The 56,559-nt window shown below is 63.5% G+C and carries 56 protein-coding genes, 1 tRNA gene and 5 pseudogenes (1 of these 62 running past the window's edge); 30 read left to right on the top strand and 32 right to left on the bottom strand.

Translation table 11 applies throughout. The annotated features are described in order from the left end of the window. Positions 1-1,175, bottom strand: the start of a protein-coding gene (locus TX80_RS10990) for a vWA domain-containing protein (RefSeq protein WP_081661555.1). It extends 3,145 nt beyond the left edge of the window; 1,175 of the gene's 4,320 nt are visible here — the first part of the coding sequence; it begins with the start codon at positions 1,173-1,175; its stop codon lies beyond the left edge, outside the window. 511 nt (positions 1,176-1,686) lie between these two features. On the opposite strand from TX80_RS10990, the gene TX80_RS10985 reads away from it, so the two are divergent. Continuing rightward, positions 1,687-1,759, top strand: a tRNA-Gln gene (locus TX80_RS10985). 131 nt (positions 1,760-1,890) lie between these two features. Here the strand turns inward: TX80_RS10985 and TX80_RS20100 are convergent. Continuing rightward, positions 1,891-2,442 (bottom strand): annotated as a pseudogene (locus tag TX80_RS20100) (hypothetical protein); the annotation flags it as partial. 52 nt (positions 2,443-2,494) lie between these two features. Continuing rightward, complete coding sequence (locus TX80_RS10980; RefSeq protein WP_049923129.1) at positions 2,495-2,731, bottom strand: winged helix-turn-helix domain-containing protein; 237 nt, start codon at positions 2,729-2,731, stop codon at positions 2,495-2,497. A 79-nt stretch (positions 2,732-2,810) separates the two neighbouring features. Between TX80_RS10980 and TX80_RS10975 the strand changes: the two genes are divergently transcribed. From TX80_RS10975 to TX80_RS10965, 3 genes are all read left to right on the top strand, one after another. Continuing rightward, entirely contained in the window at positions 2,811-3,542 is a 732-nt protein-coding gene (locus TX80_RS10975; RefSeq protein WP_230198716.1) for a DNA methyltransferase, read from the top strand. Next, positions 3,543-4,325: a DNA-methyltransferase gene (locus TX80_RS10970; protein WP_049923127.1), complete on the top strand. Its 783-nt coding sequence runs from the start codon at positions 3,543-3,545 to the stop codon at positions 4,323-4,325. A 152-nt stretch (positions 4,326-4,477) separates the two neighbouring features. Continuing rightward, positions 4,478-5,356 carry a hypothetical protein gene (locus TX80_RS10965; RefSeq protein ID WP_049923126.1) on the top strand — a complete coding sequence of 293 codons (879 nt, stop codon included), beginning with the start codon at positions 4,478-4,480 and terminating at the stop codon, positions 5,354-5,356. Positions 5,357-5,393: 37 nt separating this feature from the next. Here the strand turns inward: TX80_RS10965 and TX80_RS19775 are convergent, their stop codons facing one another. From TX80_RS19775 to TX80_RS10945, 4 genes are all read right to left on the bottom strand, one after another. Further along, complete coding sequence (locus TX80_RS19775) at positions 5,394-5,537, bottom strand: hypothetical protein (RefSeq protein WP_154658619.1); 144 nt, start codon at positions 5,535-5,537, stop codon at positions 5,394-5,396. 29 nt (positions 5,538-5,566) lie between these two features. Continuing rightward, entirely contained in the window at positions 5,567-5,893 is a 327-nt protein-coding gene (locus TX80_RS18655; RefSeq protein ID WP_049923125.1) for a hypothetical protein, read from the bottom strand. 555 nt (positions 5,894-6,448) lie between these two features. Next, positions 6,449-6,817 carry a GNAT family N-acetyltransferase gene (locus TX80_RS10950; protein ID WP_049923123.1) on the bottom strand — a complete coding sequence of 123 codons (369 nt, stop codon included), beginning with the start codon at positions 6,815-6,817 and terminating at the stop codon, positions 6,449-6,451. A gap of 79 nt (positions 6,818-6,896) precedes the next feature. Beyond that, entirely contained in the window at positions 6,897-7,367 is a 471-nt protein-coding gene (locus TX80_RS10945; RefSeq protein WP_049923122.1) for a hypothetical protein, read from the bottom strand. Between the two features lie 417 nt (positions 7,368-7,784). On the opposite strand from TX80_RS10945, the gene TX80_RS10940 reads away from it, so the two are divergent. Next, positions 7,785-8,249 (top strand): SPW repeat protein, encoded by a 465-nt coding sequence (locus TX80_RS10940; RefSeq protein ID WP_049923121.1) that lies wholly within the window; start codon positions 7,785-7,787, stop codon positions 8,247-8,249. Between the two features lie 38 nt (positions 8,250-8,287). Here the strand turns inward: TX80_RS10940 and TX80_RS10935 are convergent, their stop codons facing one another. Further along, complete coding sequence (locus tag TX80_RS10935; protein WP_049923120.1) at positions 8,288-9,277, bottom strand: SDR family oxidoreductase; 990 nt, start codon at positions 9,275-9,277, stop codon at positions 8,288-8,290. An 88-nt stretch (positions 9,278-9,365) separates the two neighbouring features. Next, a complete protein-coding gene (locus TX80_RS10930; protein ID WP_049923119.1) occupies positions 9,366-10,025 on the bottom strand; it encodes a hypothetical protein in 660 nt (219 codons plus the stop codon). A gap of 146 nt (positions 10,026-10,171) precedes the next feature. Between TX80_RS10930 and leuS the strand changes: the two genes are divergently transcribed. The 3 genes from leuS (at position 10,172) to TX80_RS10915 (ending at position 14,041) form a co-directional block, all read left to right on the top strand. Then, positions 10,172-12,865: a leucine--tRNA ligase gene (gene leuS, locus TX80_RS10925; RefSeq protein ID WP_049923118.1), complete on the top strand. Its 2,694-nt coding sequence runs from the start codon at positions 10,172-10,174 to the stop codon at positions 12,863-12,865. Between the two features lie 191 nt (positions 12,866-13,056). Further along, complete coding sequence (locus TX80_RS10920; RefSeq protein WP_049923117.1) at positions 13,057-13,362, top strand: HalOD1 output domain-containing protein; 306 nt, start codon at positions 13,057-13,059, stop codon at positions 13,360-13,362. A 70-nt stretch (positions 13,363-13,432) separates the two neighbouring features. Then, positions 13,433-14,041, top strand: a complete 609-nt coding sequence (locus tag TX80_RS10915; RefSeq protein WP_049923116.1) for a DUF420 domain-containing protein — start codon at positions 13,433-13,435, stop codon at positions 14,039-14,041. Here TX80_RS10915 and TX80_RS10910 read toward each other — a convergent pair. Next, on the bottom strand, positions 14,028-15,482 hold the full coding sequence (locus TX80_RS10910) for a short-chain fatty acid transporter (protein ID WP_049923115.1): 1,455 nt from the start codon (positions 15,480-15,482) through the stop codon (positions 14,028-14,030). The two genes, TX80_RS10915 and TX80_RS10910, sit on opposite strands and share 14 nt — an antisense overlap. A 63-nt stretch (positions 15,483-15,545) precedes the next feature. Between TX80_RS10910 and TX80_RS10905 the strand changes: the two genes are divergently transcribed. Next, complete coding sequence (locus TX80_RS10905) at positions 15,546-16,802, top strand: MFS transporter (protein ID WP_049923114.1); 1,257 nt, start codon at positions 15,546-15,548, stop codon at positions 16,800-16,802. A 10-nt stretch (positions 16,803-16,812) separates the two neighbouring features. Here TX80_RS10905 and TX80_RS10900 read toward each other — a convergent pair whose 3' ends face one another. After that, a complete protein-coding gene (locus TX80_RS10900) occupies positions 16,813-17,586 on the bottom strand; it encodes an ABC transporter permease (RefSeq protein ID WP_049923113.1) in 774 nt (257 codons plus the stop codon). Continuing rightward, positions 17,583-18,548: an ABC transporter ATP-binding protein gene (locus TX80_RS10895; protein ID WP_049923112.1), complete on the bottom strand. Its 966-nt coding sequence runs from the start codon at positions 18,546-18,548 to the stop codon at positions 17,583-17,585. Before TX80_RS10895 ends, TX80_RS10900 begins: the two co-directional genes overlap by 4 nt. 132 nt (positions 18,549-18,680) lie before the next feature. Here TX80_RS10895 and TX80_RS10890 point away from each other — a divergent pair, with 132 nt between their 5' ends. The 3 genes and pseudogenes from TX80_RS10890 to TX80_RS10880 all read left to right on the top strand — a co-directional run. Beyond that, a complete protein-coding gene (locus TX80_RS10890; protein WP_049923111.1) occupies positions 18,681-19,250 on the top strand; it encodes a hypothetical protein in 570 nt (189 codons plus the stop codon). A 116-nt stretch (positions 19,251-19,366) separates the two neighbouring features. After that, a complete protein-coding gene (locus tag TX80_RS10885) occupies positions 19,367-20,320 on the top strand; it encodes a TIGR03557 family F420-dependent LLM class oxidoreductase (RefSeq protein ID WP_049923110.1) in 954 nt (317 codons plus the stop codon). Between the two features lie 155 nt (positions 20,321-20,475). Then, positions 20,476-21,393 (top strand): annotated as a pseudogene (locus tag TX80_RS10880) (formate/nitrite transporter family protein); the annotation flags it as partial. A gap of 285 nt (positions 21,394-21,678) precedes the next feature. Here the strand turns inward: TX80_RS10880 and TX80_RS10875 are convergent. Beyond that, positions 21,679-22,659, bottom strand: a complete 981-nt coding sequence (locus TX80_RS10875; protein WP_195893065.1) for a WD40/YVTN/BNR-like repeat-containing protein — start codon at positions 22,657-22,659, stop codon at positions 21,679-21,681. 147 nt (positions 22,660-22,806) lie between these two features. Here TX80_RS10875 and TX80_RS10870 point away from each other — a divergent pair. After that, a pseudogene (locus TX80_RS10870) lies at positions 22,807-24,430 on the top strand (potassium channel family protein). 169 nt (positions 24,431-24,599) lie between these two features. Here TX80_RS10870 and TX80_RS10865 read toward each other — a convergent pair. Next, the gene (locus TX80_RS10865) at positions 24,600-26,039 is read right to left on the bottom strand and encodes a heme o synthase (protein ID WP_049923108.1); all 1,440 of its coding nucleotides are present in this window, start codon (positions 26,037-26,039) and stop codon (positions 24,600-24,602) included. A gap of 141 nt (positions 26,040-26,180) precedes the next feature. On the opposite strand from TX80_RS10865, the gene TX80_RS10860 reads away from it, so the two are divergent. Then, positions 26,181-26,498 (top strand): DUF7410 domain-containing protein, encoded by a 318-nt coding sequence (locus TX80_RS10860; RefSeq protein WP_049923107.1) that lies wholly within the window; start codon positions 26,181-26,183, stop codon positions 26,496-26,498. 11 nt (positions 26,499-26,509) lie between these two features. Here the strand turns inward: TX80_RS10860 and TX80_RS10855 are convergent, their stop codons facing one another. Continuing rightward, positions 26,510-26,845 (bottom strand): DUF7111 family protein, encoded by a 336-nt coding sequence (locus tag TX80_RS10855; RefSeq protein WP_049923106.1) that lies wholly within the window; start codon positions 26,843-26,845, stop codon positions 26,510-26,512. Positions 26,846-26,956: 111 nt separating this feature from the next. Between TX80_RS10855 and TX80_RS10850 the strand changes: the two genes are divergently transcribed. Continuing rightward, on the top strand, positions 26,957-27,883 hold the full coding sequence (locus tag TX80_RS10850; RefSeq protein ID WP_049923105.1) for a DUF3267 domain-containing protein: 927 nt from the start codon (positions 26,957-26,959) through the stop codon (positions 27,881-27,883). Between the two features lie 61 nt (positions 27,884-27,944). Then, positions 27,945-28,235 carry a PadR family transcriptional regulator gene (locus tag TX80_RS10845; RefSeq protein WP_049923104.1) on the top strand — a complete coding sequence of 97 codons (291 nt, stop codon included), beginning with the start codon at positions 27,945-27,947 and terminating at the stop codon, positions 28,233-28,235. 253 nt (positions 28,236-28,488) lie between these two features. On the opposite strand, the gene TX80_RS10840 is transcribed toward TX80_RS10845, so the two are convergent. Beyond that, positions 28,489-29,634, bottom strand: a complete 1,146-nt coding sequence (locus tag TX80_RS10840) for an acyl-CoA dehydrogenase (RefSeq protein WP_049923103.1) — start codon at positions 29,632-29,634, stop codon at positions 28,489-28,491. Between the two features lie 209 nt (positions 29,635-29,843). Here TX80_RS10840 and TX80_RS10835 point away from each other — a divergent pair, with 209 nt between their 5' ends. After that, positions 29,844-30,896, top strand: coding sequence for a phytoene/squalene synthase family protein (locus tag TX80_RS10835; RefSeq protein WP_049923102.1), 1,053 nt, complete (start codon positions 29,844-29,846; stop codon positions 30,894-30,896). Positions 30,897-30,942: 46 nt separating this feature from the next. On the opposite strand, the gene TX80_RS10830 is transcribed toward TX80_RS10835, so the two are convergent. Further along, the gene (locus TX80_RS10830) at positions 30,943-32,226 is read right to left on the bottom strand and encodes a hypothetical protein (protein ID WP_049923101.1); all 1,284 of its coding nucleotides are present in this window, start codon (positions 32,224-32,226) and stop codon (positions 30,943-30,945) included. Positions 32,227-32,368: 142 nt separating this feature from the next. Here TX80_RS10830 and TX80_RS10825 point away from each other — a divergent pair, with 142 nt between their 5' ends. The 3 genes from TX80_RS10825 (at position 32,369) to TX80_RS10815 (ending at position 34,949) form a co-directional block, all read left to right on the top strand. Further along, on the top strand, positions 32,369-33,094 hold the full coding sequence (locus TX80_RS10825; protein WP_049923100.1) for a DUF7409 domain-containing protein: 726 nt from the start codon (positions 32,369-32,371) through the stop codon (positions 33,092-33,094). 185 nt (positions 33,095-33,279) lie between these two features. Then, positions 33,280-34,074: a class I fructose-bisphosphate aldolase gene (locus tag TX80_RS10820; RefSeq protein ID WP_049923099.1), complete on the top strand. Its 795-nt coding sequence runs from the start codon at positions 33,280-33,282 to the stop codon at positions 34,072-34,074. A 2-nt stretch (positions 34,075-34,076) separates the two neighbouring features. After that, the gene (locus tag TX80_RS10815) at positions 34,077-34,949 is read left to right on the top strand and encodes a class 1 fructose-bisphosphatase (protein ID WP_049923098.1); all 873 of its coding nucleotides are present in this window, start codon (positions 34,077-34,079) and stop codon (positions 34,947-34,949) included. Between the two features lie 103 nt (positions 34,950-35,052). On the opposite strand, the gene TX80_RS10810 is transcribed toward TX80_RS10815, so the two are convergent. The 5 genes and pseudogenes from TX80_RS10810 to TX80_RS10795 all read right to left on the bottom strand — a co-directional run bounded on the left by TX80_RS10810 (position 35,053) and on the right by TX80_RS10795 (position 37,444). Further along, entirely contained in the window at positions 35,053-35,985 is a 933-nt protein-coding gene (locus TX80_RS10810) for a hypothetical protein (protein ID WP_049923097.1), read from the bottom strand. Beyond that, positions 35,982-36,476 (bottom strand): annotated as a pseudogene (locus tag TX80_RS10805) (hypothetical protein); the annotation flags it as partial. The pseudogene TX80_RS10805 and the gene TX80_RS10810, both read right to left, overlap by 4 nt. A gap of 1 nt (position 36,477) precedes the next feature. Further along, a complete protein-coding gene (locus tag TX80_RS19980; protein WP_268258140.1) occupies positions 36,478-36,807 on the bottom strand; it encodes a zinc ribbon domain-containing protein in 330 nt (109 codons plus the stop codon). Between the two features lie 27 nt (positions 36,808-36,834). Further along, positions 36,835-37,137, bottom strand: a complete 303-nt coding sequence (locus TX80_RS19765; protein WP_230198715.1) for a transposase — start codon at positions 37,135-37,137, stop codon at positions 36,835-36,837. A 7-nt stretch (positions 37,138-37,144) separates the two neighbouring features. After that, positions 37,145-37,444: a hypothetical protein gene (locus TX80_RS10795; RefSeq protein WP_230198714.1), complete on the bottom strand. Its 300-nt coding sequence runs from the start codon at positions 37,442-37,444 to the stop codon at positions 37,145-37,147. A gap of 397 nt (positions 37,445-37,841) precedes the next feature. Here TX80_RS10795 and TX80_RS18650 point away from each other — a divergent pair, with 397 nt between their 5' ends. Both TX80_RS18650 and TX80_RS20095 read left to right on the top strand, forming a co-directional pair. Continuing rightward, positions 37,842-38,072 (top strand): hypothetical protein, encoded by a 231-nt coding sequence (locus tag TX80_RS18650; RefSeq protein WP_230198713.1) that lies wholly within the window; start codon positions 37,842-37,844, stop codon positions 38,070-38,072. A gap of 295 nt (positions 38,073-38,367) precedes the next feature. After that, the gene (locus TX80_RS20095; protein WP_081661570.1) at positions 38,368-38,481 is read left to right on the top strand and encodes a P-loop NTPase fold protein; all 114 of its coding nucleotides are present in this window, start codon (positions 38,368-38,370) and stop codon (positions 38,479-38,481) included. A gap of 49 nt (positions 38,482-38,530) precedes the next feature. On the opposite strand, the gene TX80_RS10780 is transcribed toward TX80_RS20095, so the two are convergent. Continuing rightward, complete coding sequence (locus TX80_RS10780; RefSeq protein WP_049923094.1) at positions 38,531-38,758, bottom strand: hypothetical protein; 228 nt, start codon at positions 38,756-38,758, stop codon at positions 38,531-38,533. 2 nt (positions 38,759-38,760) lie between these two features. Then, positions 38,761-39,933, bottom strand: a complete 1,173-nt coding sequence (locus TX80_RS10775; protein WP_049923093.1) for a hypothetical protein — start codon at positions 39,931-39,933, stop codon at positions 38,761-38,763. 752 nt (positions 39,934-40,685) lie between these two features. On the opposite strand from TX80_RS10775, the gene TX80_RS10770 reads away from it, so the two are divergent. Then, positions 40,686-41,036: a DUF5658 family protein gene (locus TX80_RS10770; RefSeq protein ID WP_049923092.1), complete on the top strand. Its 351-nt coding sequence runs from the start codon at positions 40,686-40,688 to the stop codon at positions 41,034-41,036. A 63-nt stretch (positions 41,037-41,099) separates the two neighbouring features. On the opposite strand, the pseudogene TX80_RS10765 reads toward TX80_RS10770, so the two are convergent. The 3 genes and pseudogenes from TX80_RS10765 to TX80_RS10755 form a co-directional block, all read right to left on the bottom strand. Next, positions 41,100-41,676 (bottom strand): annotated as a pseudogene (locus tag TX80_RS10765) (GNAT family N-acetyltransferase). 66 nt (positions 41,677-41,742) lie between these two features. Continuing rightward, complete coding sequence (locus TX80_RS10760) at positions 41,743-42,387, bottom strand: PH domain-containing protein (RefSeq protein ID WP_230198711.1); 645 nt, start codon at positions 42,385-42,387, stop codon at positions 41,743-41,745. Continuing rightward, entirely contained in the window at positions 42,333-42,971 is a 639-nt protein-coding gene (locus TX80_RS10755; protein WP_081661547.1) for a PH domain-containing protein, read from the bottom strand. The genes TX80_RS10760 and TX80_RS10755 overlap by 55 nt, the downstream gene beginning before the upstream one ends. Positions 42,972-43,242: 271 nt before the next feature. Between TX80_RS10755 and TX80_RS19975 the strand changes: the two genes are divergently transcribed. Beyond that, positions 43,243-43,365: a hypothetical protein gene (locus tag TX80_RS19975; protein ID WP_268258139.1), complete on the top strand. Its 123-nt coding sequence runs from the start codon at positions 43,243-43,245 to the stop codon at positions 43,363-43,365. 2 nt (positions 43,366-43,367) lie between these two features. On the opposite strand, the gene TX80_RS10750 is transcribed toward TX80_RS19975, so the two are convergent. Beyond that, positions 43,368-44,768 (bottom strand): NAD-dependent succinate-semialdehyde dehydrogenase, encoded by a 1,401-nt coding sequence (locus TX80_RS10750; RefSeq protein WP_049923091.1) that lies wholly within the window; start codon positions 44,766-44,768, stop codon positions 43,368-43,370. A 255-nt stretch (positions 44,769-45,023) separates the two neighbouring features. Here TX80_RS10750 and gdhB point away from each other — a divergent pair, with 255 nt between their 5' ends. Next, positions 45,024-46,301: a glutamate dehydrogenase GdhB gene (gene gdhB, locus TX80_RS10745; RefSeq protein WP_049923090.1), complete on the top strand. Its 1,278-nt coding sequence runs from the start codon at positions 45,024-45,026 to the stop codon at positions 46,299-46,301. 156 nt (positions 46,302-46,457) lie between these two features. Here gdhB and TX80_RS10740 read toward each other — a convergent pair whose 3' ends face one another. Beyond that, positions 46,458-47,741, bottom strand: a complete 1,284-nt coding sequence (locus tag TX80_RS10740) for a Cdc6/Cdc18 family protein (RefSeq protein WP_049923089.1) — start codon at positions 47,739-47,741, stop codon at positions 46,458-46,460. 1,012 nt (positions 47,742-48,753) lie between these two features. Here TX80_RS10740 and TX80_RS10735 point away from each other — a divergent pair. Continuing rightward, the gene (locus TX80_RS10735) at positions 48,754-49,662 is read left to right on the top strand and encodes an HpcH/HpaI aldolase/citrate lyase family protein (RefSeq protein WP_049923088.1); all 909 of its coding nucleotides are present in this window, start codon (positions 48,754-48,756) and stop codon (positions 49,660-49,662) included. Positions 49,663-49,745: 83 nt separating this feature from the next. Continuing rightward, positions 49,746-51,002, top strand: coding sequence for a Glu/Leu/Phe/Val family dehydrogenase (locus tag TX80_RS10730; protein ID WP_049923087.1), 1,257 nt, complete (start codon positions 49,746-49,748; stop codon positions 51,000-51,002). Positions 51,003-51,279: 277 nt separating this feature from the next. Here the strand turns inward: TX80_RS10730 and TX80_RS10725 are convergent, their stop codons facing one another. Further along, positions 51,280-52,326, bottom strand: a complete 1,047-nt coding sequence (locus TX80_RS10725) for an RNA-guided endonuclease TnpB family protein (RefSeq protein ID WP_049923086.1) — start codon at positions 52,324-52,326, stop codon at positions 51,280-51,282. A gap of 389 nt (positions 52,327-52,715) precedes the next feature. Between TX80_RS10725 and TX80_RS10720 the strand changes: the two genes are divergently transcribed. Further along, positions 52,716-53,546: a DUF6517 family protein gene (locus TX80_RS10720; RefSeq protein ID WP_049923085.1), complete on the top strand. Its 831-nt coding sequence runs from the start codon at positions 52,716-52,718 to the stop codon at positions 53,544-53,546. A 27-nt stretch (positions 53,547-53,573) separates the two neighbouring features. Here the strand turns inward: TX80_RS10720 and TX80_RS10715 are convergent, their stop codons facing one another. Beyond that, positions 53,574-53,795, bottom strand: a complete 222-nt coding sequence (locus TX80_RS10715; protein WP_049923084.1) for a hypothetical protein — start codon at positions 53,793-53,795, stop codon at positions 53,574-53,576. A 269-nt stretch (positions 53,796-54,064) separates the two neighbouring features. Next, entirely contained in the window at positions 54,065-55,165 is a 1,101-nt protein-coding gene (locus tag TX80_RS10710; RefSeq protein WP_049923083.1) for a DUF7544 domain-containing protein, read from the bottom strand. A 170-nt stretch (positions 55,166-55,335) separates the two neighbouring features. On the opposite strand from TX80_RS10710, the gene TX80_RS10705 reads away from it, so the two are divergent. Together TX80_RS10705 and TX80_RS18640 are read left to right on the top strand one after the other, a co-directional pair. Next, positions 55,336-56,145, top strand: a complete 810-nt coding sequence (locus tag TX80_RS10705) for an RIO1 family regulatory kinase/ATPase domain-containing protein (protein ID WP_049923082.1) — start codon at positions 55,336-55,338, stop codon at positions 56,143-56,145. Between the two features lie 66 nt (positions 56,146-56,211). Continuing rightward, on the top strand, positions 56,212-56,559 hold a 348-nt coding region (locus TX80_RS18640), incomplete at its 3' end, for an aldehyde dehydrogenase family protein (protein WP_154658629.1).

The raw sequence follows: 56,559 nt of genomic DNA, 5'->3' as shown, positions 1-56,559 counted from the left end.
ATCGAGACGTCGGTTTCGTGGAGGCCGTTCCCTCCGGTGTTGACCGAGACGCCCGAGGAGTTGTCCGTGACCTCGACCTCGCGGTACTCGTCGGGAGCGGGCCGCTCCCAGTGGACGTCCCCCTCAGTGATAGCGACCTCGTGAGTCGCCGTGACGGTCCGGTCGGCGTCGTGTTCGGGCGTCGCGGTCACGGTGACGGTCGCGTTCTCCGTGTCAGGCCCGAGATCGACGGGCGTCATGCCGGTCGCCGAGGAGTTTGCCCACTCCTCGGAGACGAACGACAGCGTGGCGGTCCCGCCACCGTCGACGGTCACCGTCGCGTTCTCATACGCGTACGGGCGGAGGTCAGAGAGCGTCGCCTCGATCGGCACCCGGACGGTCCCGTTTCGTTCAAACGGTTGGCCGTGCGACAGCGACAGCGTCGGTTCGATCGTGGCTTCGACCTCGTCGAGCGTCCCTTGAGCGTGTATCCAGGCGCTTTCGAGGTATTCGACTGCCGTAGCGCGGTCCGTCGGACCGACTGATCCGTTCGAGACGGTGGCGTTGGCCCGATCGAGTTCGCGGTACGCCATCGTCAGTTCGGCGACCGCTTTCGCGCGCCGTTCCTCCGCTCGCAGGGCCTCGTTGTTGGCGAGGACCATCCCGGCGGCGTCGGCGACGGCGAAGTTCGCGGTCATATTACTCGCCGCGTACAATTCGCGGCTGATCTCGTCGACGATCGCCTCGTCGTCACCGTCGACTTCGGCTTTCAGTTCCGCGAGCGATCGCTGTGCTTCGGCCTGGTGATCGAGCACGGCCTGGGAATCCGCGTAGTCGAGTTGCCGGTAGTTCCGCAGGGAGACGTTGATCGCTTCGAGGGTCTCGTTTACGGTGGCGATGGCGGCGGTGTCGTTTTCGATCTCGAGGTCGCCGAAGCGTTCGGTCGCGTTCAGTATGCGCTCGATCGTCGTGTCGTTCCCGAAGTCTGGTGGCGTATACCTCGTGTCGTTTTGCTCGCCAGCGATGGTTGCAGTCCCATCAGAGTTCGGAGGAACGCCGTCGGTTCCCTCCGGAAACTCCGCTGTGTGACTCGTGTTCCGAGCCGGGCCGCTCGCCAGTACCGGCATGGCGACCGTCGATGTCGCCAGCAGTACGGCGAACAGTATCGCAATCGCTTTCGACTTGCCAGAACTCATGATTAATCAGATAAAGCAGTATTATTTATTTTTAATACCTAATTAATTATGTTTCCGAGTGGGAGTTTGGAACAACGGTGTTCGAACGGATAGCATGGAGGATACGCACGCTCTTTCGTTCACACAGAGGATACGGGACTCGTTCGATCCGAACCACCGTCTTGCTCCCTGTGTGCCGGATACTCGAGACGAACGTGTCACGAAGAGCGACTCATCGATTGGACCGGCTGCTTGAGAAACAGCGTCTACAACCGGCTCGAAGTACTCGGGGTGGCCGGTCGCATCACGTTCGTTCACGAGGGAACGCGCCTCTTCGAATTGCGGGACGACCCGCGAACGGAGTAGCGGGCTCGGAGTCCGTTCGAATCGCCACCCGGAAAGCAAAACCGCGCCGTCGCCTCGAGACGAAAAGTAACACTATTGTGCGGTGACGCTCTATCGATCGAACGCGGTCCGTAGTGGTGAGCAAATCCGCAGGATTTGCGAGGTACATGGGACGGGTGAAACGAGGAGTCCCGTGGTGTAGTGGCCAATCATATGGGCCTTTGGAGCCCATGACGGCGGTTCGAATCCGCCCGGGACTACTTCTGCCGCGAGCAACACCGCGAGCGGCAAATATGTCCAGCGGATTCGAATCAGGGAACGAAGCGAAGCGGAGTGACCGCGGTTCGAATCCGCCCGGGACTATATCCATCTCGTTCTGAAGGTCCTCATATGCAGCCAGTACCTCACTATACGTTCGCGTCTTGGTGATGACTACCTTCCCAGTTGAGTAGAGCAGATTCACTGACCCATTAGGAGACCGATATATGAGTCCGGGGAACTGCTCGGGCTCGTATTCAGTTGATTCCAGCCCCAGTGTTACGGTTGCTTGGGATAAATTGAGAGTGTGGCCGAGGTCGGCTGTAGCAACGATGTTCTCGACCTCAATATCTCCGTATTCCCGTTCAATCCCAATCGCAGATAGCTCCGACATGAAATCTTCCACTCCCTCGGTGATGTCTTCTCGGGACTGCGCACCAGCAAGGCTAGCGCGGCCCGATGGAGGGAGAAGAACGACAAATCCTTCGATATGAGGAGACCGGTAAACCAAGCTACGGTGCCTTTCTGGGTCGTACTCACTATTAGGTAGGTCTGCCGCCAGAGCCGCTCGGTCGAACTCTCCTTCTATGTCCACAGTCGCAGAGATATTGCGTATCTGGAGGCCAGCTTCGTCCAGCTCCGGCGGCGACACATCCTTCTCCAGATACGCAAGCTCAACACCCATTGCTTAGATATTCTCCGTCTTTCAGTAGTATCTGCCGTCTCGGATAATTGGTTCACTCACCGGCGCGTTCGGCTTGTAGAGTGAGCCTGCCGCGCTCGGTGAGCGAGTACACCTTCCGCCGGCCATCCTGCTCGCCTTCGACATACCCTGCCTCTTCTAGTTCCTGTAGATGTTCGTACACCGTAGGACCTTGTTTCCCGAGGTCTTTGGCGAGTGCGTAGCCGTGGCGGGGCTCTTCCTCAAGTAGAGCGAGTATCCTGCGCTTCGCATCAGTCAGCGTTAGCCCCATCTCGTCCTGGGGTTTGCATGGGTCGTTGATAAGCGATGCATACCCGAATGCCTATGCATAGGCGAACACCTACCTATCGATGAAGATGGTGCAACAGTCAAGTTCCCCAAGTCGTAAACGAGAGAGCAATCAGATGTACCTCGTTGACCTTGGAAGGGTAGTGTCGGATGCCGACACCCAGGAAGATGTCCTCAATGCGACGGAAGGGGTTTGGAACGCTATCTACGAGCGTATGGACCCAACCGAGACGCTGTGGGTCGTCGCACCGAACGCGTACCGAGATGGGCGTATGTGGCCTGTTGCAATGGCAGTAGCTGATTACGCTAGAGAAGAATCGGGGCTCACCCTGAAGAATACGATAACAGTCCACCGGTGGGAAGACCGTGGCGGCGATATGGAATCAGCATATGACGAAATCCTGTTCTTCGTAAAAGACAAACGGGAGTATCAGTTCCACAAGGACGATATTCGCGTGGCGCACGTATACGAGGGCAACGAGTGGGGTGGCGAACGCGAGGAAGGTAACAGCGCCTACCACGACACCAAGGTCCGCCGATACAACCCAGACGGCAAGGACCCGGGCAACGTCTGGCTAGATGAAGACCGCACGCAGACCGATAATCAGGAGGTCGACGAGGTGGAGGCAATACCACTCCGCGAGGCGCTCCGCCGATGCGTTCTCGTTGGTTCCGGTGAGGGCGAAACTGTCTATACACTCTGGGTAGATGATATTGAAGATGTTATCTCCGAGGAAGAACGCGTCGCTGAGTCACTTGATGCGACTGCGCTACGTGAGGAGGTGAGCGAATAGATGGTTGAGCTTGATACAATCGACGGGCTCGAAGTCCACTGGAGTACGAGCGAAGAGATGACTGAGGTCGAGGATGGCACTGTACAGTCGGTTATCACCTCACCACCCTACTGGGACCTCAAGGACTACGGACACGAGAACCAAATCGGGACGGCCGACGAGTCGTACGAACACTACCACGACCGAATGGAGGCCGTCTGGAGCGAGTGCTACGATGTACTACGCGATGACGGAACGATGTGGGTGGTCATTGATACCGTCATGGAGCGTGGCGACCTCCAACTCCTTCCGTACCACATCGCTGAACGGGCCGAGGATGTTGGTTTCGTCCTCCAAGATATGGTCACCTGGTACAAGCCTACTGCCATCGCCGGCATGACCGACCGCAACGTGGTGAATAAGAAGGAGTACGTTGTCTACCTCTCCAAGTCGAAGGACCACAAATTCCGCGAAGAAGAGGGGCAGAATGGCCTCGAAGACCCTGCTGTCGCGGAAGAACACCGTCTCGGTAATCTGTGGCGGCACCCGGTGAAGCGAGGGACTGTCGGCCAGAACGTACTCCATAAGGCCCCTTACCCGACATCGCTCATCGACCGCATCGTTGAGGTCTCGACGGACCCCGGCGATACAGTGCTTGACCCGTTCTTCGGAAGCGGGACAACCGCGGCTTCTGCTCTCGAACTTGACCGCCGATGTATTGGCTACGAGCTGAACGAGGAGTTCCGAGACGTTATCTCTGAGCGGCTCGCGTCCTTACAGCAACGCTCGTTAACTGAGTTCTGACGCTCGGCCCTTTCAACCCGATAGCACAGTCCAAAAGGATTCGGAGGTTTTCTACGAAAAGTCGTTACGGCTCCCTGTATACGTAGCTAAACGCCTATGCATAGGCGATTGCGGATTCATAGATTATCGCGCCGCAGTATAGGGGTTTCTATGTGTCTGACAAGAACCCCTGGACCGATACACTCGGGTTTACCGATTTGGGTACCGACGAACGCGAACAGACTTTGGACGAGGTGAAGGAGCTCATCAAGTCGCTCGGCAATGAACACCCAGAGATATTCGAGGATTGGGACATCGACGCCGGCGACTACCAACGCGAACTCAAGGATGCGGTCTTCTCACTCGGTGGGACCTTCCGGCAGTCCCACGGCGCGGACAACGAGGACATTGTCCGCGAGGTCTTCCTGGAACCCGCCGAAGAGCAAGGATACCTCTCGTTCACCGACCAGCGTGGGAGTGAACGTATCGACTTCAAAGGTCGGCTCAAAGATACTGGAGAGGTCTTTGCGATGGACGTGAAGGGTGGTGAAGGGCAAAGTATCGGTCACCTGCTGGTTCCAACTAATACCGATACCCTGATGCTGTGGAGCGAGCGGAACGCTCGAAACACCAAGTCCCCTGCATCCCGGCTGAACGAAGTAATCAACCGAGCAGTGCGATGGGGACTAAATCAGGATGAGGACCCGCGGTACATGATTATCCGCGACCCGCCAGCGGGTGCCCGTACGGAGAACGGTCGCGTCATTCCTGATGTGGTCGTTTTCCCGAACGAATATCCGTCGCCGGATAATCCAGACCCGGAGATGCCGGCGTTGGATGACCTCCACTTCGCCGAGGTCTTGTTTGAGGTCACGACTGGTATCGGCGACCTCAACGATGAACAGTGCTTGAAGCACATCTGGTGGCACGAAATGCACTATGATAGCCGAGACGGCGGGAAGATAGACAAGAACATCTACAACGCGTATGACGACGGTATTGAGCTACGGACACAGGCTATCGACTACTCGCGCATCTCCGACGTAGTCTAACCGGAGACCTCCGCTTCCAGCAGCCCCTATTTTGTAATTACTCATCGTCATCTACTTCCTCTAGTGCAGCGTCGAAGTCCACGTTCATCTCCTCAAAGATGTAGCGCGTTGCCTTCATATACCGTTCAGCGGGCCCCATCCACCGATATACATATTCAACGTCTTCATCCAGACTTTCCATGTCCGTATTCTGTTCCCGGAATTGTTGTGTCAGGACAGAGAGTCATCTCTGTCCTCGCCCATTACGTCCATGTACGCCTCGAACCATTCGGGCTCGCGGTAGAGCTTCAGTTGGGCTTGGCACCGGGGGCACTGGCTCCAGTTCAGCCAGTCGTCGATAGTGTAGCTGCAGCGGGGGCACTCGTCCAACATCGGCTCCCGGATGTCAGCGTCTTCCACATCGAGGCCCATCATCTCGGCCATCTCCGCGTGACGGTCCTCGTCTTCTGTATGGTCGTAGATGTCGAACTGCTCGCTGTTTGGTCCCCAGTTCATGTGGTCTGCAATCTGCCGGTCAGAGTACCCTTCAAGCCGCATTTGTGTTACTCGGGAGTGGCGGAAGTTGTGGGGGTTGACCTTTTCTTCTGGGATGTCTGAGTCGGCGACGAGTCGGCGGAGCCGGCGGCGGAAGAACGAGGGGATAAGCGAGTTATCTTCACCTTCCTCGTAGTGGTCGCGTGTGACGGTGAAGAAAGGGGCCTCAGGGTTGGTCAGGGTCTGGGTGTTCGCGGGTGATGTAGTTCTGTAAGAACGCCTCTGAGGGCTTGACGATGACTTCGTGGTTCTCCGCGCCTTTCAATCCCTTTGCCTCCTCGTTGAAGCGAACGAGGGTACTGTTGCCTGGCCCCTCACCGAACCGTACGTCTTTGATGCGCAGGGAGAAGATAGCTGATAGTCTGGCCCTGGTGTCCGAACGGGGACCCATGGCCACGTCGAGCCAAACAGCCGTCGGCCTTGTCGAACAGGAATGCGAGAAGGATCGTCAACGTGGCCGCGTCAGGACGGGCCTGCAGGAAGAGGGTGACTGCTGTCCAGCCCAGTCCGATGAGCGTGGCGTAATCCGCGGCAGCGAGTCGACGGAGCACGTTCCACCTACCCCCTGTGTTGAAGGCCGAACAGTCGATAGTACGATCGCGCACGTTTCCGTTCGAATCCCACACCGGTTAGAACGCGCTTAGATGGGACGTTATCGATGCCGATGAGTGTCTGGACGCACGTCTGTGTTGTCTCCTCCGCAACGAACGAGAGCGCTCGCGTGACGAGTGCCGTCGCGATGCCCCGTCGCCGCCACTCGGGAAGGACGTACAGTCCCCAGAAGTATGCGCCGTCGAGGTCGATCGTTCGCTCGAGCGGGGCCACATAGAACGGACGATCGATCGTAACGGGTTGGACACCGACGATGCGATCGTCCTCCACTGCAGCGACGATCCGATCTTGCTCGGACAGTTCCGGGCGATCCATTCGGCCCATGAGCGAGAACGCGCCCGGAGCGTCGACGTGAAAGGAGATGGTATCGGGAACGGATGGATCCGGGTGACGGCTACGGACGGTCGATCCGAAACGTGATATCGTGTTTCCGGAGCAGCGAGCGCATCGTCGCGACGCCGCGGTCGGTATCCCAGCCGTGACACCAGTAGTGATCCAGCGGGTGTCTGATCCAGGAGTCCTCCCAGTGGGCGTACGTGTCGATGCGATCGAGTCCGTTTCGGAAGACGGTCACGTGGAGTTGTTCGTCGGCGAGGGGCGACCGTCGAAAAACCCAGCTTCCGGCCGACATCCGGCCGTCCCGGTGGTGTTTCAGCGCCGCGATGGGTTCGCGTCGAAACCCCATCGAGCGGAGTTCGGTTCGGAAGCGTCCCAGCGTGTGTTCGACGGTGCCGACGTATTCCGCCGGATCCGTCGTACATTCGACGTAGCCGCCGACACGCTGTGCGATTCTGTGGAGGACCGGATAGGCGCGCCGGCGGACTTTCGTCAGCCGGTCGACGTCCTTCTGTGTGCCTCTGAGCATCGGTTTCGACGATAGCACTCGAGTACCACCCGGATCAATAATACACTACCGGATGCGAGTGCCGAGTTACGTCGTGATATCAATATATTCTTGCCGTCGATGACCGGCACGTCGATAGCGAACGGGACCTGCTAGCCGATATCGCTCAGAGCGCCCAGAGCGCCAGCGACACGAACGTACGTTTCCGGCTTCCGTGTCGAGGCTCTGGGGACCTCGAGCGTCAGTAATGTCGGATTACCGGTCCGAGACGTCCCCGCTCAGTAGTCGATTGGCCGGAGGTAAACCGACACTTGGATAGTGAAGGTCGTTTCGAGCGTTGAAGGCACTCGATCGGGTGTCGCCCTCGTTTCGGTGGAGCAAGTGTAACGGTCGTGATCCTTTTTGCGCCCGCTCGGCCAACGCTCGGCTGGGATCAGTATGAGCGAGTCTACGACCAACGAGCCGTCGGCCGGAGAACCGGGAACCGAGCGACGCGGGCAGGGTGAGCCGGAGGGACAGAAGTGGCTCAGCGGGATCGTGTCCGTGATCGGGCTCTGGATCGCGGTGTCGCCGTTCGTTTACGAGACGGCCATGTCGATCACGTGGAACAACCTGCTCGTCGGTGGGGCGGTCTTCCTGCTTGCCGGGTACAACTACTACCGGATCATCACCGCGCACCCGACCAGTACTGCCGTGATGTCGCTCGTCGCTTTGCTCGCGCTGTGGACTCTGGTGTCGCCGTTCGCGATCGCGGGGCGGATCGCCATGGAGGGCCTCGAGGTCGCCGCTCAGGGGCTCGTCTGGAGCAACGTCGTGTCCGGGCTCATCGCGGCAGTGCTCGCGGCCTACATCGCCTACGCCGCGGGCCGAGCCGTTCGTACCGGTGCGCCGGCCGGGACGTAACGAACCACCCCGAAGCGGGTCTCGAGCGGATCGCCCCGTTACCGGGGTCGACGGTCGCCGAGGCGTTCTCCATCGCTGTCGACCGGCTTCGAGCCTGACGATCGGTGCAGACGCCGCTCGAGGAGGTCGAGAACGGGCCCACTCGCTGCGAGTCGGAGCCCGAGCCGCGACAGTCGATCCCGGATCGCGCCGGGAACGAGCGTCCCGTACAGCGAGCCGAGCAGCGGAACCGGCCCGACGCGGTAGTGCGTTTCGGGGGCCGGATTCGTCGCAGCCTCGAGAACCGTCCGTCCGACTCGATCCGGATCGTTGATCAAGGGGCCGCCGACTTCGACCGCACGAACGCGACGAAGCACGCGATAGAGATCGACGTACGGCGACCGCTCGCGGGTCCGAGCCGTCCGCGAGTCCGACCGGTCGGTCGTCGGACCGGCGGCCGCGGCGGCGTCGACTTCGGCGACGGCACGGCTGTAAAACGGCGTCGCGACGATGCCGGGCTGGACGACGACGACCTCGACGTTCGTATCCGCGAGTTCCTGTCGAAGCGCGTCGCTCAGCGCGGCGAGCGCCCACTTCGAGGCGTTGTAGCCGCCGATACCCGCGACCGCGAGTCGATCGGCGGCGCTCGTGACGTTGACGATACGGCCCGCTCCGCGCTCGCGCATCCCGGGCAAAACTGCGCGGATCAGTCGATGCGGCCCGAAGCAGTGGACGGCGAACTGTCGCTCGAGCAGGTCCGTCGGAACGTCTTCGACGGGGCCGAACTGGCCGTAGCCGGCGTTGTTGACGAGACAGTCGACCCCGCCGGCTTCCTCGCGAACGCGGCCGACGACGCGGTCGACGGCCGTCGGATCGGTCAGATCGAGCGCGACGACGTCGGCCCCGCGGTCGGCGAGCGTCTCGAGACCGTCCCGATCGCGTTCCCGTGCGGTGGCGTACACCCGCCAGCCGGGTTCCGTGAGAAACGCGCGGGCAGTTGCGTGGCCGATGCCGGACGAACAGCCGGTCACGAGGGCAGTCGGTGCCATACGGGAATCGACGACGCCGACGGCTATGATACCCGACCGTGACCTCGGTGCTCGCATCGGGCGCTCCGGTGTCGTCGGGCCACACTGGCTACGCGCCGGGGCCGTCGTCTCCGTCGCCACCGTCGACGGTCTCGAGCGGCGACTCGAAATCGTCTGGCAGATCGTCGAGCGGATCCTCTCCGATGGGCACGTCGTCGAACGGCGGCTCGTCGATCGGGACCTCATCGAACGGATCACTATCCGGGGCCTCCGGCCGGTCGGGAACCGACGGTGGATCGACGTCACCGGGGACGTCGTCGTCATCGAACGGCAGCTCGATATCGTCGGGAACGCCGGGGCCGTCGTCCGACCCGTCGTTCTCGTCCCCGGTTGTCCCTTCAGAGTCGGTCGCTGGTCCTGAGTCGTCGGGTTCGTCGGCCCCCCGATCGGCGGTGTCAGCGCCGTCGGGGTCGACCGCCTCCCGGTCGGCTTCGTCAGCGCCGCCGGCCGTGGACTCGTCGGCGTCCGTCGAAGGCGCTGATTCGGCGCTCGGTCCGCCGTCGGCGGCTGATTCGGTATCGGTGACCGTCCCGTTGCTCGAGGCGTTTTCGACCGGTTCGTCCTCGGCCCCGGGACCCGCTCGCTCTGGCAGCAGGCCGGGACCGAAGACGAACGCCAGCGACGCGAAGGTGACGAGGACGATCGCGACGGTGGCGAAAAGCGCACGCGACGTGGGTTGTGGAGCCGGCTTCTGGTGGGATCGGGACATTCGACCGTGGAGCCGTACTGCGCTCGGCGGCTTTGTTAATCCCTGCCCACAGCCCGACTCGGAGTTCCCCGTCGTCTCGGCGAGGGCGGGGCCGGGCGAACAATCAAATAGCCGGCACGCCCAGTAGCCGGCAACGGACCTCGCCAATGACGAGCCATTACGATCACGCACAGGTACAGGAGTTCTGGCAGTACGTCTGGGAGCGCGACGGCGTCTACGAACTCCCGGACGACGCCGACGATCCGACCTACGTCCTCGGGATGTTTCCGTACACGTCGGGCACCCTCCATATGGGACACGTCCGCAACTACGCGATCACGGACGCCTACGCCCGATACCGGCGGATGCAGGGCGACGACGTGCTCCACCCGATGGGGTGGGATGCCTTCGGGCTTCCGGCGGAAAACGCCGCCCACGAGCGGGCGACCGATCCCGAATCCTGGACGCAGGCGTGCATCCGGCGGATGCGCGAGGAACTCGAGACGATGGGGTTTGGCTACGACTGGTCCCGCGAGATCACCACCTGCGAGCCGGAGTACTACCGGTGGAACCAGTGGCTGTTCAAGCGGCTCTTCGAGGCGGGACTCGTCGAGTACGAAGCGGCGAGGGTCAACTGGTGTCCGGACTGCGAGACGGTGCTTGCGGACGCACAGGTCGACGATCCGGAGGACGGCAGTGGCCGGGTCTGCTGGCGCTGTGAGACTCCCGTACAGCATCGTGAACTCGATCAGTGGTTTTTCACGATCACCGACTACGCCGACGAACTGCTGGACGGTCTCGACGATCTCGAGGGCTGGCCCGATGGCGTCCGGGAGATCCAGCGCAACTGGATCGGCCGACAGGAAGGCGCGGGGATTACGTTCGAAGTCGCCGGGTTCGGCGAGGTCGAGGTGTTCAGTACCCGTCCGGAGACGGTCTACGGCGCGACGTACCTCGCGGTCTCGCCCGGTCACGACCTCGCACGGGCGCTCGCCGATACGGACGACGGGGGCGAGATCGCCGAGTACGTCGAGTCAGTCCGGGAGCGGCCCCCCGACGAGGTTGGTCTCTCGGGCGTCGAAACGGATGCGACGGCGATCCATCCGCTGACCGGTGACGAACTGCCGGTGTACGTCGCCGGCTACGTCCTCGAGGACGTCGGCACCGGGGCCGTGATGGGGGTTCCCGGACACAACGAGCGCGATCACGGTTTCGCGCTCGAGCACGACCTGCCGATCGAGCGGGTGATCGTTCCCGCCGACGAGGACGGGGAGCCGCTCGAGGAAAACGTCGAGCGAACGCCGTACACCGGAGACGGCCGTCTCGTCGGGAGCGGCGAGTACGACGGCCAAGAGAGCACGACCGTCCGGGAACGGCTTCCGGCGGCCCACGACGCGATCGAGGCCGACGTCACCTACCGACTCCGGGACTGGCTCATCTCGCGCCAGCGCTACTGGGGGACGCCGATCCCCGTCGTTCACTGTGACGACTGCGGGCCCGTCCTCGTCCCCGACGAGTCCCTCCCCGTGGAACTGCCGTCGTTCGTCCGGACCACCGGGAACCCGCTGGCGGAACGCGAGTCGTTCGTCGAGACCGAGTGTCCGGACTGTGGCGGGGACGCGCGCCGCGAAACCGATACGATGGATACCTTCGTCGACTCCTCGTGGTACTTCCTGCGGTTTCTCTCGCCCGACCTCGAGGACGCCCCGTTCGACGCCGAGCGTGCCGACGAGTGGCTGCCGATCGACGTCTACGTCGGCGGGGAGGAACACGCGGCCTTGCACCTGCTGTACATCCGGTTCGTGACCCGGGCGCTGGCCGACCTCGGCCTGCTCGAGCACCGGGAGCCGGTCGAGGAACTGCGCAGTCAGGGCACGGTGCTGTACGAGGGCGAAAAGATGTCCAGTTCGAAGGGCAACGTCGTCACCCCCGAGGAGTACGGCGCGGAGACGACGCGGCTGTTCGTTCTCTCGGCGGCCCATCCGGAACAGGACTTCGAGTGGACCGCGAACAACGTTCGCGGGGCGTATGAACTCCAGCAGACCCTCTATGGCATGGCGGACGAGTTCGTCGAGGACGGGGACACCCGAATCGAGCGGCGACGCCACGACGACTACCTCGAGCGGGAGATCGACCGAACGATCGCCGCCGTTACGGCGGAATACGACCGCTTTCGCTTTCACCGCGTCGCGACCGAACTGCGAGAACTCACCCAGTTGTTGCGTCGGTACCGGTCGTACGATCGTCCACACCGGGACGCCTATCGGCGGGGTTTGCTGACGCTGGCTGCGCTGATCGCCCCGATGGCCCCGCATCTCGGCGAGGAAGTGTGGAACAAACTCCGTGGCGACGGGCTGGTCGTCGAGGCCGACTGGCCCGAGCCCGCGGGTTCCGTCGCCGACTACCGACTCGAGCGCCGGCTCGTCGAAACGACGCTCGCGGACGTCCGGGATATCGTCGATGTCGCCGGAATCGACGACCCGGAACGGATCGAACTGGTCGTCGCTCAGGACTGGAAGCACCGGGTGGCAAATCGGCTCGACGGACTCGAACGGGAGGGTGGGCGGGACACCGATCCCGACGGAGCCGAATCGCTCGTGGAGTCCCTCCTCGACGGCGACGACGATATCGATGCTGATCGCGAAACGGTCGCGGCCTTCATCGGCGAACTGACCGGTCGAACCGACCGGACGGGAACCGATCGGCGACTGGGACCGGAAAGCGAACGGACGGTTCTCGAGCGGGCAGTCTGGCTCCTCGCCGACGAGTTCGACGCCGACGTGACCGTCCGCAAGGCGACCGACGACGACGGGTTGGCAACGAACGCACGACCCGGAAAACCAGCTATCAGGATCCGGTAGCTCCCGATGTATCCGAATTCGATCACGAGGCTGAATCGTACGTTATTGTTCAACCGGTGCGGATATCTGCCCTGCTAACCCGAATCCACACGGTTCACCTTCGATATCGAAGGCGGGGCGACGGGATCTGTCAGAATCGAGATCACGGATAGACAGTTTTATTCGAACGGGTTCGGAAGTGGAGAGATAGGATGGCGGGTGGCGGTAACCGGAGCGGCGAGTACGTCAGGAAACTACCGAGTCAGGCGGTCGTCGAGACCGTGGCCGCTGCGGAAGGGGTTCCGCCGGCCGAGCTCCGGCCGCCGGAGTACGAACCGCTGCACGCGGTCGTCGACCCGCAGGCGCTGGATCGCCTCTTTGCGGATCGGTCCAACGGCCAGCCGAGACCCGGCGGTGACGTGTGCTTTCAGTTCTGTGGCTACGACGTGACCGTCGACGAAGCCGGGTCGGTAACGCTCGAGGACGGCGACCCGTCCGGAGCCGACGACGCCGGTTGAGGCCCTGTCGACAGGAGCGGCCGGTTCCGGAACAGCAAGACAGATACGCCGGTACTTCGAACGCCCGATAATGGCAACCGCGGATGCGAGACGGCGACTTCGAGAACGGCCGATCGGCGCGACGATCTTCCTGACGATCGTCGGCTACGCGCTCGTTATCGGGACGTTCGTTCTCGATGTGCCGCTTTATCCGGACCTGACGACCGCACAGATCAATCTCCTTACGCACGCGATCGCGGTGATCAATACCGCGGCGACGATACTGCTCGTGGCCGGCTGGTACTGGATCCGTGCCGGCGAGATCGAGAAACACCGCCTTGCGATGACGGGGGCGTTCGCGTTGATCATGCTGTTTCTCGTCGTCTATCTCGTCCGCGTTGGCGGCGGCGGCGAGAAGTACTTTGCCGGGACGGGATTCGTCCGGTATGCGTACCTCACCATGCTGGCGATCCACATTCTCCTCTCGATCGTCTCCGTCCCGGTCGTGCTCTATGCCCTGATTCTCGGACTGACCCACACTCCCGCGGAGCTTCGGAACACGTCTCACGCGAGAGTCGGCCGGATCGCGGCCGCCTCGTGGATCCTGAGTCTCGTGTTGGGCGTCGTCACGTACGTGCTTCTCAACCACGTTTACGGCTACGAGTTCGCGGCGATGGTCGTGCCGATCAGTACGGGATGACGTACAGCGCAACCGCCAGAAACGGCACGAGCGCGAGCAACATCGAGATCGCGTAGCCGAACATCTCGCGGGCCCTGATCCGGGTGATCGCGAGCAACGGGATCGCCCAGAACGGGTTCAACAGGTTCGTATGGGCGTCGCCGACGGCGTAGGCCATCGTCGCGTGACCCGTCTCGATCCCGAGTTCGTGGGCCGCCTCGAGCACCGACGGGCCGAGGACGATCCACTCGCCGCCCCCCGACGGCACGAAGAGGTTGACGAGCGCGGCGGTCAGCCACGCGATCACGGGAAACGTCTCGGTCGTCGACACCGCCAACAGCCCTTCCGCCATCGTTTCGGCGAGTCCGGAGCCGGCCATCATCCCCTGAATGCCCGCGAAGAAGGGAAACAGCAGGATGATCCCCGCGGCCGCGCTCGAGGCCTCGCCGAAGCGCTCGCGATAGACCGCCGGACGGGTATAAATCGCCACACCGACGAACAGGAACGCGAAGTTCAACACGTTCAGGTTCAGAGCGTCGAGTCCCTGCGTCGCGAACTCCCAGACGATGACCCCGACGCCGGTCAGCGCGATGAGTCCCCCGAGGAGCCGGCTGTTGTCGATCAGGTCCGCCGGAACGGGTTCTTCTCGGGAGTGTTCGGCCGACTCGTCCTCGACCGGAGTGTCGTCCGCCGAAAGATCGTCAGCGTTGCCGTCGGAGGCCGTCTCGAACAGGTCCTCCTCGGGGATGTATTCGGTGATGGGCCGCGAGCGGTCGGGCGACGGCGACAGCAGGTACAACACGATCGCTGCGAAGACGATCGACGAGGCGGTAAGCGCGAGCGCGTAGGTGCTGAATATCGTCGCCGACGTCCCCAGCGGTGCGTCGATGACGCCGAGTTCGACGAACTCGTTTCCCGGCGTCGCAAGCAACAGCGGGGCCGAGCCGGATAGCCCCCAGTGCCAGGTGAGTCCGAGTCCCATGTAGCCGGCCACACAGAGCAACGGATAGTGGATCGGAATGTCGTTTCGGTACGCGGCTTTGCCCATCTCCCGAGCGAAGATCGCACCGACGACCAGACTCAACCCCCAGTGAACCCAGGCCAACGTCATCGAGACGACGCCGACGAGGACGACCGCCTGTCCGCTCTCGTTCGGGAGCGCGGCAAGCCGCTGTAACGCGTCGTTGACCCGGGGGTGGTACGCGATCACGAACCCGGTCATGATAATCAGGACCATCTGCATCCCGAACGTCAGGAAGTCCCAGAACCCGTCGTACCAGAAAAACACCATCTCCGTCGGTCCCTGCCCCTCGACGACGATACCGACGAGGAACACGATGTACGTTAGGATGATCGCGAACAGGAACGGACTCGGCATCCACCGTTCGACCACGTCGGCGATCCCTTCCCCCGCTCGTTCGATGACGTTGCCTCGTGACGGCTGCCCCTCCGTCGAGGACATGAGTGATATGATACCAAACACCGTGATAAATATTACAGCCGTCGGCGTGGGGATTCGAACCGAATGGCCGGCGGCACCGAAACGGACGGCGACGGAACGAGCGACGGCGGGATCTATCGCGGCTGGTACGTCGTGGCGGGCGGGTTCGTCGGCGCGTTCGTCGTCTTCGGCCTCTCGTACGCGTTCGGGGTCTTCCTCGAGCCTATCCAGCGGGAGCTCGGGCTCTCCCGTTCTGGCGTGTCGTTCGTCTTCTCACTGCAAACGGTCGTGATCTACCTCGCGGCGGCGATCCTCGGCGTACTCGCCGACCGACTCGGCGTGCGGCGGCTGCTGGCCGCCGGTTCGGTCGTCCTCGCGGTCGGCGGGCTCTGGACGAGCCGAGCCGAAACCTACGGCTCGCTCCTGCTCGGCTACGGCGTCTGTACGGCGGTCGGACTCGGGGCGATATACGTCGTCTCCTACGCGACTGTTCCCCGGTGGTTCCAGCGCCGTCGGGGGCTCGCAACCGGCGTCGCGACCGCCGGTCTCGGCGTCGGCATGGTCGCGCTCGCACCCGCCGCAAGCGCCCTCGTGACCGCGCTTGGCTGGCGGCTCGCGATCTTGCTCCTCGTCCTCGCCGCCGCCGTCGCCGTCGCGGTCACGACGCCGTTGTTCGCCGCCGATCCCGCCTCGAGCGATCGAGCCGCGCCCGACTCGGAGTTTCCCGAGGGCGTCCCGGATCGGGAACCGCGGGCGTGGGCGATGTACCGTCAGGAAGTCGCGTCGGTCGTGTGGTCGGGGCCCTTTCTGCTGGTGTTTTCCGGGTGGGTCTTCGTCTACGGAACGCTGTACGCCGTCCTCGTCCACGTGATTCCCCACGCGAGCAGTATCGGACTCGGCGAGGGAACCGGAGCGACCGTGATCGCGATCATCGGAGCGACGACCGCCGTCGCCCGGATCGGGATCGGTGGACTCGCGGACCGATTCGGCCGAATCCGGACCTTTGTCGCGTGTTCGATCGCCATGAGCGTCTCGACGCTGTGTCTCCCGCTCGCCGAGTCCGCGGCGGCGCTGTACGCCTTCGCCCTCGTGTTCGGGATCGCCTACGGCGGCAACGGGGCCTTGCTCTCGCCGCTTACGGTCGATCTGTTCGGTCCGGCGAACCCGAACGCGATATTCGGACTCGTCTCGCTTTCCTTTGCGATCTCGGGACTGCTAGCGCCGTGGGCCGCCGGGCTCACGTACGATCTCGCCGGGACGTATACGCCCGCGTTCGTCGGTTCGGGAATCGGCGGTCTGCTCGGCTCCGGGTTGATCACCATCGCCGACAACGAATCGTAACGGATTCAGCTCAATCCGTCCGTGGAATCGAGCGAGCGCCCAGTGCGAACGCGACGACCGCGAGAACCGCGAGGATCGCGAGGTTCGCAACCGCCGGATCGAGGCCGGCGATCGCGGCCGTTCCGGCGTCGGGGTAGGTCGCCGCCCGCACGCCGCGGGCGAAGTACGTCAGCGGCGAGAGGTTCACGAGCGGTTCGAACCAGCCGGGCAACTGTGCGAGCGAGACGAACGTCTCCGAGAGAAAGAGCAGGGGCAGTCCGATCGCGTTGCTCGCGGCGACCGCCCCGTCCTGTGAATCGGTGTAGCTTCCGAGCATCGCCCCGATACCACAGAAACAGACGACGCCGACGAGGACGTACGGGAGCAAAAGCGGGGAGGCGACGATCTCAGCGCCGGTGAGGACGACCACGAGCACGAGAATAAGCAGGCTCGCCAGGCCGATGATGGCCGCGTTGACGACCGTCTGGGCGACGAGCCACTCACCGCGGGTCAGCGGCGTCGTCGCGAGTTTCTCGAATCGGCTCCCATCGCGGTGGCGCGCGACCTCGCTACCGAGCCGGGACAGCGGCGTAAAGAGCACGACGACCGCGAGATAGCCCGGCACGTAGTACGCCGCCGGTTCCGTGAACAGCCCCTCGCCGGTCGGGTCCGTTCGAACGAGCGCGCCGAAGATGACGATCAGAATCGCCGGGAAGAAGAACGTAAAAAACACCGCCGTGCGCCGGCGCACGAACGACCGCCAGCCGGCGCTCGTCTCCGCCCGTACGCGGCCGAGCCGGCTCATGCCGTCTCACCCGCGCGTGCGAGGCCGGCGTCGTCGCCGACGCGGTCGGTCCGCTCGAGTTCGGCGTCGTCGGCCAGCGCGAGGTACACGTCCTCGAGATCCGGCTCGGCCCACGTCAGGCCGGTGTACGCGATGTCTCGACCCTCGAGATAGTCGACGACGGGTCCGATCTCGGCGGGGTCGATATCCCGGACGACAACCGTGCCGTTCGGGTTCCGTCCGCGGTCCGGCCGGTCGACGGGATACTCGAGGTCCGCGAACGCGTCGGGGCCGGCGCTCGTCTCGATCGTGAGCCGGCTCGAACCGCCGTATTCGCGGACGAGCGCCGCTGGCGAGCCCCGTGCGACGAGCGAGCCGTCGGCGAGCAGGCCGACGCGGTCGGCCAGCCGTTCGGCCTCGGCCATGTCGTGGGTCGTGAGCACGACGGTCGTCCCGCCGGCGGCGAGGTCCTCGATCAGCCGCCACACGGTCCGTCGGCCCGCGGGGTCGATTCCCGTCGTGGGTTCATCGAGAAAGAGCACGTCGGGGTCGTTGACCAGCGCAGCGCCGACACACACCCGGCGTTGTTGGCCGCCCGAGAGGTTCTCGTACCAGACGTCGCTCGAATCGACTAGCCCGACGTCTGCGAGTACGTCGTCGGGATCGCGGGACGTGGCGTACAGTCCCGCGTAGTACGCAAGCAGTTCGCGGGCCGTGAGCCGGGCCGGCGGCGAGAAATCCTGTGGCAAGACGCCGAGCCGATCACGGTCGACGGTCGCCGGCGGCTCCCCCATCACCCGTGCCGTCCCCGCGTCCGGCTCCGTCGTTCCGGTCAGCGCGCGGACGAGCGTCGTCTTTCCGGCCCCGTTCGGACCGATCAATCCGAAGACCTCGCCGCGCTCGACCGACAGGGACGCCCCCGAGAGCGCGACCGTCTCGCCGTAGGCCTTCTCGAGATCCGTCGCTTCGACTACGGCTTCCATACTCGCGGGTTCCCACGCGTCGGGGGTAAGGGGTTCGGTTTTTGGACTCGCGGGGGTCGGCGACCGTTCGATAGCCATTCGTCATAGGTAAGGGTAACATTTATACCTAAGATAGAATACATATGAAGGCGTATGGCGACGTCCAGAACCGCGCCGAACGAACGCGTTCGCGACACGTACGACCGACTCGCGGCCCTTCTCGAGCAAGGCGACGACGCCTTCATCGAGGAGGGACCGTCGATCCTGCAGGACGCGATCGAGGACGAAGCGTTCTTCGACGGCGTCGAGACCGAACACGCCGAGGAATCCTACACGAGGCGGCTGGTTCACCGCGAATCCGACGGCCCGGTGATCCGGTTTATGGAGTGGCCCCCGGAGTATACGCTCATGCCCCACGAACACCACGGCCGCCCCTGCTTCGAGGTCCTCGTCGATGGACAACTCTTCCTCGCGGACATGGAGGCGGAAAATGTTTCCGGAAACGAGTACGAGCTGGACGTCATCGACGGCACCGTCTGTGGCCCGGGTGAGGCGGGGGTCGTCGATCCACGGACCGGGACGGACATCCACGCGGTCTACAGCCCGGTCCGGACGCGGTCGCTGCACGTGTATCCGGACGACAACCACTACGGGATCGGGTACGTGCCGACGGAGGCGTCGAACGACCGGTACAGAAGCGAGCGGTTCCAGCTTCGCGACTAGCCGCTCTCGACGGTCGATCGTCGGATCCAGCCCCCGACGCAGAGCCGCTCGGGACGGCGCGTTCTTGCCCTCGCAGGGACAACCGTTACCCGCGGATTCGTGGTACCGCCCGGGGAATGCCCCGACTCGGATACACCCTCTCGAGCGAGGAGCACGGTCCCGGGACTCTCGTCGACATCGCCCGCCGCGCCGAGGACGCCGGGTTCGATTTCCTCTCGATTTCGGATCACTTCCACCCGTGGGTCTCGGCACAGGGCGAATCGCCGTTCGTCTGGTCGACCCTCGGTGCGATCGCCGAGGCGACCGACGACATCGAGGTCGGCGTCGGCGTCACCTGTCCGACGATCCGCATCCATCCGATCAACGTCGCCCACGCCGTCGCCACCGTCGACGAACTGTTCGGCGACCGCTTTACCTTCGGCGTCGGCACCGGCGAGAACCTGAACGAACACGTCACCGGGGAGCGCTGGCCCGAACACGACGTCCGTCTCGAGATGTTGGACGAAGCGATGGACGTGATGCGCCACCTGTGGACCGGCGAGACGACGAGCCACCACGGCGAACATTACACGGTCGAGAACGCGCGCCTCTACACCTGTCCCGACGAGCAGCCGACGACGATCGCCAGCGCCTTCGGCCCGCAGACGGCCCGCTGGACCGCCGACAACGCCGACGGCCTCTGGTGTTCCGGGCCGAAAGACGAGCCCGTCGCGGCCTACGAGGACGCCGGCGGCGACGGCCCCAAATACACGCAACTGCACGGCTGCTACGCCGACAGCGAGGCGGAAGCGATCGAAACGATCCACGAACAGTGGCCAAACGGCTCGATTCCGGGCGAACTCGGGCAGGAACTGCCGACGCCGGCCCACTTCGAACAGGCCGCGGAGATGGTCGAGAAGGAGGACATCGCCGAGGCCGGCACGACCACCGACCCGGACCCACAGGCCCACATCGACAGCATCGAACAGGCGGTCGACGCCGGCTACGATCACGTCTACTTCCACCAGATCGGCCCGGAGCAGGAGAAGGCGATCGAATTCTACGAGGCGGACGTGCTACCGTCGTTTTAGCTCGCTGTGTCGTGTGGCCGGTCCCGTCGGTCTTGTACGCCACGAGGGGAACGGACGCCGACCTGTCGATTGCGTTTCACGTCCCGACCGGTGACTCGTGACGATCCCTCAATCGAATGAGAGGGGTTTTCACCGGGGCCTGCCGACACCCGGTAATGCCGGACTCCGATCGAAATCTCCGAGAAAGCGTCGAACGGTCGCGACACGGCGCGCCAGCGGTCGGCGCGGTGGTCCGCGACCGGTTCGAGAGCAACGAGGTGTTCCAGCGGATCATCGCGGCCGCGGACGACGAGATCGATACCGGCCTTCGCGAACTGTTCTTCAGCAGCCTCGCGGCCGGCTTCGCGATCACGTTGACCTTTCTCGTCTACGCCACGATGTACGCCAAGTACGACGGCGATCCGGTCCTCAGCGGCTTCATGTATCCGATCGGCTTCGTCTACATTATCCTCGGAGGGTACCAACTCTACACCGAGAACACGCTCCCGCCGGTCGCGCTCGTCCTCGAGCGGCTGGCGAGTTTCCCCGCCCTGTTTCGGGTCTGGACGATCGTCCTGCTCGGCAACTTCATCGGCGGCTCGTTGGGCGCGCTCGTGCTCGCCCGAACGGGCGTGTTCGCCGACGACACGGCGGTCGCGGCGACCAATATCGCCATGAAAGGGATGGGGACGCCCTTCGCCGATCTGTTCTGGAAGGGTGCCTTCGCGGGGCTGATCGTCGCCGGCGTCGTCTGGCTCGACTTCGCCGCTCGCGACACGATCACCCGCTTTTTTCTGGTCTACATGGCCTTCCTGATGATCCCGTTTGCGGATCTGTTCCACGTCGTCGTCTCGTTTACCGAGGTGATGTTCCTCGTCTTCAACGGGCAGGCGGAGCTCTACGTCGGGCTCACCGAGTTCGTGTTCCCGGTGTTGCTCGGGAACACCCTCGGGGGTGTCTTGCTGGTAACGGTCGTCAACTACTTCCAGACGACCGAACGACGGCTCGAGGTGGCCCGTAAAGACGGTTCCGAACGACAGCTGTCGGTCCGAGAGTGGCTCATCGGCGGCCCCGTCGGACGGGCGTACGTCCCGGCCCATCCGGAGAAAGAATCGGCACTGCCCGAGGATCAGCTTCGATCCGAGACAGAGACGACGTCCGATCGGTCCGAGACCGAAGCGGATCGCCACGCGGACGACGCCGACCGGATGGCAGGAGACATCGAGTATCACGAGTGACCGTCTGTCGGACATCGTTACTCGACAGTTCGCGTCGACCACTCGTCTCCGCGACGCTTGCCCAGCAGCCCCCATCTCGCGCCGTCGTTCGAACGCCCCCGATTCGATACCCGTTCGGGTAGCTGGCCGATCGCGTGTGGCTCAGTCGCGATCAGCGTCGTACACCGTGACCGGCGTGTACCGACCGGTAACCTGACCGGGGACGGGGAACTCGCCCGCCTCGAGCCAGTCGTCCCCGTCGCGCCTGACGAACAGGCGTCCACGATGTGTCGCGACGACGAGCGCACCGTCGTCGTCGGTCATCCCGGTGACGGTCTCGTCCGGGGCCGGAATCTCGAGGGGCTCGAGCGAATCGCCGCGGACGACGAACAGCGCGGGGTCCGCGTCGGGGTCGTTCCACGTCGAGGAGTTCGACAGCGCTGCCGAGGCGAAGACTGAGTCGCCGATCGAGAACGCTCGCCTGAAGTACGACTGTGTAACCGACCGATCCAATCGCGTCCAGCACCGACCGCGATCGCGCGTCCGGTAGAGTCCGTCGCCGGTGGCGGCGAAGTACGTCCCGGCGTCGACGACGTGGAGTTCGTGTACGTCGTCGTGGACGCCGTCGGCTCGCTCCGACCACGTCTCGCCGCCGTCGGGACTGACGTGGACGCCGCCGACCTCGACGCCGGCGACGAGCCGATTCGAGTCCTCGGGGTCGACGTGGACGTCACGAACCTGTGCGAGGTCGTCGTGGCGCGGGAGTCGCCACTCGTCCCGTGAGGGGAGTTCCTGAAATCCCTCGAGTTCGCTCCAGTCGGTCTCCCCGGCAGTGTCGCCGTTGATCGACGTCGTCGCGTAGATGGCCGCGGGTCGAGTGCCGGCGAAAAGCCGATTTCCGTCGGGAATCGCCCCGACCACGTAGACGTGCTCTTGCGGAACGTCCAACGCCGTCCACTGCTCACCGTCGACCGATCGGTAGAGGCCGGTTTTCGTCGCCGCAAACAGGCCATCGATCCCGTCGAACTGGGTGAGTCGCAGTACGCGGCCGGACTCGAGAACCTTCGTCGGTCCGCGCGGTAGTGCGTCGGTTTCGGGGGCCGGAAGGCGGTACACGCCGTCGTCGCTGCCGGCGAAATACATGATCGTTACCACCGGCTGTAGCCAGTAAAGTGCTCGCTGAACGCGATTTATGTATGGTAATCGATTGGTCGAAGGGACGGTGGCGGAGTGCAGACGCCCATCGAGAAACCGGTCTATTACATACCGGTCGGTCGTTATGCCGGGGTAATGAACACGTGGTGGCGACGGATCGCGCTTTCGCTCGTCGCTGTTTTCGGGATCGTACTCGTCTATGCGCTCGTCTATCAGTGGGGCATCGCGACGTTCGAAGGGGAAAAGCGAGGACTGATCAAGTCGGTCCAGATCGTCATCGAGATCCTGACGACCACCGGATTCGGCGGCGATACGGACTCCTGGACGACCGTCCCGATGAACCTCATCGTCATCGCCATGAACCTCAGCGGCGTCCTGCTGGTCTTTCTCACGCTGCCCTTCGTCGTCGTGCCGCTGTTCCAGCGGGCACTCGAGACCCAACCGCCGGAGTCGACCGACCTCACCGACCACGTCATCATCTGCTCGCATACGGAACGGGCGGATGTCCTCCGGAACGAACTCGAGGCCGCGGACGTGCCGTACGTGTTCATCGAGGACGACCCGGAGACGGTGACGGCGCTGGTCGACGACGATATCGAGGCGATGCTCGGCAATCCCGAGCAGGAGGGGACCCTTCGTGCGGCGAACATCGACAGCGCTCGAGCACTCGTGGCCGACGTTTCGGACGAAGCCACTCCCGAAGTGATCCTGACGGCACGGGAACTCCGCGACGACATCCGAACGATCAGCGTCGCGGAGGACCGCGAGGTGGCGACGTATCACCGGTACGCCGGCGCTGACGACGTGGTTCGGCCCCGGCAGGTGCTCGGTCACAGTCTCGCGGGGAAAGCCACTGTCGGTCACCGCGGAGCTGCAGGAGACGATCGAACTCGGGGAGCAACTCGAGATCACCGAACTCCGCGTCGGGCGCGGGAGCGATCTCGCCGGGCGGACGATCGCCGAGTCGAACATGCGCGACCGGATGGGCGTCAACGTCATCGGCGCGTGGATCGACGGCGATTTCGTCCCGGCACCCGACCCCGATACGGTCATCGATAGCAACACGATCCTGCTGGTTGCCGGTGAGCACGAGACGCTGACGGCGCTGACGACGAGGACGGTCTCGCCGTCGCACGACGCCTCCCGCGTGATCGTCGGGGGCTACGGCGAAGTCGGGCGGACCGTCAGCGAAACGCTCGCCGCCTCCGGCGTCCCGTATACGATCGTCGACGACCGCGACGACGAGGAGATCGACGTCCGCGGCGACGTCACGGACGCCGATACCCTGATCGACGCGGACATCGAGAACGCGCGCTCGATCGTCCTCGCGATCGACAACGATACGGCGGCGATCTACGCGACGCTCGTCCTCGAGAAGATCGCCCCGGAGACGGAAGTGATCGCACGGGCTAACGAGACCGAAACCGTTCGAAAGCTCTACCGCGCGGGTGCCGAGTACGTCCTCGCGCTGTCGACCGTGACGGGGCGTATGCTCTCGTCGGTTCTGCTCGAGGACGAGGAGCTACTGACGCCCGAGACGCAGTTCGAGATCATCCGCACGACGGCCCCGAACCTCGCGGGACGGAGTCTGGACGATGCCGACATTCGAGCACGATACGGGTGTACGGTGGTCGCAGCCGAACGGGACGGCGAGTTACTGACGACCCTCGGACCGTCGTTTACGATCCGGGAAGACGACACGCTCATCATCGCCGGTAGCGACGAGACCGTCAACCGGTTCATCGAGGTCGCCCGGTAACGCGCCACCCGATGGAACGCTACCGGCTCGTAGCGAGGCGACAGGACGGGGTGCCCTCGGTACCGTGCTGTGGCCGTTCTGGAGTCTCGGATCGAAGCCGACGAAGCGGGTCGGGAGACTCGCGTCGACTGTGACGGGCAAGAGCGAAAGCCACCGGTAACGGCCGCTCTCAGACCAACGAACCGGTGACGACGAGCGCGTCGATCAACACCGCAACGAGGACGGCCCCGAGGAAGGCGTTGGAGGCGTGAAACGCGCGGAACGCGGCGGCTTCGGTCTGTTCGAAGTGGAGCCGAACGGCGGCCCAGAGGAAGACCCCGCCGAAGACCGCGACCGTCGCAGCGTAGATGGCACCGAGGTCGGTGAGCCACGCGAGCGCGACCGTGCTCACGAGCGTCGCCGCGAGGTAGTAGATGATGTGCTTGCGGGTCTCGGTCTCGCCGCGAACGACCGGCATCATCGGGAAGCCGCCGCGGGCGTAGTCGTCCTTGTACGCCAGCGCGAGGTTATAGAAGTGGGCGGGCGTCCACAGGAAGATGACGCCCGCGAGCGCAAGCGCCGGCACACCGATCTCGTTGGTTACGGCCGCCCAGCCGATCAGCGCCGGCAGTGCGCCCGCAAGACCGCCGATAACCGTATTCTGAACCGTGTTCGGTTTGAGCACCAGCGTGTAAACGACGCTGTAAAACATGATCGCGGCCAGCCCGAGCGCGGCCGCCAGCCGGTTGATCGTCAGGAAAACGCCGAGCGAAGCGACCGTCAACGCGACTCCGAACGCGAGGGCGTTGCGAACCGGCACCAGTTCGTTCGCCAGCGGTCGGTCGGCAGTCCGTGACATCTTGCGGTCGATGTCGCGCTCGAGGACGTGGTTGAACGTCCCGGAGGCACCGATCGCGAGGACGCCGCCGCCGAGCGTCGCGACGATCGTATAGCGATCGAGCGCGGGACCGGCAGCAAGCGCCATGCCCGCGGCGGCGACGAGACAAAGCAACCACATCAGCCGCGGTTTCATCATCTTGAAGTACGCGAACGCGGTGAGCCGTGCGCGAGCGAGCCGACTCGAGGGAAGGGTGCACTCGGCGGCCGGCGCTGGTGTGTCCTCGAGCGGCTCCGGCGAGTCGATCGCGTCGTTTTCGCGCCCGGTCGCCAGTTCCAGATCCCAGGCGAGCGCGAGGACGACGGCCGTGAAGATGACCAGCCCGAGTCCGAGGTGCAATCCCGGAACGATCGCGGCGGGGCCGAGCGTCGCGGTCGCAGCGCCGACACCGACCTGGACGACGTACAGGCCGGCGCTGGCGAGAAGCGTCCATCGAACGCGTCGGGAAACGTCTCCGCGGACGGCGGCGACGGCCGTCGCCGCGACGAGGAGGCCGACCAGCACTGCCGCGATCCGGTGTCCCCAGGCGATCGCGAGTTGGGTCTGGCTGAGGGGGTCGGCCGGCGCGTGGCAGGTCGGCCAGGTCGAGCACGCCGCCGCCGCGTCCGTAAGCGAGGTCGTCGCACCGACGATCAGGAGGAGGTAAACGCCCAGTGCGGTCGCTGTGAGTAATCCGGAAAACCGTCGTCGGGTGCCGATCGGACGGGGGAAGGAGTCGGATTCGGTTGCCACGGCTATTCTCGTCTCAATCGTTCGTCTCCGCGTATTTAGGACTCCCGTTTTTGCCCCCCGTTATTCGTCGGCTCCTGCTCGGTCCACGCAAGCTCACGGGGACGACGAGCATCAAGTAGCTGGATCGCATACGAGCGATCCGTGTCCGACACGCCACGCGAGCGCGGTTCCGAGGCCGGTCCAGATCGCGGCGACGCCCTCGCGGCGGCCGGTTCGGATGCCGAACCGACCGATCCGGTCCGCTGTCCGTACTGCGACCGGCCGTTTCGCGAGCGACGGCTCGAGACGCTCCATCGTGGCCTCGAGCATCCCGATCGACTCTCCGAGCGCGAACGGGCCGCGTTCGAACGCACGTCCCGGGCGGAACGTGTACGGATCCGCCGCTTTCGGTTGCTCGCAGTGGGTGCACTCGTTTTACTGTATTTCTGTCTGCTGTTCGTGTACGCCATCGTTACCTGATGGGCCACGGCTCACATGCCCAGATCTTCGGCCGCCGCGGGGATCGGAAGGTCGTGGGGTGAGACGCCGAGCAACTCCGCGACGTGATCGAGCGCCATGTCGAACCCGTAGTACCGTTCGAGTTCGTCGCCGTCGACGGACGGACGGACCTTCAGCATGGCGTACCCCTCGCGGTTCTGTGCGACCGCAGCCGTCGCGTGTCCGCCGGCATCGCTGTCGGAGCCGGGAGTCGCCGGTTCCCCGTCTCGGTCCTCGACGACGAATTCGAGACGCCGTTCGGTCTCCGTTTCGTCGTAGCTCGCCCTGATCCCGTTATCCCGGGCCGTTCGATCGTCGTCGGTCGTCATACTCGAGACTCGAGCGGCGACCACCGGGAAACTATCGGTTCCGACCGGAATCGATCCCCCCGAGGATCCGGAACCGGTACGGCTTTTTCGTTCCCGTGAGGAAGACGACACGTGAGTCGGACGGACCCCGAGTCCGGGACGTCGCGTCAGTCGACCCCGCTCGCGGAGTTTCGCTGCACCCGGCCCGTCGCGTTTCAGTGGCTCGTCGTCTCCGTCGTCGGGTTTTTCGTCTTCGCGTACGGGTTCGGTCACGCCCTCGCGGCGCTTCAGGGACGGGCGCTCGAGCCGATCGTCATCGCCGCGCCGTCGCCGGCGGCGGTCGCCGGTTGGCTCGCGCTGTCGTGCGTGCTCGTCGGACCGGTGGTCGTCCTTCACGAGACGCTTCACGGCGTTTTCATGGCCCGCTACGGCGGTGAGCCGGGATACGGGTTCGGCGTCTCCTATTTCGTCCTCCCGTACGCCTACGCCGAGACCGAGGGGACGAGTTACACGCGCACTCAGATGCTCGTCATCCTGCTTGCACCGGTGGTTGGGATCACGACGCTCGGTCTCGCGGCGATGGTCGCGGTCCCCTCGCCGGTGCTCATCGTTCCGCTCGCGGCCAACGCCGCGGGCTCGATCGGCGACCTCTGGATGGCCGGTGCGTTGCTCCAGTATCCGTCCGGCGTCCGCGTCGCCGGGCTTCCGGACGCCGACGTGCAGGGGTTCGGGATCTATCCGGAACCGGGCCGGCGGGTCGATCGGCTCCCCGGCGCGGCGTTCCTGTCGACGATCGTCTCGGGGGCCGTCGGCACGCTAGCAGTGCTCGTGACGGGCCTGCTCGGACTCGTCCTCGGCTCGCTGGCCGTCGGTTCGGGGACCGTGGTCCTCGGGAACCCGAACGGTCGCTGGTTTCTCTTCCGTCACGTACTCTACTCCGACGGCAGCGTCTCCCTCGAGATCGGGGACGCGCTCGCGTTCGGACTGGCAACCCTCGGCGGGATCGGGTGGGGCGTCGTCGCCGAACTCCGCACCCGATTGGAGTGGTTCGGTCCGTGAGACGACTCCTCGACGACCGGAAACCGTAACGCTCGAGCGGCCGTCCCGCCGAGAATTCGGTATGGCAAAGTGGCTCCAAAGCGGTCGCCGGCGGGATATCTGCGTGCTCCTTGCCGCCGCCGACGACGGCGAACTACGCGGCCAGCGGCTCAAATCCCGCCTCGAGTCCCACTACGACGACCGGATCGAGCCAAAGTCGTTCTACGGCTCGCTGTCGGCGCTCGAGGACGCGGGGTTCGTCGAGAAACGAACGGCGGGCATTCACGACGTATACGCGTTGACTGACGCCGGAGAGCGACGAGTAACCAGACACTACGAGTGGATGCGAGAGCGGCTCGAAACGAGTGATTAGCCGAGTCAGTTTGCTTCCCCCCGCTTTACCGGTGTTCGTCCGGGACCGGGTCTCGCTCTCTCGGTGCCGCCGCGAGAACGAATCCTAATACGGCTCCGGGAAACATAAACAGCCAGGTACCGGTGGCGACCGCGAGCACGCAAAGCGTTTCGCCGCCGCTCGCGACGCCCGAACGCCATCGCCGACGGCGGAATCCGACGCCGATGACGACGCCGATCGCCGGCAGGAGCCAGACCGCCGGTACCGTCGACGCTTACCCCTCGAGCAGCTGCTCACCGATCGTGTTCCGCAACACTTCGCTGGTACCCTCGTAGATCTCGTTGAGTTTGGCGTCGCGGTAGAACCGCTCGGCGGCGAAGTCCTTGGTGTAGCCGTAGCCGCCGTGGATCTGGATCCCCTCGTTTGCGACCTCGCGGCTGATTTCGGAGGCGTAGAGTTTGGCCTGCGCGGCGTCTTTGATGTAGTTTTCGCCGCGAATCTTCTTGTCGGCGGCGTTGTGCATCAGCATGCGAGCGGCCTGTATCTTCGTGTCCATGTCCGCGAGTTTGTGTTTGATCGACTGGAACTCGCCGATGGGCTGGCCGAACTGCTCGCGTTCGGTGGCGTACTCGCGGGCCTCCTCGAAGGCCGCCCGGGCGATGCCGACCCCGCGGGCGGCGATCGTGATGCGACCGCCGTTGAGCGTTTTCAACGCCTGAACGAACCCGTCGCCTTCCGCACCGAGCAGGCGGTCCTCGGGAACCCGAAGGTCGTCGAACCGGAGTTCGGCGGTCGGACAGCCCTTGTCGCCGAGTTTCTCTTCCGTGTTCTCGACGATGAACCCGTCGTCCTCCTCGGGACGAACGACGAACGACGAGATCCCCTTGTTGCCCGCCTCGGGATCGGTCTTGGCGAACACCGTGACGGTCTCGGCCACGGAGCCGTTGGAGATCCAGAGCTTCCCGCCGTTGATCACGTACTCGTCGCCGTCTTTCTCCGCGGTCGTCTCCATTGCCGGCACGTCGCTGCCGGCACCCGCTTCCGACAGTGCGAACGCACCGATATCGCTCCCTTCGGCCAGCGGCGTGAGGTAGGTCTCTTTCTGGGACTCGTCGCCGAACTCGTAGAGCATGTTCCCCGCCAGCGAGGTGTGGGCGGCGACGACGGTACCCAATCCCCCGGAGCCACGCGAGATCTCCTCGAGTCCGATCGCGTAGGAGTGATAATCCAGCCCGGCACCGCCGTACTCCTCGGGGAAGGGCATCCCCATCAGCCCCAACTCGGCCATCTCGTCGACGAGATCGCGGGGGAACTCGTCGGTGTGATCGATCTCGTCGGCGACGGGAACGACCTCTTCGTCGACGAACTCGGACACCATATCCCGGATCTGTTGCTGTTCCGCGGAGAGTGCAAAGTCCATACCGGACGTATCGTTCGGTCGACCCTTCATTGTTGCTCCACGAACCACGCGTTCATTCGCGTGGTAACCCCGGTTCGTCCGTCGGTAACAGTCTCCGTCCGTTCGAGGAACGCGCTCGACCTTCGATCGGCCGCATCTTCGGACCGCGCCGAACGTCCCGCCGGGACCGCGGCGTTTTTCCGGGATGCCATCTAAATTACATCGAGTAGATGACCACGGGCCAGCCCGAATTCACAACTGACGCCGACTTGGAGTGGTGTTACGACGCGGTTCACGGCGTTTCGCGGACTTTCTCGATCACTATCGATCGGCTCGAGGAGCCGATGGCGAGACACATCTGCATCGGCTATCTCTTATGTCGGGTCGCAGATACGATCGAGGACGCGGGGCATATCCCGCCGGAGACCCAGACGGAGTTACTCGAGGAGTACGATCGCCTGCTCGATCCCGAAACGGAGACCGAACGTGCGGTCGAGGAGTTTATGGACGAGGTCGGCCCCTGGGTTCCGGAGGACCGGAACGACGATTGGGAGGTCGTCGCTCAGACGCCGCGGGTGTTACGAACGTTCGAATCGCTGGACGAGGAACCCCGCGAGATCATGCGCGATCCCGTCCGCGAACTCGTCGACGGGATGGCGATGTTTACCGATCGCTACGCCGACGAAGGCGGACTCCGATTGCAGACGCTCGAGGAACTCGAGGAGTACTGCTGGTACGCCGCGGGGACGGTCGGCACCCTCATCACCGGACTGGTCGCACGCGGCGCCTCGGAGGATCGAGCCGAGGAGTTGCGCAACAACGCGCGATCGTTCGCCCTGCTGTTGCAACTGGTCAACATCGCCAAAGACGTCGAGAACGATTACCTCGAAGAGAACAACGTCTATCTCCCCGCCGAGTGGCTCGAGAACGAAGACGTCCCCGTCGAAGCGGTGACCGAAGCTGAAAACCACGGGGCGGTCACGAACGTCATCCAGCGGGTCACCAACCGCGCGGAGACCTACGTCGACGACGCCCACCGCTATCTCGAGATCGTTCCGGAACGACACGGCAACCGGCTTTCGGCGTGGGCGATCCCGTACCTGCTTGCGGTCGGGACGATGCGCGAACTCCGCGAACGGCCGGAAGACGTCATCCGAGAGGGCGACGTGAAAGTCCCGCGGGCGGAAGTGTACGCGCTCATCCAGCAGTTCGAGGACGACGTCTCACGCTCGCGGCTCGAGGATCTTCGACAGGAGATGGCAGAGAAGCCGCTCCATCAGTGAGTTCGGTACGAGGGATCGAGGCAGTGGATCGGTTCTTGGCGTCGGTTCACGACGGTGAGCGGGCTATTTTTCGCCCTAGCAACGCCAGGGGGTAGCCGAACACGGCGACGGCGACGACCCACGGGAGCAGGATGAACACAACCACGAGGAACGATTGCAACGTGGAAAGCGGGGCGTTCGCGGCGACGATGAGCATCGGTACGAGGCCGGTCAGGCCGATGAGCGCAAGCGGTCGCCGTCCGCGCTCGAAGGCGTACCCGATCGGCAGAAAGAGCGCCGTGACGAGTCCGAACAAAAGCGGGAGCAACGAGACCGGCGACCCGCTCAAAAGCCGGGCGAAGAGGCCGACGAGGACCGTCACGAGCGCCGCGAGTCCGAGCAGTCCTCGAGTCTCGAGCCGCGGTCCGAGTCGAGTCGCCGCCGCCCCCAGTATCGCGTATCCCACACCGAGCATGGCAAGCGTGCTGGGACCCGGCGTCCGAATCCCGACGGTTGCCGCACCGACGACGCCGATGCCGAGCGCGCCAACGACGCCGATACTCACCAGCAATCGCTCGAGCGTTTCGGCGTCGAACGCGTCGAGACCGATCGTAACGCGGCCGACCGCGAACCCGGCGAGAACGAGCGCCGTCGCGGGAACGAACCCACCGACGAGACCGTCGGAGATCGCCGTCGGACCGATCTCGAGTCCGATCGTCGCGTAGCTGCTTGCGACACCGGGGAGTCCGTCCGGCCCGTACGTGATGTAGGTCTGATCGTCGAAATCGCTCTCGAACGCGCCGTCGGCGCGTGACTGCCACGTCGCGGTGTTGCCGTCGACGGTCGCACCGGGTGGCGAGTTCGTGACGACGGTGTCCTCGGGGGCGTGGATCGACACTCGTTCGGCCGCGAGCTGATACCGCGTTTTCGAGGTTCCGGTAGCGAAGTAATCGACGAGCCAGCTGTCGCCGACGCCCGGCCGGGCGACGTCTTCGACGGTGTAGCTCACGACGATAGCCTTGCCCTCGAGCGCGACCGTTCGGTCGGTTCGGTCGTCGTCAGCGATGTGCCAGCGGGTCGACCCGTTGTCGACGGTTCGCTCGAGAGTCCCGGTGGACTCGCGATACCGATCGGCGGCGGACTCGGTGACGGGGACCCGCTCGGTCCACCGCGAATCGCCGCTCGAGTCGAGCTGGATGTCGAGGGTTCCGGCTCCGGTCGTGCCGGGGATATCGGAGTCACAGATCCCGCACAGCGGCGTCGGTGGGGGTGCGCCGGCGGCGACACCGAACCCGATACCGATACCCCCTACGAGGGCGAAAACGACGAGGACGATTCGAGCGGATCGCATTACGTCATAGTTATCAGTCACTCACAAATAATTTTCACTCCGATCGACATCCATTCGGATCGTCACGTCCGGCGCAACGTAGAGGGGGTGAGGACAAGTTTCAAGGCTAGACAGTGTGAGCTACGGATAGCTGGTGAATCGCGTGAGCAAGGAACAGGTCGTGGGAGAAGCGAACGAAACGGGGACGGAGTCGACGGGGGACGACGAGGACACCCGGGACGAAAGCGACGGGAGCGGAGCTGCCACCGGCAGTACCGTCGATATCGGAATCGAGGTCGAGGTCGACGTCGAGCCGGACGCCGATGCGATGCTCGAGCCGGACGCCGATGCGATGCTCGAGCCGGACACGGAGTCTCGCATCCGGCCCGACGAGCGGGACGCGCTGGAAGCGGTCGACATCGAGCCCGACGCCATCTCGAGCAAGGAGTACTCCTACCGGATGTTACTCGATACGGGCGTCGACGAACCGATCGCGGCTGCGCTTCGCAGACGGTTCTCGTTGCCGTGGTCGTTCGAGACCGACGGAGACCTCGATCGGCGCTCGTCCGAGGTACGCGGACTCGGCGAGGCCGAACGCGAGTGGATCGCCGTCAGCGGCGACGAGGACTGGCAGGCGTTCGAGTACACGCACTCGAGACGGACCGAGATCGGGCGCGACGAACCGTCGGAACGACCGTGGCCTCGGCCGACGCCCGTAACGGCGGTGGCCGGGGTCGGCCCCGACGACGCCGAGACGCTGGCCGAAGCCGGCATCCGCTCGGCGGAGCGACTGGCGACGATCAACGCAAGCGAGGTCGCCTCCCTGCTCGAGTTGGACGTACTCCACGTACGGACGTGGCGTCACAACGCCCGCGAACTCGTCGAATAGGACCTGTATTCGAGGCCGACGAGCGATAACGAGCGGCGTCAGGTATCGCTGTAGCGCCCACTGGTCGCCCCGGCCGCTTTGGCGACGGTCGACTGGCCCAATCCAACACAGTTACTACTCGAGTTAGTAATCTCAATAATCCGGACCATCAGAGATTTATAGCGGCCTGTTGGATCCTCTAACAGATGATTCCGATCGACGATTCCCCGATCGTTCGCGACGGCAAGTCACTGATTCTCGCGATGGACCACGGGCTCGAGCACGGCCCCGTCGACTTCGAGGACGTTCCGGAGAAACTCGATCCGTCGACGGTCTTCGAGACGGCGACCCACGATGCCGTCACGGCGATGGCCGTCCAGAAGGGCGTCGCGGAGGGATACTATCCCAGCTACGAGGACGACGTCAACCTGCTGGCGAAGGTAAACGGCACCTCGAACCTCTGGATGGGCGAGTACGATTCGGCGGTCAACTGGTCGGTCGACTACGCCGCCGAAATCGGCGCGGACGCCGTCGGGTTTACCCTTTATGGGGGATCGAACCACGAAGTCGAGATGGCAGAGGAGTTCCGCGATGTCCAGGAGGCCGCCCGCGATCACGACCTGCCGGTCGTCATGTGGTCGTACCCGCGCGGCCAGGGGCTGAAAAACGACACCAAGCCGGGCGTTATCTCGTATGCCTCCCGTATCGCCCTCGAACTCGGTGCCGACATTGCGAAGGTCAAATACCCCGGCAGCCCGGAGGCGATGGAACACGCCTGCAAGGCCGCGGGTGACATGAAGGTCGTCATGAGCGGTGGCTCGAAGACCTCCGACTACGATTTCCTCTCGACCGTCGAAGCCGCCGTCAACGCCGGCTGCTCGGGGCTGGCTGTCGGCCGCAACGTCTGGCAGCGCGAGAACCCCACCCGGATCCTCGACGCCCTCGAGAAGGTCATCTACGAGGAAGAAACCGCCGACGCCGCGCTCGAGGCCACGGAGTAGGAATGACGGTATCCGACCCAGTCGTCGAGGCGGTCGTCGCGACGATCAGCCGGTCGGCCACCGAGATCCGGCAGGGACTGATCGGCCGCCGCGGAACGGCTGACGAGGAGAACCCGAGCGGCGAGACCCAGGCCGAAGCCGACGTCTGGGCCGACGAGTTGCTCGCGGACCGGCTCGCCGACATCGACGGCGTCGGCGAATACGGAAGCGAGGAGCGAGCCGACGTCATCGACTGTGGCGGTGATCCGGAAACGGAACCGGACACCTACGCGGTCGCCGTCGACCCGCTCGATGGTTCGTCGAACCTCAAATCGAACAACGCGATGGGGACGATCTTCGGCGTCTACGACGCCGCGTTGCCCGCTCGCGGTGAGACGCTGATCGCCGCGGGCTACGTCCTCTACGGGCCGATCACGACGATGGTCCTTGCGACCGAAACGGGCGTCTCCGAGTACGAGATGAGCGGCGGTGAGCGGCGGGTCGTCGAACGGGACCTCACGCTCCCCGACGATCCGGTCGTCTACGGGTTCGGCGGCCGCGTCCCCGATTGGCCGGACGATTTCGAGGCCTACGCCCGCGAGATCGAGCGGGAGCTCAAACTGCGCTACGGCGGCGCGATGATCGCCGACGTCAATCAGGTGCTCACCTACGGCGGGATCTTCGGCTACCCCGGGCTGGCATCCCGACCGGAGGGGAAACTCCGCCTGCAGTTCGAGGGCAATCCCATCGGCTACATCGTCGAGCGGGCCGGCGGTCGTTCCTCGGACGGCAAGGAATCGCTGCTCGCACTCGAGCCCGACGAGTTACACGACCGGACGCCGGTTCACGTCGGCAACGCGGAGCTGATCGACCGACTCGAGGACCGACTCGACTAGCGTCACCACCGGCGTTTCTTACCAGTTGTTACAAATACGATTTCTTTATTCAGTCTGCGGTGTGATTTTTTCGTGCCGATTCCTCCGTCTCGCATGAGTTATCTCACCCGGTGACCTTCGTCTTTTCCTCTGAGTTCTGACACTGGTCCGACCAGGGTTCGACGGGCTTCACTCGCAGCTCACCGAAGCCGTACTTCGAGTGACTGCCAACCCGGAGGATGCCGCTCTTCGCCGTCTCCATCGGGCGGTCGCCCTCGTAAGCGACCACCTGCCCGTGGTCCACCGTCTGGAGCTTGTACACCTCGCGTTGCTCCAGCACTTTCTCCGCGCGTTCACGGAGATTACGGCGGTCCTCCTTCCACCACCACGGAACGCCCTGATCGTGGGCGTTCGGGTACTCCGATTCCAGCACGAACGGCGTCACGAGTTCGAGGATGAACGCTTCACCCTCTTCGAGACGCGAATAGTCCAACGCCTCCAGGTCTACGACCTGTGTGTCTTTCAGCCGCGTGATGCCGTAGCCGTAGTTTCGCTTCCCGCCGAACTGGTGGCCATCCAGGGCACTCTCGTCGAGTGGAAGGACGTTGCCCCGGTCGGCGTGTAGGTAGGCGTTGATGTACCACTTCGTCGTCTGCTGTTGCTTCCGTGCGTCGTCGGGCTTCCCCATGATGGTTTCGTGGGACAGCGCCGGGTGGCCGCTCTGGACGCGGATGTCGTGCGTGTTCAGCGCATCTCGCGGCCGGGAATCGAGGAGCCACGAGTGTGACGCCTGCCGCATCAGGAACAGGTCGTCGTAGCTCTCGACGTCCGGCAGGCCGCTCCCGAGGTACGGTCGAATGCCGCTCTGGGAGTGCTCTTCGGGGAACGTCCCGAACTGGCCGGGGGCGAACATCCCGTGGCTGGCGTGGAGGTGCTGGTGGACGTCGTGCGAGACGTGCTGGCCGAGGGCGTGGAGGATGGCGTTCCCCGAGACGTAGTAGGAGTGGCCGATGTAGTCCATCACCAGCTCCCAGTGAACCTGCTGGATGCGCGTCACTCGTCGAACACCTCCCGGAAGTCCTCGATGTACTGGAGGGCGGTCGACCACGCACCGATCCGCCGGAGGTTTGCATCGAGCACCATGTCGTACTTGTCGTGTGCCGTCTCCAGCGGGTGTGCTTCCAGGCGGTTCCACGCCGACGCCCACGACCGCCACGGACGGCTCCCGAGTCGGGCCGACGGCAGACCTCGAGCGTCGACATCGATCCGCAGGGCGAACTCCTCGCCCGCGTAGACCGTCCGATGAGGGACTATCTCGTCGGCGTCGTCGACGACCAGCCGGAGGTCGGCGAACTCGTGGCCGTCGCGGTAGTTGTCCAGCAGCGCCGCCACGAGCAGTGTGTGGTACTTCAGGCTCGTGTAGGGGTAGTAGACGCTCTCCGTGAACGCCGAAACGACGTTGCTGTCCAGCCACGCCCGATGCATCGTCTCTGGATCGTCTTCGGTCAGGAGTTCCCTCACGGCGCTCTCGACGCCATTGCGCGTGAACTCAATCATGATGACCGATCACCTCAATTATCTCTCCGAGATCGACTCGCTGGGCAATATTCACAGCCGCACTTCGATCGCGGCACACAGTGCCGACGGAGCAGTTTTCAGTGGTACACTCTAGCGTGTCGTTCTCGAGGCGACCGAGCTCGCCACAGACGTGACATTGCTGGGTCGTGTACTTCGGATTGACGTATGTCACGGGGATGTCGGCCTCCTGCGCTTTCACCGCAATCGCATGCTGGAGAGCCGGGAGCAACCACGTCCCGGTGTCGTCAACCGTCCGGCGTTCCCACAGTGTCGCCTCGCAGAACGACAAGTCCTCGAGCACGAGCGCCGGCGCGGGGAACTCCTGGGCCTAGCGAACGACGCAGACAGCAGCATCGTAGACCTGTGGGCGGATCTGGTTCCAGAGTGCCGCGAACAGCTGAGTCTGCCCATTGGTGGTGTCGAACTTCGCGCCCTGGAGCGTCTGCATCGCCTTGACGAGCACCTCGTGGCGCTTTCGGATGTGACTGCCCTCGATGGCCAACGCCGCCTCCACGTCGCCATTCCCCGGAGCTGCTGCAATGAGGTTCTTCACTCCGACGTCCACACCGACCGGCGTGGGCTCTAGTGTTCGATCTCGGGAAGTCGTCGCGGGGAGCGGTGTGCTGCTCATCGGCTTCTCACCCACTCCTCGCGGTCAGCTGGATCGTAGGCGACGATCTCGTCGTGTCCTGTAGCTCGGTGGCCGTCTGGAACGCTTCGAGGTTCAGCGTCTCGATGTAGGTCTCGTCCTCGGTGTAGACGTCGTAGACGCGGACGCCATTCTCGTGCTGGCACCGACTGTACAGTTTTAGCCCATGATAGGCTAGGACGACGCCGTCAGGGTATGCGTTAGCGAACATCTCGCCGAGGAAGTCGGCGGTGTCATAGGGGAGATCGTCCCGCGGCGCGATCACGTCGGAGGGTTCTGGGAGCGTCACGCTGATCCCTCCTTGCCGCAGTGGCAGCCGCCATCGCAGAGATCACGACGGCGCATCGCTTCGATGACACAGCCAGTGCACCGAAAGTAGTCGTATCCTGTCGGGTTCCCGTACTTGTTGAATTCGGGGATCGGACCTTCGATAGTCGGTTCGCCGGCCGATTCGTTCGTCATGCCGGAACTCTGAAGCCCGGCGGATGTTTTCATTGACATGCTTCGTTGATCTCCAGCGAAGCACGGTCGGGCGTGGTCCAAACACGCCTCGGCCAACTTCTGACCGGTGTCCCGCGCTTCTCATTGCCAAATATGGGAGTGCACCAACTTAATACTTTGTCAAATATGGGATGGTTGCCTAATGTGGGATCCTTATAAATGCGGGAACACTACCATATATTGGAATGGGGCTGGAACCAGACAACCAAGAAATGGCGAGACGAAGAGCGATGCTCACAGACACCGAGCGTGAGTTGTTAGACTCCGACAAGAAATCAGACCGCTACTATCAGGCGGTCTCCCGCATCCGTCGGAAGATCAATGAGGAACTGACTGAGGACGTTCGCCTCCTTGAAGAAAATCATCCCGAGCTCCTTGGTGAACTCCGCAACGTCGTCTGCAAGGAAAACGAATAGCGACTGAAGAAATCGAATTGACAACAAGGCGAATCCGACGAGAATCAAACGGAACTTGACGACTCGCCCTATGAGGGCTTGAACCTCCGTAAGCGGTCTACCCAGCCATCTACTGGAACGGCAGCACTCTCACTTGCGCGATTTGTGGTACTGATTACTACTAAGGGGCGGCCGGATGAATTCTGATACTATGTTGAATGAGAGCCGGTTAGAGTGGCGGGAAGACCAGCCTCTGGAATCAAGAGAAAACGACCGATTGGGTTACTCCTTTTTCGCTGAATAGTTAGCAAAGACAATCACATCTAGAACCTCATCCGATGGATATACTATCGGCGTGTACGGACCGTGGGGGTCTGGGAAAAGTACGATTCTGAATTTTGTAGAAAATGAATTGAGAGAATCACTCTGAATTATTTTCTATTATTTACTGAGTGACTAAACCGTGTTTGCAACAACTGTTACGCATCGTCCACCCGGATCCACGCTGCCGTCACCGTCACGTAGATCGCCACGCCACCGACGAGCAGGGCGTAAAACCCCCAACGCGGCCACGCGGTCTCGAGAAACAGCAGCGTCAGAAACGCCGTCCAGAGCGTGATAACGACGAGGTCGACCGCGAGGCGAACGGCGGCGCTCGCGCCGGTTGCGATCCGGCCGGCAAGCCGCGTCGAACCGTCGTCCGTCATAGTCAGAAGTGATAGCCGTGGCGTTCGGTCAATCGGTACGCGCTTACGCCCCAGACGTAGCTCTGTCCCGGCCACCAGGTACGAGCGTTGTTGAACCCCGCGATCAGCACGTCTCCGTCCGCGCCGCGTGGATCGTGGTGGAAACTTACCGAGCCGCTGTCGCCGTCGGTCAGGTCCATCTCCCCACCCCATCGAAGCTGTCCCCGGCGACAGAAGTCGTCGGTGAAACACGTGACCGCGTCGACGCCCTGAATTCGCCCGGACGTGTAGCCGGTCATGGCACCCACCTTCTCGAGTTCCTCGTCGCGTGCGGCGAGGTCGGCCAGCCCCAGTCTGGTATACTGGCCGCGAACGCGGAGTGGTGACGGCGCGTCGATCGCGCTCGTCGGGGGGACGTCACCGTCGGGTTCGACCGCAACGACGTCTTCGATCGGATACACGTCTGCAACGGTCCCGAGGTCGACCGGCTCGCCACCTTCGACCGGCAGCGAGAGCCGTGCCCCTCTCGGATTCGGGACGTCCTCGAACGCGTGTTCGGCGGTTACGAAAAACGACCGCTCCCCGTCGGGATGGTACAGTGCCGGGCCCAGCGTCGCCATACTCGTCGGCGTCTCACAGGCGACGCCGCTCGGGACGCCGCCGGAACTGGCGCGCTCGATCACGCGGGGCTCGAGCGAGTCGAACCCGTCCTCGACGTCGTCGATGTCGATGATCGTCTCTACGTCGAACGAAATCCCGTCGACGAGCTGGTCGAGCATCTCGCGCACCGACTGCCGATTGCCCGACATCCCGATCGAGACGGCCGCCGTCTCGCTTCCGTAGTCGCCGGGGACGACCGCGCTCCCGAGATAGCCGGTAAACCCAACCCGGGCTAGCAACTCGTTCAACTCGAACGCTTTCGTGATCGCGGCGTACCACTCGGCCGGAACGTACCGCGTCCGTTCCACGAGGGAAAACGGATCGGCCGGATCGTCCCTGACCAGGGCGGTGACGATGGGAACCTCCCCGTCGTCAGCCCCGAGAAAGTCCTCGACGCCGAGCACGTGAGCGAGTCCGATCGCGTACCCGCCAGTAACGAGGGTCCGGAGGAACTCGCGCCGATCCATCCCCGCCTCGAGTCGGTCGCGGATGGTCGCAAGCCGGTGGACCAGTCCCTCGTTGCTGTTTCCTGCCATTGGATCGGTTTCGGTACTGTTGTCCGCTCCCTCCCGTCGTGCTAAAGCTAATATTCACGTACAGGGGGTCGTTCGGAAGCTATCGAAAGGCATGACGAAATCGAGGATAGTGATTGTGCTTGCAATTGCTTTGGGGACGACGAACGTATCCATGCCTGATTGCGTCTCGAATCGACGCCGGCGGTACTTCGAGCGACGAGCGGTGACAGCGGCAGCGATATAATAGCTGAACGACTGAATCCGAGCGTTCGTGTGTACCCGCCGCACACGATACATTGTCTCCGTGCTGGTGACCACGGAGGCAACGACACATCCCCTGTGACGGTTCGCGCCAGTTCCCCGACACGCGATCCTCCTCACTCCGCCTGCTCGTGGCGACTTCGGACGGTCAGTGGTGATCGATCCGGCGCGAACCGCTCTCTTCCTCTCTCTTTCCCCTCTGTGCGTCGACCATGACCCCGCGAAAGCACCTGTTACCGTCGCGTAGGCGGTCGCTATTCGATCGGCCACGAGGGATCCGACTCGAGCGACGACTGCGAATTGCGCCCGTCCGTTCCGCGGCTCCCGATCGGAGACGGCGAAGACACACCGAGTGACACCGGCCTCACCGAACGGGAACTCGTATTCACTGCCTACCGGGCGTGGAACCGCGGCTGTGCGGCCGATAACAATACTGCGACTACTGGAACCGCTGCGTGTGGCACGGCCCACTCCCGGTGGTTCGTAGCCGGTTCGATTCCGGCAGGGAGGCTATGCGTTCAAACGGTACATACCAGTATCGACGGTTGCCCGTCGACGTCACCCCGACGGACCTCGAGCGGCTGGGCTGGGCGCTCGTGGGAGTATCACTCGTTGCCGATATCGTGACGACAGTCGTGGGATTGCGGCTGGGGCTTGCCGAATCGAACCCCGTCGCTCGCGGCGCACTCGAGGGGTACGGACTCGCGGGAATGATCGCGCTCAAAGCGGTCGCGGTGGGGATCGGGCTCGTCTGTCGACCGTTGCTCCCTAAAGCGAGTCGACCGATCATCCCCCTCGGATTGGCGCTTCCGTGGACGGTCGCCGTCTGCTTCAACGTCGCCACGATTTCGGCGGTCAGTTGAGCGGCGTTCGGGACTCATATCGGCGGCGGCTCACGAGCGGCGACGTCGCCGGCGGAGCACGAACTACGATTCGTCCGGTCGAAACCGGACGGTCGCGTCCGTCGACGCCGTCTCCCACTCGGCCTTCGAAATGCTGTACCGGTAGCAGTCGACCGGTTCGCCGTTCTGTCGCTCCCAGTTTCGGAACCGGCCGTCGCGGCTGCCGCCGTAGGCATCGACGTACTTCCGGATGGCGCGGTTCGAACGCGAGTTCGACGAACGCCGCGGCTCGCTCGCCGGAGTAGCCCCGGCCCCAGAACCGCTTGCGCAGCCAGATGCCGATCGTCATCGTTCGCGTCTCCCAGTCGATGCCGAAGCCGGCGACGCCGGCGATTTCGTCGCTGTCGCCCGCCCCGTCGCGCGGGCGGATCAGGTACGACGCGCCGTCGTCGGACTCGTACTGCTCCGTGACGTGGTCGACGAACTCGAGGGTCTCCTTCGGCGTCCGATGGGGGGCCCAGGTCAGATACTCGGTGATCGTCTCGATCTCCGGGTCCGCCGAACAGATCGCGTACAGTTCGCGAACGTCGACCGTCTCCGAGCCGATCGCCTCGAGTCGGAGCCGGTCGGTCTCGATAACCGCTGGAACGAGATCACCCATGGCTCACGCCTCGAGCGGCCGTCCAAAATTCGTACCGGAGGGATGGAAACACCCCCACATACTACGTCACCGCTCCCGTTCGACCGCTCGCCGCCAGCCCCGAACCTCCTCGAGAACCGCCTCCCACCGGTCGGCGGAGCCGGGGACGCCGCTCGAACTAGCGTGCTCGCGGCGGGACTCGAGTTCCGACAGCACCGATGCGGGATCGTCGACGTTCCAGAACTCGAACTCCGGACCCCCGGCCGGATCGATCGTAACGGTTCCGTAGCCGACCAGCCGACCGATCGGCTCTTGGACGACCGACGTGTTCTGGATACGATCGAGTCCGGCGGTTCGGACGGTGACCCCGAACACGCCGCTTCTGACGGCGACCCGATGGGTCGTCACGAGAAACACCGTCCGCGTCACGCGAGCGTACTGCCAGAGCGCCGGCGCGACGAAGACCGGGAGCCAGAGGAGAGCGAGCAACGAGACGACCTCGAGCGCGACGGCGGCGAGGACCGCGACCGTGCCGACGATGCTCAGGCCGACCCACGGGTAGACGGTCTGGATCCGCGGTCCCCCGCGCCAGTCGACCGTCTCGTCGGCGGCGAGCGAGAGCCACTCGATCGACTCGGAACCGGGTTCCGGATCGGCGGTCGTTCGGTTGCCGTCGGTCATGATCGAGGCGACCGCGGTTCGTCGTCCGCGTTCCCGTCGCCGCCCGTCCATTCGAAGGCGGTTCCGTCACTCCCGGCTTCGGAGCGCCGTTGCTGTGGCCGCTCCTCGAGCGACTGCCGAATCGCGCGCAGTTCCGCGAGGATGTCCGCGAGCACCTCGTCGGTCGGCCGTCCGTCGCCGTCCCCGCCGGGACCGCGGTCGCGTTTGAGCTGTTCGCTTATCAGGTGTTGCACGCCGCTTGGGTCCGGCACCGATTTGAACGACAGTTCGACGCCGGCACCGCCCGCGGTGCTGACCTCGACCGTTCCGTAGCCGAAGTGGTTCCCGAGGGCCGACTGGGAGTAGGAGATGTCCTGGACCTTCTCGTGTTCGATCCGCTTGACGTCCCGCGAGAGGACGCCGCTTTTCCGATAGAGGCCACGGTTCGTCACGACGTACTCGATGTTCGTCACCCGGAGGTACTCGCTGACGATGATGACGATCCCGATCAGGACGATCGCGAGCGGAAGCCCGACGAGAACGGTCGGCACGAGCGTTCGTCGATCCGGGCCACCCGCCCAGATGATCTCCTCGCCGTCGTCCAGCGAGAGCCACTCGAGGTCGGCTGCAGTCGGGGGTGTCGTCTGGTCGGTCATCGGTCACACCTCTCCCATTCTAATTTAATAACGTTTGTATTTTTCTCGTGTTTTCTGAACTGAGTATCAGTTTCTCTCCGTCTCGATCGCGTATTCGTATCGTTGAACTGTCTTTTATTACAGGCCGATAGCTACCGTGTTCGGCGGAACAGACGGAATATTCGAGAATATATGTTAAACGACGATCAGTCGGATTCCTCGAACTATTTTCCAGCAATTATTAGGCAAACTAATTATATTATATATAAACAAATTCGGGATTTCCGAACGCGTGCCCGAAGCACCGCTCGCCGAACCACGCGGCCACCGTGCTATCGGCGTCGTCGACGAAACGGAAACACTCCATCCGCTCGGGATCGAAGGCGGGGAGACGCCGCCGGAAACGTCTCCCTAGGGTTACTCGACCAGTTCGGTCTCCTCGCCGGCGTCCTGCTGTACCCAGATCGTTTTCGTGTTCACGAACTCCCGAATGCCCTCGCGAGCGAGTTCGCGACCGTACCCCGAGTCCTTTACGCCGCCGAACGGCAGCCGCGGGTCGGATTTGACGAGTTCGTTCACGAACGCAAGCCCCGATTCGAACTCGCGGGCGATCCGTTCGCCGCGCTCGAGGTCGTCGGTCCAGACGCTCGCGCCGAGCCCGAACCGGGTGTCGTTTGCCTTCTCGATCGCGGCCGCCTCGTCGGGGACGCGAAAGACCGTCGCCACGGGGCCGAACAGCTCCTCCCGATCCGCGGGCGCGTTCTCGGGAACGTCCGTGATCACCGTCGGCGGGTAAAAGGCTCCCTCGCGGTCCATCGGCTCACCGCCGAGGCGGATCTCCCCACCCCGGTCGATCGTCTCCGCAACCTGCTCGTGGAGCTGTTCCAGCAGGTCCGTGCGGGCCTGTGGCCCGACGTCGGTGTCTTCGTCCAGCGGATCGCCGACGGTTTGGGCATCCATCTCCTCGACGAACCGATCGACGAACTCGTCGTAGACGGCATCGACGACGATGAATCGCTTGGCGGCGATACAGGACTGCCCGTTGTTGATGAGGCGGGCCCGAACCGCCGTCTCGACGGTTTCGTCCATCGGCGCGTCCTCGAGGACGACGAACGGATCGCTCCCGCCGAGTTCGAGGACGGTCTTTTTGAGTTCGCTTCCGGCGGTCTCGGCGACCGCCCGTCCCGCGCCGTCGCTTCCGGTGAGGGTCACGCCCGCGACGCGATCGTCCTCGATCACGGCGTCGATCTCGTCGGACCCGATCAGGAGCGTGGCGAAGACGCCGTCCGGATAGCCCGCTTCGCGGAACACGTCCTCGATGGCGCGAGCGCAGCCGGGGACGTTCGACGCGTGTTTCAACAGGCCGACGTTGCCGGCGGTGAGGTTCGGGGCGGCAAACCGGAACACCTGCCAGAACGGGAAGTTCCACGGCATGATCGCGAGGATCGGTCCGAGCGGCTGGTAGGTGACCAGCGTTCGGGCGTTCGCCTCGCCGGCGACGACCTCGTCCTGCAGGTGGTCGGCGGCGTGTTCGGCGTAGTAGTCACAGAGCCACGCGCACTTTTCGACCTCGCTGCGGGCCTGATCGATCGGCTTCCCCATTTCCCTTGTCATCAGGCGTGCGTACTCCCCGCTGTTTTCCCGGAGGACATCGGCCGCCCGAGCCAGTAACCGCTGGCGCGTCTCGATCGACGTCTCACGCCACTCCGTCGCGGTTTCGGCTGCTCGTTCGAGGTGCTCGTCTCGGTCCTCGCTCGAGGACTCGTCGAAGGTATCGATGACTTCGTCGGTCGCCGGATTGATGCTCTCGATCATCACGCGAGAAGCGACCACGACGAGCCATAAACAGCCACGGGGGGCAACCCACACCGACCGACCATCCCGTCGAAAGACGGGTCATGACCGTGAACGGCGACCGTGCAAATATTGCACGTACCCGGGGAGAGTGGCAAGGGTTATGACTGTCGGTCGGAAACGTCCTCACCTGTACCCGCGTGACGGTCACTGTACGGACCGACGTCCCGGATGGGAGCAGTGCCCGTCAGTTCGGAGCGGGACAACTACGGCCCTACTATGACAGCAGCCGAATCCATCTCGGAACCGAAAGAAGAGGAAAGTGCCGTCGAAACAGCCCGTCGCCAACTCGAGCGCGCGGCCGCCCATCTCGATGTCGACGAGGGGATCGTCGAACGGCTGCGTCATCCGACGAGCGTCTATCGGGTGACGATTCCGCTCGAGCGAGACGACGGAACGCGGGAGATGTTCACGGGATACCGTGCCCACCACGATAGCGTCCGCGGTCCGTACAAGGGCGGGCTTCGGTATCACCCCGGCGTGACCGAAGAGGAGTGTGTCGGGCTCTCGATGTGGATGACCTGGAAGTGTGCCGTAATGGACCTGCCCTTCGGCGGGGCGAAAGGCGGCGTCGTCGTCGATCCCAAGGAACTCAGCGGGACCGAGAAAGAGCGGCTCACCCGTCGGTTCGCGGAGGAGCTTCGCCCCGTCATCGGCCCGATGAAGGACATTCCCGCGCCGGACATGGGAACCGACCCGCAGACGATGGCGTGGTTCATGGACGCCTACTCGATGCAGGAAGGCGAGACCGAACCCGGCGTCGTCACGGGCAAGCCGCCGATCGTCGGCGGTTCCTACGGCCGTGAAAAAGCGCCCGGCCGCAGCGTCGGGATCATCACGCGGGAAGCGATCGACTACTACGACTGGGACGTCGAGGACACCACCGTCGCCGTCCAGGGATTCGGCAGCGTCGGCGCCAACGCGGCGCGCTACCTCGACGATCTCGGTGCCTCCGTCGTCGCCGTTTCGGACGTCAACGGCGCGATCTACGACCCCGACGGTCTCGACACGAACGACGTCGAGGATCACGACGAGACGCCGGGAATGGTCTCGGGATACGACGCGCCCCAGTCGCTCACGAACGAGGAACTCCTCGAACTCGACGTCGACGTGCTCATTCCGGCCGCCATCGGGAACGTCCTGACCGGCGAGAACGCCCGGGAGGTAAACGCCGAGATGATCGTCGAAGGGGCGAACGGGCCGACCACGTCGACCGCCGACCAGATCTTCGAGGAACGCGACATTCCGGTTATCCCCGACATTCTCGCAAACGCCGGCGGGGTGACGGTCAGTTACTTCGAGTGGCTCCAGGACATCAACCGCCGCTCGTGGTGTCTCGAACGCGTCAACGAGGAACTCGAGACCGAGATGCTCAACGCCTGGAACGCCGTCTGCGAACAGTACGATATGCGGGACGTAACCTGGCGCGACGCGACGTACATCGTGGCGCTCGAGCGGATCGCCGAAGCCCACGAGGCACGCGGCCTCTGGCCGTAATCGGGAGCCGTAGTCGGGGGTTTGGGGGCGGTCCCACCCCTCGTTCAGACTGAAACGCCGGTGAGTCACGCCTCGTCTCGGGTCACCGATCCACAGTTTTCGAACGTACTGCTCGCGTCGCCGAGCGACTGCGTTCGAGCGAACCGGACCGCAGTGTTACGAAAAGGACGAGAGTTCCACGTCGCGATCTCGCGTCTCGCTGCCGCCGTCGGCGAGTCGATCGTACGCCGGGAGGTCCTCGAGCGAGGAATCCCGCCGAACTGCCTTGATGATGTGTTTCGGATCGGTAACGAGCCGGTGTAACAGATAGCTTCCCTGCGAACGGCCGCCGCCGGTCTTTTCCGACTCTATCACGCCGAGAAACGCCTGTTCTTTGAGCTGTCGATAGAGCCCGTTCTCGGTGATCGGGTCGGTGGCGACCATCTCACAGATCCCGACGTACCGCTCGTAGATCTCCCGCGTCTTGTGGGTCTCGCGATCCCCGGTGATGATACGGCTTGCGAGCGCGTACAGCGCGAGTTTCGCGTGGACGGTCGCACCGCTGGTAAGCTCCTCGATCCGGTTGATCTCCGCGACTTCCTGAGCCTGTTGGATGTGTTGTTCCGACACCGTCTCCGAACCGGTACGCCGGGCGAGTTCGCCGGCCTCCTTGAGGATCTCGATCGCCTTTCTGGCGTCGCCGTGTTTCTTCGCGGCGAGCGCCGCACAGAGCTCGATCGTCCCGTCCTCGAGGACATTCGGCTGGAAGGCGTCCTCTCGGTTGCGCATGATCTCGCGAAGCTGTGAGGCATCGTAGGGATGGAAGAACAGTTCGCGGTGGCCGAAACTACTGTCGATGCGCTCGTCGAGCGTCTCCCGGTACTTGACCTTGTTACTGATGCCGATGACGCCGATGTACGCGTCCGTCTTCTGGGCCTCACGCGCCCGGGAGAGTTGCATCAGGATGTTGCTGTTGTCCAGTTTGTCGATCTCGTCGAGGATGACGATGATCGCGTCGAAAAACCCCTCGAGAATCCGCCAGATGTGCTGATAGTACTCCATGGTCCCCACGCCCCGGAGCGGGATGTTCTGCTGGTAGCCGGTCTGTTCCTTGAGACTGAGCGCTAACTGGCGCGTCGCTCGCGTTTCCGTGTTCGCTTCCGAACAGTCGACATAGAGGACGCCACAGTCGATATCGTTGTTCCGCGCGGCATCCTGCGCTCGAGTCGCAACGTGTCTGGAGATGAGACTCTTTCCGGTTCCGGTCTTGCCGTAGATCATGACGTTGTTCGGCGGATCCCCGCGCGTGATCGCACCGACTTCCGCAGCGACCGATTGGATCTCGTCGTCCCGCCCGACGATCCGATCTTCATCGGGGACGTGACCGACGTGGAGGAGTTCCTTCCGATTGAAAATCGGATCGTGAGATTGGAAAAGCGGGTCCCCAGCCTGTTCAGCCATGTCTCCGTTCTTGGAGACGGACCTAATAAAACTATGGAAGGTAGTTCAGACTGATAACGCACGGAGAGACGTTGTGATAGACAGCGTTCCAGCCGTTTCCGCTCGATCGCCCTCCCCCGATGCAGACTGAATCCCGCGTGCCGCCCGTCTTCGGGTCCGATGCTCTTACTCGAGAATACCGGCGACCAGTACCGAGCGGTCAACGGTTCCGTTCGGACCCACCCCCCTCGTTCAGAGTGAAACGCAGGAGCGGAACGCGTCCCGCGATAGCCGAGTGAAACCGTCCGCGTGCTCCGAAAGCTAGCTCTCAAACGATGGAGCGACCAAAAACGGCGGGAACGGTCTGTTTCTTCTTCTAGTTCACCTAGAATGGTAGTATTATATTTTATGGATTAGGAAATACTTGCTTGGCCAAGCCCCGACCGGTCAGCCGCTCGTGACCAATGTGGGGGTGATTCACACATTCGAACCGCCAACTTCGTCGCTCGCACCGTCGGTAGCAGCGGTCAGCGCATCGAACGCCGAGGGTATCACAGCACCAGTTCCCCGGCCAGATCGGTGACGGTTTTCACTCTGAGCGAGGGGTGTCTCCGTTCGTTACCACCTCCGAAGGCCGTACGTTCCGGGCAGTATCCTCCGACCGCACCCCTCGTTCAGAGTGAAAACGGATCGGACGGTGGAACCGACAGTGGTGTCTCACGCTTCTTTCACTCTGAACGGGGGGCCTCGGGGACCGAACCGTGGTCCACCGTCGTCGGTTGGATCACGACGCCAAACCGGAACGTCAGAGACAACCGCCGTTCCTTCACCGTCTCCCCCGTGACGTCTCTACCGGTTCGTTATCCGCGATCCGATCGAGCGGCACGACGCCCGATCAACCGACGATATCGATCGCTTTTCACTCTGAACGAGGGGTGTCCGTTACACCATCACATCGATGGCGGGCGAGGCCGGTCACGTTATCGGTCACTGACACCAGTATCACTTTGATCGTGGGCCGAAGACACAGCGTATGGTTCGCAGGAGCGTCATGTTCACCCCGGGTGATCGCCCCGAGATGTGTCGGAAGGCAACCGAGTCGGGCGCGGACGTGATCGTGTTCGACCTCGAGGATGCCGTTTCGCCACAGCGGACGGCCGATGCGCGCGAGGCAGTCCGGTCCGTTCTCGCCGACCCCGATTTCGATCCGGACTGTGAAGTCTGCGTCCGGGTCAACGCGTCGCCGACGGAACTGGAAGCCGATCTCGAGGCGCTGCTCGCGGCCGGCGATAGGACGGCCGGATCCGACGCCGATCGTCGTCTCGATAGCGTGATGCGGCCGAAAGTCGACTCGCCCGAAGACGTGCGGGCGCTTGCGGACGAACTCCGGAGCTACGACGTCTCGTTTCCGATCTTCGCGCTAATCGAGAACGCCGCCGGCGTGCTCGCCGCGCCCGAGATCGCCGCCGTTCCCGCGACGGACGCGCTCGTGTTCGGGGCCGAAGACCTCTCGGCTGACATCGGCGCAACCCGGACCGCCGACGGGACTGAAGTCCTGTACGCACGCGAGCGCGTCGTCCTCGCGGCGGCAGCCCACGACTGCACGGCTATCGACACCCTCGTGACTGACTTCGAGGACGACTCTCGACTGCGCGAGGACGCCGCGTTTTCCGTCCAGCTCGGGTACGACGGCAAACTGGCGATCCATCCCGCACAGGTCGGCCCGATCAACGATGCGTTCACGCCGTCGGACGAGGAACTCGAGTGGGCCGACAGGGTTCTCGCGGCCAGACGCGAGGCCGAGGGGGCGGGCGTCTTCGAAGTCGACGGCGAGATGATCGACGCGCCGTTGATCGCGCAGGCCGAACGGATCCGTTCGCGTGCCGCCGCCGCTGACAACCGTGGCGCATCCGGTGATGAGGGAAGCGGTAGCGGTGGCTAACCGAGCGTCACTATCCCGAAAAGTAGTTGGTGAAATGACACACATTCACTAGGTTTATTTTCCAGTCGAGTAAAGAAGTCGGTATGAGTGAGGGCGCGAATCCATTCGAAAGTCTCCAGTCACAGATCGACGAAGCCGCCGCTCACCTCGAGATCGGGGACGACGTGATCGAACGGCTCAAACACCCCGAACGGGTGCTCGAGACGAACCTCACGGTCGAACTCGACGACGGCTCCCTCGGGCGGTTCAAAGCGTTCCGGTCGCAGTTCAACGGCGATCGCGGCCCCTACAAAGGGGGAATCCGGTACCATCCGGGCGTCACTCGCGACGAAGTGAAAGCGCTGTCCGGATGGATGGTGTACAAATGTGCGACCGTCGGCATTCCCTACGGCGGCGGCAAAGGCGGCATCGTCATCGATCCCGACGAGTACTCGACGGCCGAACTCGAGCGGATCACCCGCGCGTTCGCGACGGAACTCAGGCCTCTGATCGGCGAAGACCGGGACATCCCCGCGCCCGACGTGAACACGGGCCAGCGGGAGATGAACTGGATCAAAGACACCTACGAAACGCTCGAGAACACTACCGAACCCGGAGTCATCACCGGGAAGAACATCGCCAGCGGCGGCAGTGCGGGCCGCGTCGAGGCGACCGGTCGGTCGACGGTCATCGCGGCCCGTGAGGCGTTTGACTACCTCGGGAAGGACCTCGACGGGGCGACCGTCGCCGTCCAGGGTTACGGCAACGCCGGCTGGATCGCCGCGAAACTGATCGACGAGATGGGTGCGACCGTCGTCGCCGCCAGCGACTCGAGCGGCGGGATCTACAACCCGGACGGGTTCGATCCGGTCGAAGCCAAAGCACACAAAAACGAGACGGGAAGCGTCGTCGGATACGAGGAAAGTACGGAAGAGATCACGAACGCGGACGTCCTCACGATGGACGTCGACCTGCTGATTCCGGCGGCGCTCGAGAACGCGATCGACGGCGACCTCGCCGAGGACGTGAAAGCGGACGTCATCTCCGAAGCCGCCAACGGCCCGCTGACCCCCGAGGCAGACAGGGTCCTCGAGGACTCGGATGTCTTCGTCGTCCCCGACATTCTGGCCAACGCCGGCGGGGTGACGGTCAGTTACTTCGAGTGGGTCCAGAACCGCCAGCGGTTCTACTGGTCCGAGGAGAAGGTCAACGAGGAACTCGAGGGGATCATCGTCGATGCCTTCGACGCACTCGTCGAGACCTACGAGGAGCACGACCTCTCGAACCCGCGGACTGCGGCCTACGTCGTGGCGATCCAGCGAGTCGCGGACGCTGCCGAGGAAGCCGGCACGTTCCCCTGACTTCGGCTCGGTTTCGCTTTCGGTTTCTTGACCTCCTCCCACCCCTAAAGGGGTGGGATTCCCCGAAGGGGGTATTCAGGTTGCGCGTTTCCTCGGCGGTGAAGTACGCTTTCGCGTCCCGCGTCAGCGGTCGCCGTCCGGTTACGACCCCGGACGTGCTTTTCAGCGCGTACAGCCGGGTCAAAGCGGCCTTCCTCCCCGGTCACGCCGGGCGTCTGCGAAGCAGACGGTGGAGTGTTCAGTCCACGAGGCCGCACGGGTCGCGGCACCCGAAGTGCTACGCCGTGCATGGTTCTCCCTCCCGTTGACGGATGTTCTCGGCGGCGTTCAGGTCGGCGTGGCGGCCACGGTCGCAGTCGGAACACGAGAAGTAGTCGCCGTCACGCGACCCTTCAGCACCGCAGGCCGAACAGCGTTGACTCGTCTCGAACGGGTCAACTTGTTCGACGCGAATCCCGGCTTGCTCGGCCTTGTAGACGATGAACTCCTGCAACTGATGGAAGTGCCACGAGTGAACGCCACGCCAGTCGCTTCCCTCTCTGATACCTTCCAAGTCCTCGATTTTTACCACGGGATTCTCGAACTGTTTGGCCCAGTCGATGAGGCGACGGGAGGCTTTGTGGTTGAGATCGCGAATCCGGCGCTCCTCTTTGTTACCCACGCGGTTCCGTGCGCGAAGCGCACCCGCTTCTTGAAGCGACTCGCGTAGGGAACGATATTTGCGGCGGACGTATTTCGCCTCACGACCGGACACCAGCATCGACTCGCCCATTTCGGCGTCGGCGGCAAGCAAGTGATTGTGGCCGATGTCCACGCCGATTGCCGTCTCCTCGCCTGTCTCGGCGTCGTACTCGACGGTGAACGTACAGAACCAGTCGTCTCCTCGGCGGTACACCTGCAATCGGGACTTGTCGGCTTCACCGTCCACGAGCCGGGCTACGTCGTCGGCTATGTCGTCGTACACGTCGATAGGCGTGTACCACCAACCCGAGATACAGGGGAACCCAACGACAACGGAACCGTTCTCGGTGCGGTCAATCTCCCAGTTCTGGTTGTTGACCGCGAACGGCTGGCTGGCGTGGTATTCCACGATGCCGTCCTTCTTGTAGTCAGACTTGGCTTCGCGGATGGCCTGGTTCTGGATGGCTGAGTAGAGTGGATTATCGATGCTGGCCGTGGTCACGCTCATCCCAAACCTGTTGGATTCCCACCCATTGATGCAGAATTGCTTGGTGTCGCGGTACAAGTGGGTGGCGCGTTGCCACTCCCTGCGGCGGTCGCGGGATGGGTTGTGGAACGTCGTGGTGACGGTCGTCGTGACCACGGTTACAACTGTAATGTATTCCTGATGGTATTAAAACGTGGGAATATCGGGCGGGCTGACACCCGTGGTTTGCTTCCCAGTTGTCGGCTTCATCCCACCCCTGAAGGGGTGGGCTTTCGCCTCGCTACCGCTGTGGGCTTTCGCCTCGCTACCGCTGTAACAACTGCAACGATTGACACACCGATCGCACGCCGACCGTGCGATCGGGTGTGCAGTGACTCAGTGACTTGCAGTGGCTACTATAGCGACTGCCGTCGGAACGACTCGATCGACACTCACCTCGTGTCATATTTTTAAATCCTCGCATTTCAAATGCATTATGTTAACAATTAAATAGAGTTTCGCGGAGTCAACAAACACTTATGAACTGATATCGGATTGGTCCAGTGATGAAACGCAGAACGCTTCTCGGCGGTCTCGGCGCGGCTGGACTGGCAAGCCTGTCGGGGTGTCTGGGACTGGTCGGCATGGCCGAACACGAATCGATCCCCGCGGACGTCGACCCTGCGGCCCGCGACGAAACCGGGTACGAACGGACGAACGTCGAACCGATCGTCGTCGAACGGGACGTCGGCGTCGGGCCGGTTTCCGAGACGGTCGTCGTTACGAACCACATGACCGAACTCGAGAAGGCGGTCGATATGGGGCCGCTTGGCCGCCAGCGCGGTGCCGTGTTTACCGTGCTGTCGACGCCGAAGGTCGACCTCCTCGGGCAGAACTTCAACCCCGTCGAGGAGATGTCCGACACGGAACTCGTCGAACTCGTCGCGAACAACTACGACGACATCGGCAACATCGACTTCGAAGAGAAAGAGACTGTCACTATTCTCGAACAGGAGACGACTCGATCACGGTTTACGGCCGACGCGAAGTTCAACGGCACGAGCGTCGATGTCGACCTCCACGTCACCGAAGCCGTCGAGACCGACGACGACCTGCTCGTGACCATCGGCGTCTACCCCCGGCACCTCCGGACCCGAGAGGAAGCGAACGTCCTCACTCTCATGGAAGGCGTGGTCCCGACGGTCGACGGGGACGGCTCGAGCGACGACAGCGGAGCCGAAAGCGCCGACGAAGACGGCAGTGACGGCTCCGACGACGGAAGCGACACCGAGGACACGTCCGAAAGCGATGGCGAATCCGAGGACACGTCCGACGGCGACGATGGCTCCACCAACAGCAGTGACGACGGCGACGACGGCGGAATCAGCCTCAGCTAACCCCTCGAGCAACGCCAGCCTCGGCGTTCAGACGAGTCCGATCGCGGACGCGACGAGTACGGTTCCGACGAGCACGGCGACGACGCCGGTCGCTCTCGTGACTCGAACGCGGTCGGATTCGTCGATCCCATCCCCGTTCTCGAACGGTTCCATTCCGTGTCGGTGCTGTGCCTTGACGATCGTCGGGGCGTAGCTGACTCCAACAAGCCCGAAGACGACGAGTCCGAGGCCGACGACGAGTGTAACCATGGGTCCCGTCCGAGTTCATCGAGGACCCGGATAACCTTCCGTCCGAAAATCGCTCGGCGAGAACCCGCCGGGTTCTATCTCGAGTCGCCGTCCGAACCGACGTGCCCGCGGATCGATCACAGCAGTACAGCGCGGAAGCCCACCCCTTTAGGGGTGGGAGGAAGCGCGTAAACTCTATGCCACAGACCACCGATACCAGCATTGCCGACTCCCGAAATAATCGTTACACGGCGGCGATTCCCGGTCGCGTCCGGATAACTGGGTGTTCGTTACCAGTCGTCCCTGTCGTCCGAATCGTCCGTCGACCACTCGTCGCCCCGGTCGCCGTCACGTGTTTCCGTGTCGCCGAACCGATCGTCGCCTCCCCACCGCTCGTCGGAAGACCGCGAGTCGGTGTCGGTCGTAGTGGCTGGGCCACCCGCGCGGACGGCCGCTCGCTGGTCCGGAATGAGGTCGAGTTCCTCGTTCGTGTCCCCGAGCAACAACAGGGCGTAGTACTGGAAGTACGTCCGAATCGGCATCTGAACGAGCGCGACGAAAAGCAGGATCGTCAGAAAACCCACGATCGCGACGCCGACCGCGAGGACGACGCCGATATCGCCCAGGGTCGCCAGGAGCAGTCCAACGATGACGAACGGGATCGCGACGACGATCGAACCGATGAGAACGAGAAACGTAACGGCCGCGCTAACCACGAGCTGGAGGAGCCAGACCAAAAGCAGGTAGACGGCGTACTCGGTCCAGTTCGCTTTGAGCGTCGACCAGAACCGACTCCAAGAGCCGAGGACGCCTCGCTCCTCGAGCAACATGATCGGAGCGACGAACTCCGAGGTAAACCGCATTGCGATCGCGTACACGGCATAGACCGGGATCGCAAAGAGCGCGATCAGGAGCAGCGGACCGAGCGCAGCCTCGAAGCTTCCGGCGTTCATGAAAGCGAACACTGCCGGGCCGCCGACCAGAAGGAGGAGGGCGAGTCCGGCGACCAGCCGGAAGGAAAACAGCCGCAGACCGCGGCCGAGATTAGCTCGGCTATATCGCCGAATGTGTACCGTCGTCGAGCGAAGCGACTCGATAAAGACGAACTCCAGAACCGCCCCGATGAGTCCGAAGACGAGCCAGATCAGAAGCAACACCACGACGACAGCGGCGATGGCAACCAGTACGTCCTCCGAAATCGCGTCCATCCCGCCGTCGACCGGCTGTCCGTCGGACGTCATCCCGGGATTACCCGACGGGAAACCGCTGCCCATCCCGCCGCCGACGAAGAAGACGACGATGGCAAGCTTGAGCCACAGCCCCGCTCGAACCGGCAACAGCAACTCCCGCGTTACGTCGATTGCGTCACTCAGATCGTCGATAGCGTCCATACGTATCCGGCTCTATTGTTCCGATACTGAAAATGATACTGTTCTGATTCCAATTCGACTCCGGCCCCGAGACAGCGGCTCGATACGGGAACACGGTCGTTCGGACCGGAACACGTTCCGGCTGCGACACTTCGGGACGCATTTAACTCCGAATCCCCTCTGTCATCCGTATGGACATCCGCCAGCTCGTCCGAGGAACCGTCGAGTGGGGACGCATCGAGCGCGTCATCCGCACGCTGGCGGACCGACACGACCGCGAGGTCGTCCGCGTGGAGTTTCTCGAGGCGGACAACTGGCTGTCGACGCCGTGTGTCATCGACGACGAGTGGTTCGTCAAGATCGTCTCGCGCCAGAACGCCCTCGTCCACGCGATCTTGACGACCGGCCGGAACGTCGGCGCGTTCTCCTCGGGGACCGAAGGGTTCTTCGATCGGTTCGATACGCCCCGCGAGATGGTCGAACACGAGTACGAGGCGACCCAGCGCATGCGCGAGATCGGGATCAACGCCCCGAAGCCGATCGAAGCGTTCGAAGTCAACGGGTTGGGTGTGCTCGTCCTCGAGTACCTCCCCGAGTTCGAAACCTTGGGATCGGTCTCCGATGCCGTCGTCGCCGACCGAGCACGCGACCTGTTCGAGATGCTGGCGACGCTTCACGACCACGGGCTCGCCCACGGCGATCTCCGAGCCGAAAACATCCTGCTGTGTGACGGCGACCTCTATTTCATCGACGCCACCAGCGTCCACGAAGATCGAGTCCCCGAAACGACCGCCTACGATCTCGCCTGTGCGCTCGCCGTCCTCGAGCCCCGGATCGGCCCCCGTCGGGCCGTCGGGGCCGCATCGGTAGTCTACGACACTTCGGAACTACTTCTGGCGCGTCGCTTTCTCGATTTCGTCCGCTTGCGTCCCGATCACGAGTTCGATTCGACGCGGCTCCGCAGCGAACTCGAGAAGGCGGCCGATCTGGGCCAGACCTGACGGTGCGCTGTCGATTCGTGTGACCGACTAGCAGAGCTTTTCACTCCGCTCGCCGTACGACCCGGTATGAGTCGGCAAACAACGGAGCAAGTACACGGCCACTACATCGGCGGCGAGTGGAGAGACGGAAGCGGGTCCGACACGTTCGAGAGCGAGAACCCGGCGACGGGGGAACCGCTGGCGGAGTTCCAGCGCGGGACCGAAGCCGACGTCGACGCCGCCCTCGAGGCGGCCGAGGACGCGTTCGAGGAGTGGCGCGATCTCTCGTATATCGATCGCGCGGAGTACCTGTGGGATATTTACCACGAGCTGCGCGAGCGCCACGAGGAACTCGGCGAGATCGTCAGCAAGGAGTGTGGCAAGGAGATCAGCGAAGGAAAGGCCGACGTCACCGAGGCCTGGCACATGGTCGAG

The sequence above is a fragment of the Halopiger djelfimassiliensis genome, from assembly GCF_000455365.1.
GTDB classification, from domain to species: Archaea; Halobacteriota; Halobacteria; order Halobacteriales; family Natrialbaceae; genus Halopiger_B; species Halopiger_B djelfimassiliensis.
The sequence above is the reverse complement of the archived record's forward strand: the minus strand, read 5'-3'. Positions and strand labels throughout refer to the sequence as shown.

Coding starts and splice junctions, on each gene's coding strand:
- TX80_RS10980 (WP_049923129.1), bottom strand. CDS start 2,731: ATGGGGCTAACGCTGACTGATGCGAAGCGCAGGATACTCGCTCTACTT.
- TX80_RS10975 (WP_230198716.1), top strand. CDS start 2,811: ATGAAGATGGTGCAACAGTCAAGTTCCCCAAGTCGTAAACGAGAGAGC.
- TX80_RS10970 (WP_049923127.1), top strand. CDS start 3,543: ATGGTTGAGCTTGATACAATCGACGGGCTCGAAGTCCACTGGAGTACG.
- TX80_RS19775 (WP_154658619.1), bottom strand. CDS start 5,537: ATGGAAAGTCTGGATGAAGACGTTGAATATGTATATCGGTGGATGGGG.
- TX80_RS18655 (WP_049923125.1), bottom strand. CDS start 5,893: ATGCGGCTTGAAGGGTACTCTGACCGGCAGATTGCAGACCACATGAAC.
- TX80_RS10950 (WP_049923123.1), bottom strand. CDS start 6,817: ATGGATCGCCCGGAACTGTCCGAGCAAGATCGGATCGTCGCTGCAGTG.
- TX80_RS10945 (WP_049923122.1), bottom strand. CDS start 7,367: ATGCTCAGAGGCACACAGAAGGACGTCGACCGGCTGACGAAAGTCCGC.
- TX80_RS10940 (WP_049923121.1), top strand. CDS start 7,785: ATGAGCGAGTCTACGACCAACGAGCCGTCGGCCGGAGAACCGGGAACC.
- TX80_RS10935 (WP_049923120.1), bottom strand. CDS start 9,277: ATGGCACCGACTGCCCTCGTGACCGGCTGTTCGTCCGGCATCGGCCAC.
- TX80_RS10930 (WP_049923119.1), bottom strand. CDS start 10,025: ATGTCCCGATCCCACCAGAAGCCGGCTCCACAACCCACGTCGCGTGCG.
- leuS (WP_049923118.1), top strand. CDS start 10,172: ATGACGAGCCATTACGATCACGCACAGGTACAGGAGTTCTGGCAGTAC.
- TX80_RS10920 (WP_049923117.1), top strand. CDS start 13,057: ATGGCGGGTGGCGGTAACCGGAGCGGCGAGTACGTCAGGAAACTACCG.
- TX80_RS10915 (WP_049923116.1), top strand. CDS start 13,433: ATGGCAACCGCGGATGCGAGACGGCGACTTCGAGAACGGCCGATCGGC.
- TX80_RS10910 (WP_049923115.1), bottom strand. CDS start 15,482: ATGTCCTCGACGGAGGGGCAGCCGTCACGAGGCAACGTCATCGAACGA.
- TX80_RS10905 (WP_049923114.1), top strand. CDS start 15,546: ATGGCCGGCGGCACCGAAACGGACGGCGACGGAACGAGCGACGGCGGG.
- TX80_RS10900 (WP_049923113.1), bottom strand. CDS start 17,586: ATGAGCCGGCTCGGCCGCGTACGGGCGGAGACGAGCGCCGGCTGGCGG.
- TX80_RS10895 (WP_049923112.1), bottom strand. CDS start 18,548: ATGGAAGCCGTAGTCGAAGCGACGGATCTCGAGAAGGCCTACGGCGAG.
- TX80_RS10890 (WP_049923111.1), top strand. CDS start 18,681: ATGGCGACGTCCAGAACCGCGCCGAACGAACGCGTTCGCGACACGTAC.
- TX80_RS10885 (WP_049923110.1), top strand. CDS start 19,367: ATGCCCCGACTCGGATACACCCTCTCGAGCGAGGAGCACGGTCCCGGG.
- TX80_RS10875 (WP_195893065.1), bottom strand. CDS start 22,659: ATGTATTTCGCCGGCAGCGACGACGGCGTGTACCGCCTTCCGGCCCCC.
- TX80_RS10855 (WP_049923106.1), bottom strand. CDS start 26,845: ATGACGACCGACGACGATCGAACGGCCCGGGATAACGGGATCAGGGCG.
- TX80_RS10845 (WP_049923104.1), top strand. CDS start 27,945: ATGGCAAAGTGGCTCCAAAGCGGTCGCCGGCGGGATATCTGCGTGCTC.
- TX80_RS10840 (WP_049923103.1), bottom strand. CDS start 29,634: ATGGACTTTGCACTCTCCGCGGAACAGCAACAGATCCGGGATATGGTG.
- TX80_RS10835 (WP_049923102.1), top strand. CDS start 29,844: ATGACCACGGGCCAGCCCGAATTCACAACTGACGCCGACTTGGAGTGG.
- TX80_RS10830 (WP_049923101.1), bottom strand. CDS start 32,226: ATGCGATCCGCTCGAATCGTCCTCGTCGTTTTCGCCCTCGTAGGGGGT.
- TX80_RS10820 (WP_049923099.1), top strand. CDS start 33,280: ATGATTCCGATCGACGATTCCCCGATCGTTCGCGACGGCAAGTCACTG.
- TX80_RS10815 (WP_049923098.1), top strand. CDS start 34,077: ATGACGGTATCCGACCCAGTCGTCGAGGCGGTCGTCGCGACGATCAGC.
- TX80_RS19765 (WP_230198715.1), bottom strand. CDS start 37,137: ATGAGCAGCACACCGCTCCCCGCGACGACTTCCCGAGATCGAACACTA.
- TX80_RS18650 (WP_230198713.1), top strand. CDS start 37,842: ATGGGGCTGGAACCAGACAACCAAGAAATGGCGAGACGAAGAGCGATG.
- TX80_RS10780 (WP_049923094.1), bottom strand. CDS start 38,758: ATGACGGACGACGGTTCGACGCGGCTTGCCGGCCGGATCGCAACCGGC.
- TX80_RS10775 (WP_049923093.1), bottom strand. CDS start 39,933: ATGGCAGGAAACAGCAACGAGGGACTGGTCCACCGGCTTGCGACCATC.
- TX80_RS10770 (WP_049923092.1), top strand. CDS start 40,686: ATGCGTTCAAACGGTACATACCAGTATCGACGGTTGCCCGTCGACGTC.
- TX80_RS10760 (WP_230198711.1), bottom strand. CDS start 42,387: ATGGACGGGCGGCGACGGGAACGCGGACGACGAACCGCGGTCGCCTCG.
- TX80_RS10755 (WP_081661547.1), bottom strand. CDS start 42,971: ATGACCGACCAGACGACACCCCCGACTGCAGCCGACCTCGAGTGGCTC.
- gdhB (WP_049923090.1), top strand. CDS start 45,024: ATGACAGCAGCCGAATCCATCTCGGAACCGAAAGAAGAGGAAAGTGCC.
- TX80_RS10740 (WP_049923089.1), bottom strand. CDS start 47,741: ATGGCTGAACAGGCTGGGGACCCGCTTTTCCAATCTCACGATCCGATT.
- TX80_RS10735 (WP_049923088.1), top strand. CDS start 48,754: ATGGTTCGCAGGAGCGTCATGTTCACCCCGGGTGATCGCCCCGAGATG.
- TX80_RS10730 (WP_049923087.1), top strand. CDS start 49,746: ATGAGTGAGGGCGCGAATCCATTCGAAAGTCTCCAGTCACAGATCGAC.
- TX80_RS10720 (WP_049923085.1), top strand. CDS start 52,716: ATGAAACGCAGAACGCTTCTCGGCGGTCTCGGCGCGGCTGGACTGGCA.
- TX80_RS10715 (WP_049923084.1), bottom strand. CDS start 53,795: ATGGTTACACTCGTCGTCGGCCTCGGACTCGTCGTCTTCGGGCTTGTT.
- TX80_RS10710 (WP_049923083.1), bottom strand. CDS start 55,165: ATGGACGCTATCGACGATCTGAGTGACGCAATCGACGTAACGCGGGAG.
- TX80_RS10705 (WP_049923082.1), top strand. CDS start 55,336: ATGGACATCCGCCAGCTCGTCCGAGGAACCGTCGAGTGGGGACGCATC.